The organism is Salinibacterium sp. ZJ450 (assembly GCF_011751885.2).
In the GTDB taxonomy this organism is placed as follows: domain Bacteria; phylum Actinomycetota; class Actinomycetes; order Actinomycetales; family Microbacteriaceae; genus Ruicaihuangia.
Genome location: NZ_CP061771.1, coordinates 3471526 through 3529196, shown reverse-complemented (window position 1 = coordinate 3529196; position 57671 = coordinate 3471526). Strand labels below are relative to the sequence as shown.

The following is a 57671-nucleotide window of genomic DNA, read 5'->3' as shown; positions in this document are numbered from 1 at the left end:
GCCGCGTGGTCAGCGCCCCGCTCACCGTGTTCACCCGGATCTCGGCTGGCTGGCCGGAGATGTCGAGGAACACATCGCCGCTCACACCCTCGCTGAGGTACTTGGAGATCTCGCCGGTGGCGGTGATGTCTCCCGAGACGGTGTGGGCCCGCACCGAACCGCGGTGGTTGCGCACCGCGATCTCGCCGCTGACCGCGTTGAGGTTGAGGTCACCGGTCACTCCGTCGACGACGATGTCGCCGGAGACTGTGCTGATCGTGGCATCCGTCGTCAGTCCGCTGATCAGAGCGGATGCCGAGACGACACCGAACCTCAGGGCGATCTCACGCGGCACCATGATGCTCACCTCGGCGCTGGCCTTGCCGTTGAACGACGCGAAGACATCGATGAAGTTGTCCCAGCGCAGCTGCGGGTGGTCGATCTCCAGCGTGTCACCGTCGATCGAAACCTTCAGATCGCGCCCGGTGACCGAGTGCACTTCGACCCTCGCGCCGGGCTCGTCGTGGCCGACGATGTCGACCTGGCCCCCGATCAAGCTCACCTTGAGCTTGCGGACCAACTCCAGATCGATGACCTGGGGGCCATCGACCATCCACTCTTCCTGCGGCATGGTGTCTCCTTCGCGACATCCGAATCGCGATATATCGCGTTCTCTGCGACTCAAGATATATCGCGATGTTGCGGTGCGCAAGGGGTTTTTTCGCCGAGGGCTTGACCTTTACGCAGCGTCAACTTCTACGGTTGTTTCTGAGAGGAGGGCCGGCATGCGAACCGAGTTGGAGTGGTCGATTCAGGATGTCGCGCGCCTCACAGGCACCACGAGCAGAACCTTGCGGCACTACGACGACATCGGACTGCTCGAGCCGACCAGGGTCGGCGGCAACGGCTACCGCTACTACGACGCGGATGCCCTGACCCGGCTGCAGCGCATCCTGCTGCTGCGCGAACTCGGGCTGGGCCTGCCCGCGATTGCGGAGGTGCTGGCCGGGGCGCGCAGCAATGACGACGCCCTCGACACGCATTTGCGCTGGTTGCAGCAGGAGAAGCTGCGGATCGACCGGCAGATCAACAGCGTGCAGACCACGATCCTCAAGTTGAAGGGAGGTGAACAACTGATGGCAGAAGAGATGTTTGACGGCTTTGACCACACGCAGTACCGGGACGAAGTCGAGCAGCGCTGGGGAAAGGATGCGGACGCGCGGAGCGACTCCTGGTGGCGCTCGATGAGCGACGCCGAGAAGAAGGAGTGGCAGCAGCGCGCGCAGACCCTGGGCGCAGATTGGCAGGCCGCGGCACAGCAAGGCCTCGCCGCCGACAGCGACGAGGCGCAGGCGCTCGCGCAGCGGCAGTTCGACTGGTTGCGGGGGATTCCGGGCACACCGGGCGGCGGCACGACGGGTCCGACGAAGGAGTACTTCGTGGGTCTGGCCGAGATGTACGTGGCGGACGAGCGCTTCGCCGCGAACTACGGCGGAGTGGCGGGCGCCAGCCTCGTGCGCGACGCGATGACGGTGTACGCGGAGCGGAACCTGTAGCGGCTCGATCCCCGGGCCGGCTCCCGGGCGGCTCCACCCATCCGTTTGTGCGCGCAACATGGCGCTTAGGCGGCATCCGAAGCGCCATGTTGCGCGCACAAACGGGGAGCAGGGGCAGGGGAGCGGGCTGGCAAGTCAGGGCACCGGCCCAAACGTGCTCAGGGTGCCTAGGGCAGGGCGTTCGCGGGCGCCGGTTCCGGAACCTCGCGCTTCCGAACCGGCTCCGGCACGAGCAGCAGCCGCAGCAGCGGCTGCGCCATTGGGCCGATCAGCAGCGCGAACGCCACGGTTCCGAGCCCCACGTTGCCGCCGAGCAGCCAGCCGATCGCCAGCACGGTCACCTCGATGCCGGTGCGCACCACCCAGATCGGCCAGCCGGTCACCCGGTGCAGCCCGGTCATCAGGCCGTCGCGCGGCCCCGGCCCGAACCGGGCGCCAATGTACAGGCCGGTGGCGATGGCCACCAGTGCGAGCCCGCCGGCGAATGCGAGCACCTGCAGCACCGGATGCGTCTGCACCGGAACCAGCAACAGGCCGACCTCGGCCGCCGGGCCGACGAGGATGGCGTTGGCCACGGTGCCGATCCCTGGCTTTTCGCGGATCGGGATCCAGATCAGCAGCACCACAAAGCTGGTCAGCACGGTGATGAGGCCGAACGACCAGCCGGTCTGTCGGGCGATGCCCTGCGTCAGTACGTCCCAGGGGGCGACGCCGATGGCGGCTCGCACCATCAGTGCAATGCCGATGCCGTAGAGGAAGAGGCCGATTGCGAGTTGCAGGATGCGGCGGACCATAGTTGTTGCGGGAGACACGAGTGCAATCCAATTGCATAATTGGCCCGGAAGCAAGAGGCCAATTACGGGTAAGTGGCATCCTGCACGCGTCGGTGAGCGCGGCGGCCGCTTGTTGAGCGGGCGCACCATCGGTGAGCGCGGCGCAAACGGCCGAGCGCGCCCGCCGCTGCTGGCGCGCTCGGCCGCAAACGCGGCGCTCACCTTGGTTCGGCGGAGGCTAGACGCCCCGGACGCCGTCACGCTCCACGACGGAGCCGCTGCCCGCGGCAGCCGCGGCGTCGGAACCGTCGCTGTCCGCGACATCCGCCACCGTCTCCTCGCCAAGCGACTCCCGGCCGGACTGGCCGTCCGTCGTGCCGTGCAGGCCGATCAGAGTGAGCAGCGCGGCGGCTAGGGCGGCCACGGCGCAGACGACGAAGGCCAGCGAGAATCCGTCGCCGAGCGACTGCAGCGCGAGCTCGTGCGCCGCCGAGCCGGGAACTCCCGGCGGCAGGCTGTTCAGGGCGATCGGTCCGCCGGCTTCGAAGACCCCGAGGGCGGGGCCGGCCTGGTCAGCCGGGAGGCCTGCGGTCGGCAGCGTCGCGCCGAGCTGACCCGCCGCGGCGCTCAGGGCGACCGCGCCGGCGATCACCGGGCCGAGTGCGAAGCCGAGGTCGCGCAGCAGGTTGGTGGTGGCGCTGGCCATGCCGGCGAGGTGGCGCGGCACGGTGTTCAGCGCGATGGCGGTCATCGGGCTGAGCGTGAAGGCGAAGCCGATGCCGATCAGCAGGGCAGGCAGGACGAACGGCGCCAGGTCGGGGTTGGTGACGTCCAGCCGGGAGCCGAGCAGCGCGCCAATCCCCATCAGGCCGAGGCCTGCCGTGAGCACGAAGCGCGGCGGGAAGCGGTGCTGCAGCCGGGAGATCACCGGGATCAGCACGAACGCCGGGCCCTGCAGCAGCAGGAAGAGCAGTCCGGTCAGGAACGGGCTCTGGTGCTGCACCGGGCCGAGCCACATGCTGAACGAGAAGCAGGCGCCGAGGAACGCGAACATGCCGATCACGGCCACGATCGACGAGACGGTGAACGCGCGGTTCTTGAACAGGTTCAGCCGCAGCAGCGGTGACGGGGCGCGCAGCTCGATGACCACGAACGCGATCAGGAACGCGGCGCCGATGAGGAACGCGCCGAGCACGTGCGGGCTGGTCCAGCCGTCTTCCGGGCCCTGCACCGCGCCGAACAGCGCGAGGATGAGGCCAATGGCGAAGGTGACCTGACCCCACGGGTCGAGGCGGCGATCGCCGGCGGGGGAGGACTCGATGGCCTTCCAGAAGGCGAGCCCCACGGTCACCAGGCCGAGCACGCCGACCACGGCGTACGAGCCGCGCCAGGAGCCGAGGCTGGCGAACACTCCGCCGAGCAGCGGTGATACCGCGGCGCCGGCCGAGAGGAAGCCCGCCCACATGGCGATGGCGCGCGCCCGCTCCCGGGAATTGTGGGTGACCGCCGCGACGAGCGCGAGCGACGACGGGAAGATCGCGCCGGCACCGAGGCCATTGATCGCCGAGCCGATCCACATCATCTCGACCGTCGGGGCGATCGCGCAGACCACGGAACCGACGAACACCAGCAGGGATCCGCCGACCACGAGTTTGCGGTGCCCGAACTTGTCGCCGAGCACCCCGAAGGTGAGCTCGAACACCACCACGGGAATCATGAACGCGGCGGTGATCCAGGTCAGCTGCGACCCGACGGTGTTGAATGTCTCCTGAAACAGGCCGTTGAGTGATCCCGGCAGCGCGTTGGCGAGCTGGGCGAGCAGGGCCGCGATGGACGCGGCGAAGATGGTGCCCTTGACCCGATTCGAGCCGGCTGCGGATGTCGCGGACCGGGTGGGCGCCGGGGGTGGTGACGCCAAACGGTTCTGGCTCATGCGGAACTCCTTCGTTCGTGAGCGACGATCCACTGGTGGCATCGCGCTGCGACAGAGTGACACGTTGGCTTACACGCTGTCAAGTGGGTGGTGTGGATGTCGCAAAAGTGGCCTGCTCAAAGCAAGGCCAATTCGCTAATGTGGCCCCATGCAGGTATCAGCGCGTGCGCTCGACTCGCTTCTGGCCGGATGGCGCACCAGCGCCACGGCCCCGGCCTACACCGCGCTCGCCGACCGCATCCGCCTGCTGATCCTTGACGGCCGGATCGTGCTCGGCAGTCGGCTGCCCGCGGAGCGCGACCTCGCCGGTCAGCTCGGCATCAGCCGCACCACCGTGAGCACCGCCTACGCGACCCTGCGCGAGTCCGGTCACATCAGCAGCGTGCGCGGCTCCGGCAGCGTCGCCCAGCTCCCCCGGCCGGCGGCTCCGGTGACCGAGCCCATCCAGACCGACTACCTCGACTTCAGCAAGGCCGCCCTGCCCGCCATCCCGGCCGTCATCGGCGCCGCCGAATGGGCCGCACAACAACTGCCCGCCTATCTCAGCGACTCGGGCTTCGACACCGTGGGCCTACCGATCCTGCGGCAGGCGATCGCCGACCGCTATGCCGACCGCGGCCTGCCCACGGGCCCCGACCAGATCATGGTCACCGTCGGCGCGCAGCACGCGATCGCGTTGCTCGCCCGCACCCTGCTCAGCCGCGGCGACCGGGCGCTGGTGGAGGCGCCCAGCTATCCGCACGCGTATGACGCACTGCGCGACGCGGGCGCCCGGCTGGTGTCGGTCGGGGTCGACTCCGAATCCGGCTGGGACGAGGTCGCGCTCGAACAGGCCCTCCGCCGAACCAGCCCTGCCCTGGGCTACCTGATGCCCGATTTCCACAACCCCACCGGGCAGTCGATGTCCACCGAACTGCGGGCGCGCACACTGGAGCTGGCCGAACGGCAGGGCACCCGGCTGATCGCCGACGAGACGATGGCCGAACTCGGCTTCGACGACGTGCCGGCCGCGCTGCCCTTCGCCGCGCACGGAGACGCCATCCTGATCGGCTCGGTCGGCAAGAGCGTCTGGGGCGGGGTGCGCGTCGGCTGGATCCGCACCGACCCGGCCACCATCCAGCGGCTGGCCGCGGCCCGCACCAGCGGCGACCTCGGCACCCCGGTGCTGGAGCAGCTGATCGTCGCCAAACTGCTCGAAACCATGGACGACATCCTCGCGGTGCGCCGCGAGCAGCTGCGCGCCGGACGCGATCACCTGGCCGCGGCGCTGGCGACCCACCTGCCGGAATGGCACGTGCCGACCGTGCACGGCGGCCTCACCACCTGGGTCAACCTCGGTCAGCCGGTCAGCTCGCAGCTGACCCTCGCCGCCCGGAACGAGGGCCTGATCATCGCTGCCGGGCCCCGCTTCGGCACCGGCGGCGTGTTCGAGCGGTTCCTGCGGGTGCCGTTCAGCTACTCGGCAGCCGAGCTGGACCGCGGCGTCGAGATGCTCGCCCACGCGTGGAACAGCGTGCTGCGACATCCGCTGCCCACACTCGAGCAGCCACTCGCCCAAGTCATCTAGCCCGCGCCCCGACGGCCGGCCCGACCACGCCGCTGACCGCTCGGTCAGCGAATGCTGGAATACTGGCCGAGGCGACTGGACGTCATCGCCATCCACCCGCTTCCCGGGAGCACCGTGCATTTTCTGTCTGAGTTCAGCCTGCGCAACCGCCCGCTGATTGCACTTGTCACCATCGTCGTGGCCTTCTTCGGCTTCATTGCGCTCAACTCGCTGAAGCAGGAGCTGATCCCGTCGGTGAACTTCCCGCAGGTGGTGGTGGTCACGGCGTACCCGGGCGCCGCGCCGGAGGTCGTCAACGAAGACGTGTCCACCCCGATCGAGACCGCGATCCAGGGCGTCACCGGGCTGGAATCCACCAGCGCCACCTCGAGTACCAACGTGTCGATGATCTCCGCGAGCTTCGAGTACGGCACCGACCTGGTCACCGCCGAGCAGAAGGTGCAGCTGGCGATCAACCGGCTTCAGTCGCAGCTGCCGCCGGATGTCGAGCCGCAGGTGATCACCGGGTCGCTCGACGACCTGCCGGTGGTGCAGGTCGCGGTCACCAGCGACCTCGACCAGCGGGCGCTGTCGGCCGCCCTGAACGGGTCGGCCATCGCCGACATCCAGGCGCTGGACAACGTGCGCGAGGCCAGCCTGTTGGGGGATGTCGGGCAGCGAATCACCATTACTCCGGATGTCGCGGCGCTGGCGACATCCGGACTGTCCACCCAGTCCATCAGCGACGCGCTCGACGCCAACGGGCTGCTGCTGCCGGCCGGCTCGATCACCGAGGGTGACACGACGCTGACCGTGCAGGCCGGGGCGCGTATCGCGACCGTCGACGAGATCGCCGCCCTGCCGCTGCTCGGCGGCAGCGAGGCGGCGAGCATCGGAGATGTCGCCACCGTGCAGGTGACCGACAACCCGACCACCGGCATCTCCCGGGTCAACGGGGAACCGGCGCTGACCATCGCCGTGACCAAGATGCCGGATGGCAACACCGTCGACGTCTCGCACGCCGTGCAGGACCTGATCCCGGCGCTGCAGGAGTCACTCGGCAACAACACCGTGTTCACCGTGGTGTTCGACCAGGCGCCGTTCATCGAGCAGTCGATCGAGGCGCTGGCGACCGAAGGCGTGCTCGGCCTGATCTTCGCCGTGATCATCATCCTGGTCTTCCTGATGTCGATCCGCTCCACCCTTGTCACCGCGATCTCGATCCCGGCGTCGGTGCTGATCACCTTCATCGGCATGCAGGCGGCCGGCTACACGCTGAACATCATCACGCTCGGCGCGCTGACGATCGCGATCGGGCGGGTAGTGGATGACTCGATCGTGGTGATCGAGAACATCAAACGGCACCTCGGACTCGGCGAGAACCGGCTGCTGGCCATCCGCACCGCTGTGAAGGAAGTGGCCACCGCGATCACCGCGTCGACGGTCACCACGGTGGCGGTGTTCCTGCCGCTCGCGCTCGTGGGGGACATCACCGGGGAGCTGTTCCGCCCATTCGCGCTGACCGTGACCATCGCGCTCGCCGCATCGCTGTTCGTGGCTCTGACGATCGTGCCGGTGCTGGCGTACTGGTTCCTGGGCAAGAAGGCCGACCGTGCGGCCGCCGCGCCGACCGCGTCGACTCCGCTGGTGGCCACGACGGAGTCGATCCCGTTGGTCCATTCGCTGGTTGAGGAGCGCCCGACGGAGTCGGCCGCGTCTCGAAACCCCGACCTCGACCTCGAGCCCGCGCTCACGCGAATCCCCGCCCCCGAGCCCGCCCTCGAGCCCGCGCTGGCCGCCACCACCCGCGACCACACCCTCGGAGCCGCGCAAGCGCCGACATCCACTCGCCGTGCCCAACGTGCCGGCTCCACCGCGCACATCGACGAGCTCGACAGCCCCACCCGGCTGCAGAAGTCCTACCTGCCGATCATCCACTGGACCCTGAAGCGCCCCGTAGTCACTCTGCTCGCCGCCGTGCTGGTGCTCGGCGGAACTGTCGCCCTGGTGCCGAGCATGAAGACCAACTTCATCGGCGACAGCGGCCAGAACACTCTGTCCGTCAGCCAGACCCTGCCGCTCGGCGCGAGCCTTCAGGCGATGGATTCCGCGGCCGGAACGGTCGAGACCGAGCTGCTCGACATCCCCGGCATCGACACCGTGCAGGTGTCGATCGGCTCCAGCGGCAGCACCCTGCAATCCGCGTTCGGCGGTGGCGGCGACGTCACCTACTCGATCACCACCGACCCGGATGCCGACCAGGAAGCTTTGCAGACCAGCGTGCGCGACCGGCTCGACGCCCTGGACAGCGTCGGCGAGCTGCAGGTGTCGGCGGCCGGGTCCGGGTTCGCCTCCTCGTCGATCGACATCGACATCAAGGCCAACGGGCAGGCCGACCTGATGGCGGCATCCGAAGCGCTGCTCGACGGCGTGAGCGACCTCGACGTGGTCGCGGCCGCCACCAGCAACCTCTCCGAGACCCAGCCGTACATCGCGGTGACCGTCGACCGGGCCGCGGCGGCCGAGGCAGGGCTGAGCGAGATCGCCGTCGGTGGCATGGTGTCGCAGGCCATGCAGCCGACCACCGTGGGCTCCGCGGTGATCGACGAGAAGACGCTGTCGATCTACATCGCGAACGACGGCGCGCCGACCACCGTCGACGAGCTGCGCAACTTCGCCATCCCGTCGCCGACCGGCCTGCTGCCGCTTGGCGAGCTGGCCACGGTGGAGCAGGTCGACGGTCCCGCCTCGATCACCACCATCCGCGGGGTGCGGGCGGCGACCGTGTCGATCACGCCGAACTCGGATGATGTCGGTTCCGCGTCGGCCGTGATTCAGGATGCCGTGGACCAGACCGAGCTGCCCGCGGGCGCCTCCGCGGAACTCGCCGGCGTCACCGCCCAGCAGGGCGATGCGTTCCAGCAGCTCAGCATCGCGCTGCTGGTGGCGATCCTGATCGTGTACATCGTGATGGTGGCCACGTTCCGCAGCCTGCGGCAGCCGCTGCTGCTGCTGGTGTCGGTGCCGTTCGCGGCCACCGGTGCGATCCTGCTGCAGATCGCGTCGGGGGTGCCGCTGGGTGTGCCGTCGCTGATCGGGGTGCTGATGCTGATCGGCATCGTGGTGACCAACGCGATCGTGCTCATCGACCTGGTGAACCAGTATCGGGTCCGCGGGCTCAGCGTCGGGGAGGCCGTGCTGCACGGGGCATCCCGGCGTCTGCGTCCGATCCTGATGACCGCGCTCGCCACAATCTTCGCGCTCGTGCCGATGGCGCTGGGCATCACCGGGCACGGCGGCTTCATCTCGCAGCCGCTCGCGATCGTGGTGATCGGCGGGCTGATCTCCTCAACGCTGCTCACCCTGGTGGTGCTGCCCGCGCTGTACTACCTGGTGGAGGGCGCGACCGAGCGGCGGACGGCCCGGCGCGCGGCGAAGGCTGCCGCGTAGCGCGCTTGCGGGCGTGCGGTTGGTTGCGCCTGCGAGCGTGAGGTCTGGCGTTTAGCCCTTCCGGTGGCGTGGGAACGACCAATTGCCAGACCTCAGCGAGCGAGCGGGCAAGGGCGCGCGCGAGCGTGTAAGCGTGTGAGGTCTGGCGTTTAGTGGTTCCGGCGCCCGGGGAAGGACCAATTGCCAGACTTCAGGGCCAGCCTCAGCCGAGCACTTCGCGCAGGTAGGTGAGCGCCGCGCCGGCGAGCGGTGACAGGATCTTGGCGTCCGAGGCGGGAACCGATACCCAGTCCTTGTATGGGCGGTGGGTTCCCGATGGATCCCACAGCGCGCTCCCCGGCAGGGCGAGCGCGGCGCTGTGCGCGGCGGATCCAGCGCCCAGCTTGAGCGCGATCCGGTCGTCTTTGAGGCACACGAAGGCCTTCTTGCGCAACGTGATGGCGCGCGACCCGAACATCGTTCCCGCCTCGGCCCCGGCGGGCTCAAGCTCGCTGACTAGCTGATCGAACACGGTTTCCGCGGACATGGGCCTGATGGTACGCCGTCTGCACGGGGTTTTGGCAAGAGGTTTGTTGCAGCGGGGCCCGTGCACGCGTCTGGGATCGCAGACTGCTGATGATTCCGGATGCCTGTGGCCGCGGCATCCGCATTGCTAACGTCGATGCCGTGACCGCTGCAGCGTTGCCGCACGACCCGCTCTGGCCCCGCGCGGGCGACTGGCCCGCGCCCGACGCAGGTGACGGCCCGATCGACCTGGCCCTGGTCGGGGTGCCGACCTGGCGCACGTCGCTCTCGCCCACAGGGGCGCACGGTACGCCGGCCGCGATTCGGGAAGCACTCCCCCGCTACACCACGGCGCTGATGCCCGACCGGTCTGTGTTCCGCCGGCCGCAGCGGGAGATGACGATCGCCGACTTCGGCGACGTCACCGACCCGGACGGCGCCGAGGGTGAGGCCCGCACACGCAGCCTGGTGGCCGAAGCTGCCCGCCGGGCTCGGCTGACCGTCGCGCTGGGCGGTGACAACTCGCTTACGGTCCCGGTGGCGCTCGCCGCGTGGGGCAACGCGCTCGATACGGCCGGCCTGGTCACCCTCGACGCCCACTACGACCTGCGCGATGGCGTGAGCAACGGCTCCCCGGTGCGGCGACTGATCGAGGCAGGACTTTCCGGGCGCCGCGTGGTGCAGATCGGCATCGCCGACTTTGCCAACTCCCGCGAGTACGCGTCCCGCGCCGCCCATTACGGCATCACGGTGGTGCACCGCGACGAGCTGCACCACGAGCGGATCACCGACGTGATGGCCGAGGCGCTCGAGATCGCCGGTGCGGCGGGTGGTCCGGTGCACGTGGACCTCGACCTCGACGTCTGCGACCGCGCGGTGGTGCCCGGCTGCCCGGGGTCGCTGCCCGGTGGTATCAGCGCGTGGGAGCTGCGCCGGGCGGCGCGGGCGGCGGGGGCCGACCCGCAGGTGCGCTCGGTCGATCTCGCCGAAGTGGATGTCGCGGCCGATGCCCCCGACGGGCGCACGGTGCGGCTGGCGGCGCTGTGCGTGCTCGAGGTGGCGGCGGGGCTCGCGACCCGCCCGTGACTGGTGCGACGAGAACCGGACGGGCGGACTTCGCGCGCTCGGGAGGACACAATCCGGCAAAAGTGGCCGTCCGAGCGGCCTTTTACCTCCCGAGCGTGTGCTGCCCGAGCGGGCGTGTGCTGCGTCCCCGGCGTGCGGGCTTACGGCAGCGGCTGGCGCACCAGCTCGCCGTCCTTCCAGACCCGCCGCATGAGCGGCACGCCTGGCCGGTAGGCGAGGTAGTTGTAGCTCGGCGCCGCCAGCTGCACGAGATCGGCGCGGGCGCCGACACGGAGGCTTCCGACATCCGTTCTCCGCAACGCCGCCGCACCTCCCGCGGTGGCCGACCACACCGCTTCCGCCGCGGTCATCCCCATCTCGCGCACCGCGAGCGCGATGCAGAACGGCATCGACGACGTGAAACTCGACCCCGGATTGCAGTCCGAGGCCAGCGCCACGGTGACGCCCGCGTCGAGCAGCCGCCGCGCATCGGGGTACGGCTGCCGGGTCGAGAACTCCACCCCAGGCAGCAGGGTGGCCACCGTGTCCGACTCGGCCAGCGCCGCCACGTCGTCGTCGCTGAGGAATGTGCAGTGATCAACGGATGCCGCGGACAGCTCCACCGCGAGCCGCACCCCGTCGCCCGGACCCAGCTGGTTCGCGTGCACCCGCGCCAGCAGCCCGGCCGCGATACCGGCGGTGAGCACCCGCCGCGCCTGTTCCACCGAGAAGGCCCCGGTCTCGCAGAACACGTCGATCCAGCGGGCGTGCGGTGCGCACGCGGCGAGCATCGGGCCGGTGACCAGGTCGACGTAGGCGTCGGCGCGTCCGCGGTACTCGGCCGGCACCACGTGCGCGCCGAGGAAGGTGACCTCCTCGGTGACCTCCGCGGCCAGGCGCACCAGCCGCTCCTCGTCGGGCACCGACAGCCCGTAGCCGCTCTTCACCTCCACGGTGGTGGTGCCCTGGGCGAGCAGTTCGTCGATGAATCCGCGCAACCGGACGCGCAGCGCGGCATCCGTCGCCTGCCGGGTCGCCTCAACGGTGGACCGGATGCCGCCGGCCTCATACCCCCGACCGGCCATCCGCGCCTCGAACTCGACCGACCGGTCGCCGCCGAACACCAGGTGGGTGTGGCTGTCGACGAAGCCGGGGATGACGCAGTCGCCGCCCGCGCTGAGCACCTGCGGTGGCGCGGCGGCGCTGCCGGTCGCGGACACTCCGGCAGCGGGGGCCGAAGCGCCGCCGACAGCGTCGCTGCCCGCGGCCGACCCGACCCACGCCACGCGTCCGTCCTCGATCAGGATCGCGGCATCCCGCAGCTCGCCCAACGGTCCGGCACCGAGCGTGGGGTCGTTCGTCACCAGCAGCCCGATGTCGGTGATCATCGTCGCGGTCACCGGAGCACCCCCGACGTTCTCCGCGTCCGCGACCCGCGCGCCCACGCTCACTCCGCCATCGGCACGCGAAGGCCGCGCTCGCGCGCCACCTCCACGGCGCGGTCATAGCCGGCGTCGACATGCCGCATCACCCCGGTGCCGGGGTCGTTCAGCAGCACCCGAGCGATCTTCTCGGCGGCCAGCGCGGTGCCGTCGGCCACCACCACCTGCCCGGCGTGGATCGACCGGCCGATGCCGACGCCTCCGCCGTGGTGGATCGACACCCAAGTCGCGCCCGACGCGGTGTTCAGCAGCGCGTTCAGCAGCGGCCAGTCGGCGATCGCGTCGGAGCCGTCGGCCATCGCCTCGGTCTCCCGGTATGGCGACGCGACCGAGCCGGCGTCGAGGTGGTCGCGGCCGATCACGATGGGCGCCGAGAGCTCGCCGGAGGCCACCAGCTCGTTGAATCGCAGCCCGGCCAGGTGCCGCTGCCCGTAGCCGAGCCAGCAGATCCGGGCCGGCAGCCCCTCGAACTGCACCTTCTCGGCGGCCTGACTGATCCAGCGGCGCAGGTGCGCGTCATCCGGAAACAGCTCCAGAATCGCCCGGTCGGTCACTGCGATGTCGGCCGGATCCCCGGACAGCGCCACCCAGCGGAACGGCCCCTTGCCCTCGCAGAACTGCGGCCGGATGTAGGCGGGCACGAAGCCCGGAAATTCGAACGCCCGCTCATACCCGCCGAGCTGGGCCTCGGCGCGGATCGAGTTGCCGTAATCGAACACCTCGGCGCCGGCATCCTGAAATCCGACCATCGCCGCCACCTGCCGGGCGATCGAGGCGCGGGCCTTCTCGGTGAATCCAGCGGGGTCGGATGTCGCCAGCTCCTGCCACTCGGACACCGACACCCCCTCGGGCAGGTAGGACAGCGGGTCGTGGGCGCTGGTCTGGTCGGTGACCACATCGATCGGCACCCCACGGGCGAGCAGCTCGGTGAACACCGTGGCGGCATTACCGACCACGCCCACCGATAGCGCCGCCCGGGCGTTCTTCGCCTCGAGGGCGCGGTCGATGGCGTCGTCCAGCGAGTCGGCGATCACGTCGAGGTAGCCGTGCTCGACTCTCCGCCGCAGCCGCTGCTCGTCCACATCGACGATCAGCACCGCGCCGCCGTTCATGGTTACCGCGAGCGGTTGCGCGCCGCCCATCCCGCCGCAGCCGCCGGTGAGGGTGAGCGTTCCGGCCAGGCTGGCGGATGCCTCGTCCCCGCCCCGGCGCCCGGCGAGCGAGCGGGCGACCGCGCCGAAGGTCTCGTAGGTGCCCTGCAGGATGCCCTGGGTGCCGATGTAGATCCAGGAGCCGGCCGTCATCTGCCCGTACATGGTGAGGCCGAGCTGCTCGAGCCGGCGGAACTCCGGCCAGGTGGCCCAGTCGCCGACCAGGTTCGAGTTGGCGATCAACACCCGCGGCGCCCACTCGTGGGTGCGGAACACCCCCACCGGCTTACCCGACTGCACCAGCAGCGTCTCGTCGGCCTCGAGCGACTCGAGGGTGCGCACGATGGCATCGAACGCCTCCCAGCTGCGGGCGGCCTTGCCCGTGCCGCCGTAGACGACGAGGTCGGCCGGGCGCTCCGCGACATCCGGATCGAGGTTGTTCATCAGCATCCGCAGCGGGGCCTCGGTCTGCCAGCTGCGGGCGGTCAGGGCGCTGCCGCGCGCGGCCCGCACAACGCGGGCGGTGGCGGGGGACTCGATAGTCATGGTGCGATTCCAGTGCACCGGATGCCGCGGAACAACGCCGTCCGCAGCGCACCTGTCTGGGATGTCAGACGTGGACCGCGGTGGGTCGGCAGACTTGCACGACTATCAGGATCGGAATGCGCTCCAGTAACAAGAAGAGTTACGATGTACGTGACGTACTTCGTGTACGTAACGGAGGAATCACATCATGTCACTCGTAGCCGATTACGGCTCATACACCGAGACACGCACTCATCTGAAGGATGTGCTCGACGCCACCGCACAAGGGCGCACCGTCACCGTTCGTCGAGACGACCAGGTGACGGCGGTAATGCCTGCCGAGAAGTTGCGTCAGTTCTTCTTCCACGCCGTCTCTCCGCACGTCGAGATATTCAAGGAGAACGGCGCCGTAGTTGCGCTGATGAAGAACCGCCCGTTCGTCGCAGAAGGTGCGGACGTTGAGGATGCTCTCGCAGACCTCATCCTCTCTCTCCGGGAGTATGCGGAGGACTGGGAAGACCGGCTGCAGCACGCCCCTAACCACGCCTCCGCATGGGCACTCGTGCAGCTCGTGAAGCTGTCCACGGACGAGCAACTCCTGGAATGGTTCGACCGCGGCGGTGAATAAGAGACCGCCTGCGCCAACCAGGGACCACCACGACCAGTTCTGCGAAAACGAAAACTGGACTCTCGTCCGTGGGGCCACAGGGCGCCCAGTCCAACATCACCGTACGTATGAGCTCACGCTCTGGGACGGCCGGATCCTGCGTACACGCATCTCCCAGCCGATTGACAAAACGACCTATGGACCGCAGATGTGGTCACAGATCCTTCGCGAGCAGCTCCAGGTCACTGCAGAGGTGTTCTGGGGTTGTGTGCTTGACGGGCAGCTGCCGGACCGAGGTCGACCCGAGCAGCGCGAGGAGAAGAAGGCGGTCCCGCTTCACCTCTATCGAGCGCTGAAACAGTTCGGAGTGGCCGAAGACGCCATTCTCGAACTCGACGCAGCTGGCGCCGCGGAGCTTCTCTCCAGCCATTACGCCTCCGGCAAGCTCCCCAACGATCAGTAAGCCGCGATTCCGGCTGGTGTCTCGACGGTGGCTGGGTCGGCAGGGTTAGGGGCAGGGACCGGGTCGACCGTGACCGCGACGCCACGGGCGGCGAGGAACTGCAGCGGGTCGATCCGGCTGCCGTCCAGGCGCACCTCGAAGTGCAGGTGGCATCCGGTCGAGGATCCGGTGGTGCCGACGACGCCGATCGGCTGGCCGGCGACCACGACCTGTCCGAGCGTGACGGCGACGCCATCCGATGGCAGGTGCGCGTAGCCGGTCTCGACGCCCGAGCCGTGGTCGAGCTTCACCCAGTAGCCGTAGCCGCCGAGGGCTCCCACCTCGACGACGGTGCCGGACGTGGCAGCGTAGATCGGCGTGCCGCAGGCGGCCGCGACATCCAGTCCGTAGTGGAAGTCGCCGGAGCTCGGTAGCGGCTTGTCGGGGCGGGCGCCGTAACCGCCTGAGATGGTTCCGGATGTCGGGAGCGCCCAGCCCACGTCGCTGAGCTGCCCGTGGTCGACCGGCAGCACGATCTGGGTGCCGGAGCTCGCCAGCGAGGCGACCTGCAGTTGTTGCAGAGTGTCTTCCGCGGTGACCAGGGTGGTCGACGCGGTCGTCACGACCGCCTGCAACTCGTCAACGAGCGTGGTCACACCGACCTGGGCGGCGCGATCGGCCTGCGCGCGCAGCTGCACTGCGCGGTCGTTGAATCGCACGGCAATCGCGGTGATCGCCTCGGTGTCCGCGATGAGCGACTTGATCCGCTCCACCGAACCCAGGGCGCCCAGCAGCGTCTCGGTGGTGGCGTGGCCGAGCACCGCGTCGACATCGCTGAATGACGGACTCGGATGCAGCCGCTGCCGCAGCACCACGATCAGCAGCCGCTTCACCGCGGTGCTCAGCGCTTCGGCGTCATCCGCCTGCTGTCGCAGCTGCACGGCGTTCTGTTCGGCGAGTGCCGCGTGGGACCGGGCGGACTCGTACGCGGCCACGGCGATTGTGTAGGCATCCCGGGCCTCGTTGACGCGGGCCGCGGCGGCGCTGACCGCAGCCGCGGCGGCCGCCATCGCCTGCGCGTTGCGAGTGGTGAGCGGAGTCACGTGGGAGCTGAAGTCGCGCGGCACCGGCCGGGCGACCGGCGGCGGGGTGCTCGGGCCTGGGTCGGGCGGGAGCACCGGCGCCGCGGTCGGGGGCTCCGGGCTGGGGGTGGGAGTGGCTATGGGTTCGGGGCTGGGTGTCGGGGTCGGGGAGGGCTCGGGGGTGGGCTCCGGGGTCGGCTCTGGCGTGGGTTCGGAGGTGGGGTCCGGGGTCGGCCACTCGGTCTCGTCGTCATCGCCCGGCTCGTGGTCGTGACCTGGGTAGTCAGAGTCGTGATCGTAATCCGAGTCGTGGTCGTGGTCGTGGTGGTGGCGGGGGTAGTCGGAGTCGTGATCGTGGTCATGACCGGGGTAATCGGAATCGTGGTCGTAATCATGACCGGGGTAATCGGAGTCGTTATCCGAGTCGTGGTTGTGGCCGGAGGAGTCGGAGTCGTGGTCTGGACCGGCTGGAGGAGGAGTGGACGGTGGCGGAGGCGAGTCCGGGGCGATGGATGGCGGCGCGGGGACGGGCGTTTGCGGAGCAGGCTCCTGCTCCTGTGGGGCAGGCGCAGGCGCAGGAGCTGGCGCGGGCGCCGGTGCTGCGGGTGGTTCAGGTGCAGGAGCGGGTGCAATGGGTGGAACGGACGCCGCCGGTGGATCAGGTACGGGGGCCGGTGCTGCAGGTGGCTCAGGAGCTGGAGCAGGGGCAGGCGCTGGAGCCGGCTCCGGTGCGGGCGCAGGTGCCGGTTCAGGCTCGGTCGCCGGCGGCGCTCCCTCGGCGGGCGGCGGGTCAGCCGGCGACGGGTCTGTCGGCACCGGAACGGCCGGAACCGGGTCGACGGGAACGGTATCGGCGGCCGCGGGACTCATCCCGGTGAAGAACATCGCGACGACCGTCACGGAGACCGCGAGCACGCCTGCTCCCCGTGGGCGGGAGTTCCGTTCACGGGGCCAGCTGAGGTTGGGGGACGGTGTTCTCACTGCGGATCCATTTCGGGCAATGGATTACCCGACGGCGGGGAGCCAGTTCGGCCAGCGTAGGCTCGCCCGCCAAGCAGTGCAAGAGCTGTGCAGAAGCACTGCGGGCATAGGTGAGATCTATGTGGTGGGCACCGGCGGCTGAGGTCCGTATTAGTGGAGTTTGCCGGTGACGGAGGCCGCGGCATCCGTCAGTCGTCCTTCCCTCACCAGGGCGCTGATGGCCTCGATCTCGGGGGAGAGGAAGCGGTCGGGGCCCGGCCCGGCGGAGACCTCGCGGATGGCCGAGCGCACCGCGCCGGTCGCGGCGCCCGGCTGCAGGGGTGCGCGCAGGTCGAGGGCGCGCGAGGCGGTCATCAGCTCCACCGCGAGCACCCGGGTGAGCCCGTCGATGGCGCGGCGCAGCTTGCGGGCGGCGGCCCAGCCCATCGACACGTGGTCCTCCTGCATCGCCGACGAGGGGATCGAGTCGACCGACGCGGGCACGGCCAGCCGCTTCAGCTCGGAGACGATGCCCGCGGCCGTGTACTGCGCGATCATCAGCCCGGAATCCACGCCCACCTCGTGCGCGAGGAACGGAGGCAGCCCCTGGTTGCGGCCCTGGTCGAGCAGCCGGTCGGTTCGGCGTTCGCTCATGCTCGCGACGTCCACCACGGCGATCGCCAGAAAGTCGAGCACGTAGCCGAGCGGGGCGCCGTGGAAGTTGCCGTTCGACTCCACCCGGCCGTCGACGGTGAGCACCGGGTTGTCGATGGCGCTGCCCAATTCCCGGGAGGCGACGGATGCCGCGTGCTCCACGGTGTCGCGCGCGGCGCCGTGCACCTGCGGGGCGCAGCGCAGCGAATAGGCGTCCTGCACCCGGGTGCACTCCGGACCCTTGTGGCTCGCGACAATCGGCGAACCGCTGAGCAGCGCGCGCAGGTTGGCGGCGCTCGCCGCCTGCCCCGGGTGCGGCCGCAGGGCCTGCAGGTCGGCGGCGAACACGGCTTCGGTGCCCAGTAGCGCCTCGACGCTCATCGCGGCGGCGACGTCGGCCGTGCTCAGCAGCGATCGCAGGTCGGCGAGGGCCAGCACCAGCATGCCGAGCATGCCGTCGGTGCCGTTGATCAGCGCGAGGCCCTCCTTCTCGCGCAGGCGCAGCGGGGTGATCCCGGCGGTGGACAGAGCGGATGCCGCGTCCATCAGCTGGCCCGAATCGCCCGTCGAAACCCGCACCTCGCCCTCGCCCATCGCCACGAGCGCGCAGTGGGCCAGCGGGGCAAGGTCGCCGGAACAGCCGAGCGACCCGTACTCGCGCACCACCGGAGTGATGCCGGCGTTGAGGATCGCCGCGTAGGTCTCGGCCGTCTCGCGGCGCACCCCGGTGCGGCCGGTCATCAGGGTGGACAGGCGCAGCAGCATCAGGGCGCGCACCACCTCCCGCTCGACCTCGGTGCCGCTTCCCGCCGCGTGCGACCGGATCAGGCTCGCCTGCAGTTGCGCGCGCCGATCCTCGGCGATGAACGTCGTGGCCAGCGCGCCGAACCCGGTGGAGATGCCGTAGTGAGGTTCCGGGTCCGCGGCGAGACCCTCGACAATCCGGCGGCTCGCCGCCACCCCATCCAGGGCGGCGTCGTCCAAGCGCACGGCCGCGTCGTGCCGGGCGACCGCCACGACCTCGTCGAAGCTCAGCGCGGCCGCACCGACCAGCACGGTCGATGCACCGACGGAAGGCCTGGAAGACACGGAAGGCAGACTGCTCATGCTCACATTGCACAGCCCCCGCGGCATCCGCCCAACAGGTCTACGCTGGCAGCTGTCTGGGATCACAGATCTGCCGAACCGGAGGAGACCGGATGTCGCAGCCGCCGCAAGTGCCCGCCGCCGACGCGACACTGCGCATCCTCAGCCACCTGGCGAGCCAGCGCGGACCGGTGCCCGCCTCGACCATCGCCACCGCCCTTCACCTGCCCCGCTCCACGGTCTATCACCTGCTGGCGACACTGCAGCAGCGCGGGTTCGTGGTGCACCTGCCCGAGGAGCGCCGCTACGGTTTGGGCGTCGCCGCCTTCGAGCTCAGCTCCGGCTTCGCCCGGCAGCAGCCGCTGTCGCATCTCGGACGTCCGCTGATCGCGCAGCTCGTCGACCGCACCGGCGAGAGCGCCCACCTCGGCGTGCTGCACGGCCGCGACGTGCTCTACCTCGTCGAGGAACGCGCCCCGAGGCGACCGTCGCTGGTCACCGACGTGGGCGTGCGGCTGCCCAGCCACCTCACCGCGAGCGGGCGGGCTATGCTCGCCGCGCTGCCCAAGGCGCAGGTGCGGGCCTTGTATCCGGATGCCGCGGCGTTCGTCACCCGCAACGGCACCGGCCCACGCACCCTATCGGCGCTGCGCACTCTGCTCGACCGCACGACGCAGGCCGGCTACGCCATGGAGGACGGCGAGGTCACCGACGGCCTCGGCTCGGTGGCGGCGGTGGTGCGCGATCACACCGGCTGGCCGGCTGCGGCGATCGCGACCACGTTCCCCACCGCGACGACCCCCGAACACCGCTGGCCGGAGCTGGCCGTCGAGGTGCAGCGCACCGCGGCGGAACTCACCCGGCGGATCCGCGGCATCCCACGCTGAGCGTGTGGCGAACAACGTCCACGTACACAGCGCGTGGGTCCCTACGCGGCTGGCTCTTCCTCGGTCAGCGCCACCACCGGCGCTTCCACGACCGGCGGCTCCACCGCCGCCCCGAGCCCCGCCCGGAAGAACTCGACAACCCGCCCCGACATCGTCTCATCGAGCAGCTCGAGCGAGTGCAGCGCGCCCTCGACGGTGACGTACTCGACGGGCACTCCCGCCTTCCGCAGTGCGGAGACGAACATCGCCGCCTGCTCCACCGGGATCATCTCGGCCAGCGCATGCCCCACGAAGAACGGCGGGTCGGTCTCGTCCGCCTGGAATACCGGGGATGCAGCCTTCGCTGCGTCGCACGTCGAATACTCCGCGCAGCCGAGGTACTCCAGCTGAACCGGTGCGAACGCCTCGGTCACGTGCCGTCCGGTCAAATCCATCGGACCACTCAGCGCCGCGACCGCAGCCACCCTTGACCCGGCGCCGACCGACCCGGAGCCCGAAACACCGAGCAGCGCCGCCAGGTTGCCGCCCGCCGAGCCGCCGAACGCGCCGATCCGCTGCGGGTCTACGCCAAATCGTGACGCAACCGAGTCTGAGCGAACCCAGCGCACCGCCGCCTGCACGTCATCGACCGCCGCCGGGAACACCACCGCCGGAACCAGCCGGTAGTTCAGTGAAAACGTCACGAACCCCTCCGACGCCAACCACCGGCAAACCGCCCGCCAGGCCACATCGCCCTTGTCGCCGCGCGCCCACGAGCCGCCATGGATCGACACAATCGCCGGACTGGCTTCGGATGTCGCCGACCCCGGCAGGCACACGTCAAGCAGCAGCGCCGAGCCGTCGTCCGCGGTGCCGTAGCGCAGATCCTCAAGCACCTCGACATCCGGGTCCGCGCTCAGCAGCGGGAAGATCGCGGGAGCTGCAGCAGCGGCAGCGACACCGGCACTAGCAACACCACCGGCCGGCGCACCAGCTGCACCCGCACCACCGCCCGGCGCGCAGCCGACAATGAGCACCGTGACCGCGATCGCGATCAGTGCCCCCAGCGCGGTCCGCCGAATCCCCAACATCGTGCGCGCAACACTAGTCCGATTTATACCCTCGCGGTCACATGCCCCGCGGCATCCTTCGGCAGCAGCAACGCGCTGACCACGCAGACCAGCGTGAGCGCCGCGAGCAGCAGGAACGCCAGGCGGAAAGGGCTCAGCAGATCGTCGGCTGACACCGAGGCATCCCCGAGCCGCAGGCTGGTCGCGGCGATCGCGATTCCCAGCCCGGACGCCAGCTGCGCGAGAGTGGCCGACAGCGTGTTCGCCGAGCCGAGCTGCTCCGCATCGAGGTCGGCGAACTGCAGCGTGTTGTACGCGGTGAAGCCCACCGAGCGGAACGCGCCACTGACCAGCGCCAGCACCGCGATCGCGGCGGTGGGCGTGTCTGATCCGAGCAGCGCGAACAGCACCAGGCACAGGATCGTGCCGACTAGCGAGCCGAGCAGCACCGCGCGAAACCCGAACCGCCGGAGCAGCGGCGTGGTGGTCGGCTTGATGCCAACGTTGCCCACGAACAGGGCGCCGACCACGAACCCCGACTCCAGCGGGGTCCAGCCGAAGGCGTCCTGGAACAGCAGCGGCAGCAGGAACGGCACCGCGTTCACCACCAACCGAAAGACGAACCCGCCCGAGTTCGTCACCCGAAAAGTGGGAATGCCGAAGACCCGCAGATTGAGCAGCGGATGTCGCGTGCCGAGCATCCACCAGACCGCCCCGCCCCCGATCAGCAGCGCCGCTATGCCGCTGAACAGCGTGATCAGCATCGCGTCACCCGCGGCGACCAGCTCGACTGCCAAGAGCAGGGCGAGCACCGCGGCGCTGGTGAGCAGCAGGCCGAGCCAGTCCAGCGTGCGCCTCTCGGTGGCGCGGTCCTGCACCATGATCAGCGCCGCCACGAATGCGGCCACGCCGATCGGCACGTTGAGGATGAAGATCCAGTGCCAGGTGCTGACCGTCACGATCAGCCCGCCGAGAACCGGGGCGAGAACCGGTGCGAGCAGCGCCGGCCAGGTGATCAGCGCGATCGAGCGCAGCAGCTCGGTCTTGGCGGCGCCGCGCAGCACGATCAGCCGGCCGACCGGTGCCATCATGCCGCCGGCGAAGCCCTGCAGCACCGCCCGAACACCAGCATCTCGAGGCCCGGGCTCAGCGCGCAGAGCAGCGACGCCAGCGTGAACAGGGCGATCGAGCTGATGAACACGAACCGGGCGCCGATCCGGGATGCGAGCCACCCGCCGAAGGGGATCGTGCAGGCCACCGCGAGCAGGTAAGCGGTCATGGTGATGTTCACATCGGCCGAGCTGACGCCGAAGTCTGCCGCGATTTGCGGGGCGGCCGTGACGAGGATCGTGCCGTCGAGCTGCTCCATGAACAGGGTGGCCGCCACGAGCAGCGGCACGCCTGCCCGCCAACCTGAGCGCTGCGACATCCGACCCCCTTCACGCGTCTGACCAGCTCGGGAATCCAAGACGTCCCCACAGAACTTATCCGCGACCTGTCCGCGTGATTCCGCAGTAAGTGCCCATGTCGCGCGCCAGCATGGGCACTAATTGCAGAATCACGGATGTCGCGGACGCTCATCCGCCGCGAGGGAGGATGCGGCCCCCACCACAAAGCTGGCTTAAGCGTGCGGCATCCGGTAACGTAGTTCAGTCGGCTCAAGACAGCGCAGGTGTCCTGCGTGTGGGTTTGTAAGTCTTGCGGGCCGGTTTCACAGCACTTCCGCTAGTGAATAGTCACTTCAATGTGAACGGCCCCGGCCAAAGGCTGCCCGGGTTACTTTTTCATGTTTTTGAATAACCCCGGAAAGAACTATGCCTCCCTTCAAGAAGGCGGCGCCGTCGCGCGCCCCGAAGACCGGACCCAAGTCCGGCAGCAAATCCCCCAAGCACCGCGGTTACAAGCCCGAGGCTGACGCTCCCGCCAAGAAGGAGCGTTGGAACAGCGATGAGCGCGCCGCCCGCGGCCGCAGCACCGAACGCCCCCGTGGCGCTGGCGCGAGCGACGAGCGTCGCCCCGACTGGACTCCCCGCGACAAGCAGGGCCAGGGAAGCCGCTTCGGCGACCGCACCCAGCAGCGCCCCGAGCGCGGCGGATACGGCGACCGCAACCAGCGTCCGTCCTACGGCGACCGCACCGAGCGCCCCGTGTACAACGACCGCAACCGCACGGAGCGTCCGTCCTACGGTGACCGCCCGCAGCGTGATGACCGCGCGCCCCGCCGCGATTTCGGCGACCGCAATGAGCGTCCGCAGCGCAGCACCTCCGAGCGTCCGGCGTACAACGACCGTAACCGGACCGAGCGCCCCGCGTACAACGACCGCAACCGCACGGAGCGTCCGTCCTACGGTGACCGCCCGCAGCGTGATGACCGCGCGCCCCGTCGCGACTTCGGCGACCGCAACGAGCGCCCGCAGCGCAGCAACACGGAGCGTCCGGCGTACAACGACCGCAACCGCACCGAGCGTCCCGCCTATGGCGACCGCCCGCAGCGCACCGAGCGTCCCGCTTACGGTGACCGCCCGCAGCGCGATGACCGCGCCCCCCGTCGTGACTTCGGCACCGACCGTCCGCAGCGCACCGAGCGCACCGAGCGCCCCGCCTACGGTGACCGCCCGCAGCGTGACGACCGCGCCCCGCGTCGCGACTTCAGTTCCGACCGCCCCCAGCGCACCGAGCGTCCGTCCTACGGCGACCGCGACAACCGCGCACCCCGGCGCGACTTCAACGGCAGTGACCGCAACGACCGCAGCAGCGCCCCGCGCCGCGAGTCGAGCTACTACCCGTCCAAGGACGCCACCCGGTTCACCCCGCAGGATGACGTGGTGCTCGAGAAGCTCGAAGCCGTGATGACCACCGCTGACGAGATCGTGAACGTGTCGTTCGAAGACCTCGGCATCGGTGGCAACATCCAGCGTGCGCTGGCCGAGCTCGGCGCGGCCACCCCGTTCCCGATCCAGGCCGCCACTATCCCCGACGTGATCGCAGGCAAGGACGTGCTCGGCCGTGGCCGCACCGGCTCCGGCAAGACCATCGCGTTCGGCGCTCCGCTCGTGGAGAAGCTGATGGAGAACGGCGGAGGCAAGGCGCGCCAGATGGGCCGCAAGCCCCGCGCGCTGATCCTCGCCCCCACCCGTGAGCTGGCCCTGCAGATCGACCGCACCGTGCAGCCGATCGCCCGCAGCGTCGGCCTGTTCACCACCCAGATCTACGGTGGTGTCCCCCAGCAGCGCCAGGTGGGCGCGCTGCAGCGCGGCGTCGACATCATCGTCGGCACCCCCGGACGCATCGAAGACCTCATCGAGCAGGGCCGCCTCGACCTCAGCGAGGTCGTCGTCACCGTGCTCGACGAGGCCGACCACATGTGCGACCTCGGCTTCCTCGAGCCGGTGCAGCGCATCATCCGCAGCACCGCGCCGAAGGGCCAGAAGCTGCTGTTCAGCGCCACCCTCGACAAGGGCGTGGCGATGCTGGTCAACGAGTTCCTCACCGACCCGGCCGTGCACGAGGTCGCCGGTGAAGACCAGGCCTCCAGCACCATCGACCACCGCGTGCTGCTGATCGACCACAAGGAAAAGGGTCGGATCATCGAGCAGCTCGCCTGGGGCCCCGGCAAGAAGCTGATCTTCGCCCGCACCCGTGCGTTCGCCGAGCAGCTCGCCGACCAGCTCGAGGACGCCGGCATCCCGGCAACCAGCCTGCACGGCGACCTGAACCAGGCGCGCCGCACCCGCAACCTGCAGCAGCTGACCAGCGGCCGCGTCAACGTGCTGGTGGCAACGGATGTCGCAGCCCGCGGCATCCACGTCGATGACATCACTCTGGTGATCCAGGCCGACGCTCCCGACGAGTTCAAGTCCTACCTGCACCGCGCCGGCCGCACCGGCCGCGCCGGCAAGCAGGGCACCGTGGTGACGCTGATCGGCCGCAACCGTCAGCGCCGCATGGATGAACTGCTCGAGCGCGCCGAGATCAAGGCCGAGTACGTCGAGGTGCGTCCGGGCGACGCGTTGCTCGACGAGCTGGCCAACGCCGGCTCGGAGACCGCCGGCTCCGACGACACCGAGCTGGTCGCGTAAAGCACCCTCCGCTTGACAGGCGCTCATCCCTCCAGGGGTGAGCGCCTTCGTCGTCCTACCCGAGCTTCTCCGGATTCACCACCAGCGCGATCTCCGCCACCCGGCCATCCACGACACCGAGATCGATCACGCCCGTCACCGCACCGCCGGCCCGCATCACGATCCCGCTGCGCCCGTTCACCAGCTCGATCGCCGCGGACACGCCAGCACCGTACTTCGACATCAGGCCCAGCAGGTACCGGGCCACCGCGTCGGCGCCCACCAGCGTGCGGCGGGCCGCATGCACGTGCTCGCCGCCGTCGGCGCGTGATACCACGTCGGGATCCAGCACTGCCACCAGATTCCGGATGTCGCCACCCAGGCACGCGGCCGCGAACGCCTGCACCACGCGGTCCCGCTCCGGCCCCGGCACCTCGAACCGGCGACCGGCCCGCACGTGCCGCCGCGCGGTAGAGGCCAGCTGCCGGCAGGCGTCGGGGGAGCGGCCGACGATGTCGGCGATCTCCGCGAACGGCAGTCCGAACACGTCGTGCAGAATCAGGCTGACCCGCTCCCCGGGCGTCAGCTGCTCCATCGCCACCAGCAGCGCCAGCGACACCGACTCGTCCAGGCTGACCGAGTCTTCGGGATCGACGAACCGACTCTGCGGCAGGTCGGTAATTCCCGCCGGGCCGAGCACCGGCTCGGGCAGCCAGATCCCGGTGTAGCTCTCCCGGCGCGCCCGGGCCGAGCCCAGCACGTCGAGCGAGATCCGGCTCACCACGGTGGTCAACCAGGCCACCGGTTCGCGAATCTCCGCCTGCTGCTCGGCGCTCAGTTCCTGCCAGCGGGCCAGCCCCTCCTGCACCGCATCCTCGGCATCGTGCGACGACCCGAGCAGCCGGTAGCTCACGCCGAACAGTTGACGGTACTCGGCACTGCCGGGGGTGAACACGGTCATCGCGGCACCCCAGCCGACGAAGACGAAGAAGAAGACGCAGGCAGCGCAACCGAAGCCACCACCCGCCGCGGCCCGCGAGGTGCCCAGTACGAGCCGGGCTTGCTGCGCTCCTTCAGCGGACCACTCACCGTCATCCGCACAATGGCCTCCTTGATACGGGCCGCCAGTGCACCGCCGACAGCCAGCCGCAACGGGACATCATCAGCCCCCACCAGCTGCGCGTATCCGTTCTTGCGCCCGAGGCTGAGGCACTGCACCACGTAGCCGATCGAGATCGGCTTGGGCTCCTGCCCGCGCAGTTGCGCGAGCACGGTCTCGGCCGCCGCGCCGCCGAGCGGCAGGGCGCTCGCGCAGCTCATCCGCAGGTGCGCTCCGACCGAATCGGGTACCCGCACCGCATCGCCCGCGCCCACGATCGAGGGGTGGTCGACACTGCGCAGGCTCTCGTCCACGAGCAGCCGCCCAGCCGAGTCGGTGGCAAGTCCGCTGTCATCGGCCAGCCGAGGCACGTCGAACGACGCCGCCCAGATGCACACGTCGAACGGAACGGTCGCGCCATCGGTCAAGACCACGACATCCGTCTGTACCTGCTGCACCCGCGACCCCTCCTGGATTCGCACGCCCAGCCGACCAAGCGTGCGCCGGATGTCGCGCTGCGCCGTCGCCCGCATCGCAGGCAGCAGCTGGCCGGCCGGCAGCAGGGTCACCGCAGCATCCGGGTGCCGCCCCGCGATCTCGGAGGCCGCTTCGACGCCGGTCGCGCCGCCCCCGACCACGACGATCCGCTGCCCAGCCGAACCGGCCGCAATCGCCGCCTGCGCGCGGCTGGCGGATTCCGGATCGGCGAGCGGGTGGCTGTGCTCCGCGACGCCGGGCGTGGACAGCGCCGCCGTGCTGCCCACCGTGTAGATCAGCGAGTCATAGCGCAGCACCCGAGCCCGAGCCCGAGCCCGGCCGCCATCGGTACCATCCGTGTCAGCCACCGCGACCGCCACCGTCACCTGCTGCCCCACCGGCTCGATGCTCGTCACCGATCCGGCCACCACGTCGATGTCGTCGTGCAGCATTTCCCGCAGCGGCCGTGCAGCCGAGGCGAGGGTGCCGGCGGCCACCTGGTGCAGCCGCACGCGTTCCACGAACTGCCCGGCGGGGCTGATCACGGTGATGCGAACCCGGGCGGCCTCCGCGGTAGTGAGCGAAGACCGCAGCCGGTTCGCGGCCATGATGCCGGCGTACCCGCCTCCGATCACGAGAACGGTGTGGTCTGATGCGCTGGATGACGGCACTGGTTTTCCTTCCGGTGGGAGCTTCTTCTGCCCCTACGACGAAATAGCCGTGCCGAATGTGAGGCTCACCTCATCATGGCGGACATAACCCGATGGTTGGATCGTGGATTGTACGCAGCCGAAAGTAACTCCACCAGTCCTCTCGAACTATTGGTACCCCCTTATCTGAGAGTCCCCTAATTAGGGGCCACCAACCCTTGACTTGCTAGAGCCTGCGTGGAGAGTTGGTCGGGAACACCTAGACATCAACGACCCGAACAAGCGCGCGGCGACCCTACGACCGTCGCGTTTGATCGTTTAGGGGAAGCATGCGCTACGTCCTGGGCATTGATATTGGAACCAGCTTTACTGCCGCCGCCATCGCCCGGCTCGGCGATGAACCAGACCCACGACCGCAGGCGCTGAACCTCGGCCGACACGGTGCGTCGGTGCCCTCGGTGATTTTCCTGGATGACGATGGTCGCGTCCTGGTCGGGGAGGCTGCCGAACGGCGCGGGCTCGGTCGACCCGACCGGATGGTGCGAGAGTTCAAGCGCCGCATTGGGGATCAGGTTCCCATCGCCGTGGGTGACCTGCAGATCTCCGCAGAGCACGTCTTCGCCACAATGGCACGCTGGGTCGTCGATCGCGCGGAGGAACGAGAAGGCGCCCCGCCCGAATCGGTGATGCTCTCGCACCCGGCCAGCTGGGGTACGTACAAGACCTCACTCGTGCGCAGTGCGCTGGCCGGAGTGGGCCTCGCTGATGTCATGCTGCTGACCGAACCGCAGGCGGCGGTGCTGCATTACGCCACCGAGAAGCGAGTGGACATCGGAACCACCATCGCGGTCTACGACCTCGGCGGTGGAACCTTTGACGTGGCCGCCGTCACGAAAACCGACGCGGACAGGTTCGACGTGCTGGGGGTCGCCGGCGGCCTGGAACGGCTGGGCGGCGCCGACTTCGACGACCTCGTGTTCCGGCACGTCGCGACGAGCCTCGGCGATTCCGTCGATGCTCTCGACGCCACCAACCCTGCCGTGCTGATCGCGCTGTCACACGTTCGCCGGGAGTGCCGCGAGGCGAAAGAGGCCCTCTCATTCGACACCGAGGCCACGATCCCGGTGCTCCTTCCCGACACACAGACGCAGGTGCGGCTGGTGCGTTCGGAGTTCGAAAGCATGATCAGTGACGCTGTTCACGAGACCATCCGCGCGTTCACCGAAGCCCTCGACACTGCCGGGGTACGGCCAGCAGATGTCGGCGCCATTCTGCTCATCGGCGGTTCATCCCGCATTCCGCTGGTTTCGCAGCTCCTGTCGGAGCAACTGGCGCGACCGATTGCGATCGACGTCGATCCGAAAGCCTCGATCTCGCTCGGAGCGGCGTTCGCAGCGGCCAGTTCCCAGCTCGCGGCTACTGCGATAGATGCAGCGGATGCCGCTGACAGGGCTGAGATACCGGTGGCTATCGTGCCCGTGCGCGCCGGCCTTGGCTCCCGTCTGTCGGCTCGTGTCGCCGACCGAGCCGCGCAGTTCAGGGCGGCGCATCCACGGGTGAACCTGCACCTGACCACGGCTGCCGCGATGGCCGGAGCGCTGGCCCTGACCGGCGTGGTGTGGCAGGTCTCCACCGAGCTCTCCGAGTCGCAGCCTCCAGCCAGCTCCACCGCCTCAGAAGCCGATGCCGACGCCGACGCCGACGCCGGCATTTTGGGATCAAAACGAGCCGCCGCTGCGCCTGTTGCGAATCCATCTGGGCCCGACGCGGCGCTACCGCCGAGCACTCCCGGCGCCGCTCAGCCCGCGCCACCCGCCAGTCGGAATGGCAGCCAACGGCCTCCGAATGCGGGCATGATCGGTGATACCAGACCCAATGTTCCCCGCTCGGCGGTAACGCCGCTGGCTCCTCAGCCTGCCGCACCAGGCAGTGGAGGAAAGCCGGCGACGTCGTCACTCACGCCGGGGTCGCCCGTAACTCCCCGGCCTGAGCCGACCCCGCGGACCACGCCCGATCCGACGCCGCACCCCGTACCTGACCCGACCTCCGATCCCGTGCCAGACCCGGTACCGAGCCCCGCGCCAGACACAAACCCCGATCCCGTGCCACACCCGACGCCGGATCCCACGCCTGATCCGACACCGATCCCGGTACCAGGCTCGACGCCAAACCCAGATTCGACGCCAACGCCCATACCGGATCCCCCGACCGAGCCCACCCTCGCCCCAACAGAGACGATGACGGCGGGTCGGTGACGATGACGGTGATCGGGGAGACGGTAGCGGCCGCGCGCGAGCACGATCCGCTCCTGCGCGCCGACATCGCCCAACACGCCGCCGCCGCACTCGGCGGCCCTGCTCCGGCCGAACTGGTCGACGAACTCACTGAGATCACTGGTGGAATCCCGTGGCTGGTGCACCGCGCGATGGAGCTGTTGAGGCAGGAGGGCCGGCGCGCGCTCTCGGGCTCTGTGCTGTCGCGGGCGACCGTCGCGCAACTGCGACGCGAACTGGGAGACGTCGGTGGAGACTTGCGCGAATTGCTCCTGGCCCTGGCCGTCGGCTTCGACCTGTCCGACACGCTTCCCCCTGCCATTGAGCAGCAATCCGGGCCGGGCGTTGACACCCTCGTGGCGAAGGCCCAGGCTGAGGGCCTGCTGCTGCCGAACGGCACGGTGATTCCCCTGCTGCGCGAGGCGCTGCTCGAAACCACGCCGACATACCGGGTACGCGCGCTCCAGCGAACACTGGTCGACACCCTGACCATCGAGCACCGCTCGCTGAGCGACGTGGCGAGAAGCCTGGCACGAAGTGGCCTACACGATCACAGGATCGCCAGCGCCCTGGAAACGGCAGGCGATAGGCACCTGGCCACCCAGCCGACGCTCGCTTGGGCGCTCTACGAGGAGGCCGCCGCGGCCGGTGCGGATCCCCTCGCCACCGCCGCCAAGCGCGCCCAGGCCGCGTCAGCCACCGGCAGCCTGGATGGGGCCGCCCGGATCCTCGACGATCTGCTCAGCCACGACGACCCGCCTGACATCGCCCGCGCTGTCGATGTGGGCGCCTCGATCTGGGCCCGGCGCGGCATGCTCGCCCGCAGCACAGACCTGTACCGGTGGCTCGGCGCAGCACGGGTCGGCTCGTCGGCCGGCCTCGCCGCTGTTGCCATGCTCGGCACTGGTGACAAAGACGCGGCCGGCGCGATGCTGAATGGCGCTCCCGCAACAGGTTCCCCCTCGCTCGCCTCTGTTGCCGTGACCTCGATGGGCCAGGGGGCCCTCGACTCCGTGGAGGGCCGCACGAGCCGCGCCCTGACGACGCTGATCCGGGCGTCCGATCTGATGACGGCATCCCGCGTCGCCGGGCCGGTGCCCGAAACCCCCGCCGCACTGGCCGCCGTGGTCGCCTTGCACAATGGGGAACTGGATGTCGCGGACTCGGTCATCGATAGCGCGCTCCGCGGCGGTCAGGGCGGGCAGGCCTCGCGCTCGAGGCTGTTGCTGCTGCAGGCGTGGACCGCCATGCAGGGGGACCGCCCCGACCGAGCGCGTAAGGCGATCACACGGGCCACAGCGGGTACCGACGGCCTGGCCCCGCGAGACGACCTCATGCTCAGCGCGTTGGAGGTCGGTCTCGCCCGACGTGCCGATGACCTCCCCGGCCTGGTCAGGGCGTGGAAGATCGCGCGGGAGAGCATCCTGCACGTGAGCACCGATCTCTACAACCTGCTACCTCTCGGTGAACTGCTCACCACCTCAGCCCGCTTGCGAGATCGGGCACGCGTCGAATCGCACCTCGCCGACGCGTGGTCGCTGCTCAAACGACTGGGTGATCCGCCACTGTGGTCCATCCCCCTGCACTGGGCAGCGGTCCAGGCGGCGATTCTCGCCGAGAAGCCCGCAGAGCTGATCCCGCACGCGGCGGCGCTGGCTCACGCTGCCAACGAGAACCACTCCGCGGCGGTGCTCGCCGCCGCCGGCAAGGCGTGGGTCTCGGTGCTCGCAGGCGATTTCGACGTGCCAGCCGTCGAGGAGGCCGCGCGAGGGCTTGCCACCGTCGGCCGCACCTGGGAGGGTTCCCGCCTCGCCGGGCACGCCGCCGCGCGAGCGGATGAACGTCGAGACGTCGCACACCTGCTCGCCTGCGCGCGTGAGCTTCATCCCGGGTTCGCAGCACCGGATGTCGCGGAGCACCCAGCCTCGCCCGCGGGCGCGCGCTCCGGAACGGCGAGGGACGAGGCTGGCCTGAGCGCCCGCGAGCGCGATGTGGCCGGGCTCCTGCTCGAGGGCAAGACCTACTCCGAGATCGGCGAAGCGATCTTCATCTCACCGCGCACGGTCGAGCACCACGTCGCGAGAATCCGCCGGCGGTTGGGGGTGACGACGCGTTCGGAACTGCTCGCCCAATTGCGGATCGCCCTCGACCCGCACGCCGAATCTCCCCCCACCCCCTATTCGCCCATGCCCCGAGATCACAGGCAGGGATGACGCGAGTAGGGGACGCATCCCCGATGCGTGCCGGAACTGGCCAACCGTAGCTTTCTAACCAGCCGGGCACTCCGCCCAGCAGGCGACAGACACCCGAGTCGAGTCGTCGTAACCCCAAGATTGAGGATGCGTTCATGCCCACTATCACCACCATCCTGCTCGACTTCCTGCTGAGCCTGCTCCGGGACCCGGAGGCCGCAGAGAAGTTCCGCGACGACCCCGACAAGGTTCTCGAGGAAAACGGTCTCGGCGATGTCTCGCTAGAAGACGTTGACGCCGTGATGCCGGTCATCCTGGACCAGTCCCCGATCTCGTTCGACCGTGACTACAACATCGGCGACAGGGACCGTGGAAACGACCGTGGGAACAACGACCACGGACGCGACCACGGACGCGACCACGACGATGACCGCGGACACAACGACGACGACGACCACGGCCACGCGGTGCAGCAGCTGACGCACATCGTGAACAACTACTCGTACAGCGACACCGACACCATCACGGACCTGTCCGTGAACCAGAACATCTGGGCCAACGGTGACGTGCAGCAGTGGTTCAACAACAGCGCTGTCATCGCCTCCGGCGACGACGCAATCGCTGCCGGTGACGACGCCTGGGTCGACAACTCCACCGACAACTCGGAAGACAACTCGGAGGACAACTCGACCAACATTTCCGTCGACATCGAGGACTCGCTCAACGAGGAGATCGACATCGAGGACTCCTTCAACGACAACAGCGACAACTCCGACAACAGCGACAACTCAGTCGACAACTCGATCGAGGTCGGCGACGTCGATCTGGACGTCGATGTCGAGGACTCCTTCAACGACAACTCCACCGACAACTCGGTTGAGGTCGGCGACGTGGACGTGGATGTCGAGGACTCGTTCAACGACAACAGCGACAACTCGGTGGACAACTCGGTCGAGGTCGGCGATGTCGACGTGGATGTCGAGGACTCCTTCAACGAGACCGACGTCGAGGTCACCGATTCGTTCAACGAGACCGACACCGAGGTGGACGTCGACGTAGACATCGACGACTCGTTCAACGAAATCGAAGACGCCATCGTCGTTTCCGACAACGAGGTCGACGTCGAGGTCCAGGCTGAGGACTCGACGTTCTGACCAATCAACCCGAGCACAGCCCGGCAGGAGATTCCTTCCTGCCGGGCTTGTGCGCGGTTACTGTGAGCCACAACGCAAGGAGACATCGTGGTCGAACTGGTCAAGCTGGTCGAGCAGGCAATCACGCTGACGAACGCGGGGGATCGTCCCGATCTTCGCAACCGCTTGGAACAGACACTGCGGAGGATGTCGGATCCCAGCACCCGGGTGATCGTGGTCGGCGAATTCAAACAGGGCAAGAGCAAATTGATCAACGCCCTGGTCAACGCTCCGGTCTGCCCGGTCGACGACGACATCGCCACGGCGGTGCCCACAATCGTGCGCCACGGCCATGAGCCATCCGCGGTGATCATGGTGCCGACCGCGGCGCCCGACTCCATCGAGAACGGCGAACCCGAACTCGAGCGCACGCCGGTGCGGATCGAGGATCTCGCCGACCACGTCTCCGAGCGCGGAAACCCCGGCAACCGCCGGCAGCTCGCAGCCGCCGAGGTGTTTCTTCCCCGGGAGATTCTCGCCGGCGGGCTGTCGATCGTCGATTCCCCGGGTCTCGGCGGGCTGGACTCCGCGCACTCACTCACCACGCTCGCCGCTCTGCCCAGCGCGGACGCGGTGCTGTTGGTGTCCGACGCATCGCAGGAGTACACGGCCCCGGAGGTGCAGTTTCTCCGCCACGCCCTGCGCATCACCCCGAATGTGGCCTGCGTGCTGACGAAGACCGATCTGTACCCGGATTGGCGCCGCGTTGCCGCGCTCGACCGGGCGCACCTCGACGCCATCGACCCCGACATCCGCCTCTTCCCGGTGTCCTCTGACCTGCGACTGCTGGCGGCTCGACTCGCGGATACCGAACTGAACGCCGAGTCGGGCTTCCCGGCGCTGATTGGTTACCTGCGGGAGAACATCGTGAGCCAGTCCGAGCGGCTTCAACGACGCTCAGTAGCCCACGACCTCGCATCGGTCAGCGAGCACCTCGCCATGTCGCTGCAATCCGAGCTGAGCGCGCTCGAGAACCCGCAGAACACGCCGCAGCTGATCGTGGAGCTGGAAGCGGCGAAGGAACGGGCAGACGAACTGCGGCGGCGCTCGGCGCGCTGGCAGGTCACCCTCAACGACGGCGTCAGCGATCTGGTCGCCGACATGGAGTACGACCTGCGCGACCGGATGCGCAGCATTCTGCGCGACGCGGAGCGAGCCATCGACGACGCAGACCCCGGGCCGATCTGGGATGACCTGAGTGACTGGCTGAAAGAGCGGGTGGCCTCCGGAGTGTCCGACACGTTCGTCTGGACGAACGAGCGCGCGCAGTGGCTCTCGGCGCAGGTCGCCGAGCATTTCGCCAAAGACGAGCTTCCGCTTCCGGTGATCGGAGTCGACGACACGGATGACGTGCTCAATCCGGTCGAACCGGTTGCGGTGCTGGATCCGGGACGCCTCGGGCCCCTGCAGAAGGTACTCATCGGCATGCGCGGCTCATACGGCGGCGTGCTGATGTTCGGTTTACTGACCGGACTCATCGGGATGTCGCTGATCAACCCCTTCTCGATCGGCGCCGGCGTTCTGATCGGCGGAAAGGCGTACCGTGACGAGATGGATGTGCGACTCAAACGACGTCGCGCTGACGCGAAGACCCTGGTGCGTGCCCACATCGACGAGGTGATCTTTCAGGTGAGCAAACAGCTGAAAGACCGGCTGCGGGTGGTGCAGCGCGCCACCCGTGATCACTTCACCGCCATCGCCGAGGAACACCACCGCTCGCTCGGGGATTCCGTTCTCGCCGCCCAGCGTTCCGCGACCAGCTACAAGTCCGAAAGCGAGCAACGGATCGCCCAGATCAGAGCCGAGCTGGTGCGGGTGGGCGACCTGCGCACCCGCGCCGAAGCTCTCAACTCGCGGCCCGCTGTGGTGGGGCAGGCATGAGCGCGGCCACCGTCGACGCGGTCGCCGACCTGCTGCGACAGTTCCGAGCAGCATACGGCGACGATCCCGAGGCGCTGGCAACCCTCGACGGCCTGGCCCGTCGGCTCGAAGAACCGCTGCGTGTGGCCATCGCCGGCATGGTCAAGGCGGGAAAGTCGACGCTGCTGAACGCGATCATCGGCGAGGAGATCGCGCCGACCGACACCGGAGAGTGCACCCGGATCGTCACCTGGTACCGCTACGGCGATACCCCGCGGATCACCCTGCATCCCATCGACGGAGAGCACCGAACGCTTCCCATCAAGCGGACACGCGGCCGGCTCGTCTTCGACCTCGACGGCACCCGAGCCGAAGACGTGGCGCGGTTGAGCGTGGAATGGCCGGCGAAGGCCCTGCGCACCGTCACTCTCATCGACACTCCGGGGATCGCCTCGCTCTCTGAACAGGTGTCCGCCCGATCGATGGCGTTCCTGACGCCTGAGAACGCATCCTCCGAGGCCGACGCCGTCGTCTACGTGATGCGCCACCTGCACAGCGTCGACCTCAGCTTTCTGGATGCCTTCCGCAGCAGCGGAGTCGGCGGCTCCGGCCTCGCGAACGCGCTGGCGGTGCTCTCGCGCGTCGACGAGATAGGGGCGGGCAGGATCGACTCGCTCATCTCGGCCCAGGACATCGCCGCCCGATACCAGCACGACGAGAGCCTGCGCTCGCTCGTGCTCGGTGTTGCGCCTGTCGCGGGACTGGTCGCCCAAGGGGCGCGAACTCTCCGGCAGGCGGAGTATCGGGCACTCGTCGAGCTTGCCCGGCTCGACCGCGACGAGCGTGAGCGTCTGATGGTGTCTGCCGATCGATTCGTTCGGCCGGTCGACGGCGTCACGACCAGTGCCCAGACGCGCGCGGGGCTTCTGAGCAGGTTCGGCCTCTTCGGCATCCGGTTGGCCGTCGTGCTCATTCGCGGCGGGGTGACCGACTCCAGCGAGCTCGCCCAGGAGCTCGCGCGTCGCAGCGGCCTCGACGATGTGCTCCGACTGATCAGGGGGCAGCTCGAAGCGCGCGGCGAGCACCTCAAGGCCCGCACGGCACTCAGCGCGGTGCAGCAACTGCTGGGCAGCCGCCCTCGGCCGGGCACCGAACAGCTGGCCGCGTCACTCGAGCGCATTGAGGCCAGCGCGCACGAGTTCCGTGAGCTGCGACTGCTGACCGAGGCGCGCACCACCGGGCTTCCGCTGCCGCCGGCCGTGGTGTCCGAGGCCGAGCGGCTCATCGGCGGGGAGGGCTTCGAGGCGACTGAACGACTGGGGCTCGACGAGTCGGCCCCCGAGGTTGAGGTGCGCGCTGCCGCGCTGGCTGCCCTGCAGCGCTGGCGCACGCTGGCCGAGAACCCGTTCCACGATCGTGCGGCGGTGGACGTCTGCCAGCTGATCGTGCGCAGTTGCGAGGCGCTTCTTCTGCCGACCGAGGGCGGGTTAGGAACGGATGCCGCGACCGCGCGTGCCCGCACGGAACCACCGGCCGGCTCCTGGCAGGAAACTGACTATCAAGCCCAGCGCCGCCAGTAGCAACTGCGCGGCGACCAGCGCCAGGACGGTGAGGCCGGCTTCGCCCTGCCTGACAACGAACGCCGCCACCAGCACGGCGACCGCACCGTGCACCAGCAGGAGCGCAAGGAGAAGCCACCTGGCGCCACCTCGTCTGCGCATCATCGCGGCCAGCAGCATCGCTTCGGCAAGCACCACCGCGGCCAGCGCCCCTAGGCTTCCCCAGAACACGATCGTCGCCGCCGTCTTCACGGTTTCGGCGTCGCGGTCGGGTTGCAGATCGGTGACGAGGCTCTGCAACTCTGTCAGCTGGGTGTCGCGGGCAAAGAACGCGAAGACCATGCCGGTCAGCCCGGCAACGAAACTCAGCAGCCAGAAGAAGCGGGACACCTTCACAGCCCTGGGCGGCGGAATCGTCGGCGGGATGGGAGCAGGTGCCCGATTCGACATCTCGGGTCGGGGCGGTTTGACGACGAAGTCGCTGCCACCCCCCTCTTCCGACACCTAGGTAATGTAACCCGAACAGGGCGCAGGCGCTAGGTCACAGCTCAGCGCACAATCACCGTCGGTGCCGCCAACCGCGCCAGCAGCCCATGGCTCACCGAGCCGAGCATCAGCCGGGCGACCCCGCTGCGGCCGTGACTGCCCACCACCACCAGGGTGCCCCGCTCGGCCTCGGTGGCCAGCGCCAGGGTGGCGTCACCGTCGAAGCAGACCGGCTGCACGGTGAGCTTCGGGTACTCCGCGCGCACCTCCTCCAGCGCGTTCTCGAGGGTGTCCGCGGCATCGCGACTCAGATCATCGTAGAAGCTGGCGGAATCGATGAACTCGGCCCCGGGAACCACCGGCAGCGTCCAGGCGTGCACGGCGATCAGCGGCTGGCCGGTGCGCGCCGCCTCCGCGGCCGCGAACTGCAGCGCGTGCGCGGAGTTCTCCGACCCGTCGACGCCGACCACAATCCCGCTCCGACCGGTCAGATCCATGTCCGGGATGACGGCTACCGGCGAGTCGCTCGCGGCGGCGATTCGCAGCGCCTCCACCGCGCGCCGGCTGGGGCTGCCGTGCTGCTGCCAGTCACTGCCGACCACCAGCAGCTCGTAGTCGTTCGAGAGCTCCGTGAACACCCGCATCGGGTCGCCCTGCTCGATGCTCGAGGTCACCTCCAGCGTCGGGGCGGCGGTGCGCGCAGTGGCGGTCGCCTCGGCGAGCACCTGCTCGCCACGCTGCGTCGCCGCCTGCAGCAGCTCGGTCTTGCGGCTCTTGACGATCGACTCGTCGATCACGTGGATGATGTGCAGACCGAGCCCGCGGCCCGACGCCTGGTCGATCGCGAAGCGCAGCGCCCGCCCGCTTGCCTCGGCCGAATCGACAACATTGACCAGCACTCGTCCCGTCACGGTACGCCTCCTCGCGTCAGCCCAGAACAGGGCATCCGGATGCTGCTCACGCTAGCCGATCGGATGCCGCGGCGCGACGGCCGCGGACGCCTGGAGGAAGAGCCAGCGTGGGCCGCTCGGCCTACTCGATTAGTTCGGGCGTCGCAGCGTGCGTCGCCGATGAGTGAACCGCACTTGGGTACTGCGCACCCACGACGCGCTGCTGTCAAACATCGGCAAGAACATCATCCGCGCCCGGATCTCGGCATTGGGGCACCGCACAGTGGGCGGACGACGGCGAGCTCACCGTCGGGAGTCGATAACCGAAGCCCTCTGCATACGAATGGCGCCCATCCGGAACGATGGGCGCCATTCGTGTGTCGCAAGAAACGCGGAGCTAGACCACAACTTAGTCCGTGAAAGACGTGTTCAGCCAGGCTTCCCACAGAGTCGCGATGGAGGCGTAGTCCTTGCTTCCTAGGCCCGCAGCGTTGGCGAGCTCATAGACGGTGTGGCTTCCTTGAATAGCGAACAGCGGGACGCTCCGTGCTTGCGCGAGTGCGAGCGCGAGCCGAGAATCCTTCAGTGCGGCGGAGGTCGGCATGCCTCCCTCGTAATCACCGTTTCTAATCCGCTCCCGGTATCGATGGTTCAACGGTCTGATCAGCCCACCCTCGGGGTCCACGAGCAATTCAGTGAGCGGCTCACTGCCGATGCCGTACGCGTCGGCGAGGGCGGCAGCCTCCGAGAGAATCACCATGACGGCGTGCGCCACCGCATTATTGATGACCTTCGCAGCCATCCCGGCGCCTGGGTCGGCGAAGAACAGCAGATCCGTTGAGATTCTTTCGAGTACAGGCCGCATTGGGTCGTTCGACTCGTCGGGCACTCCGCCCACGAGCAGCTTGGCTTTTCCCGCCTGCATCCCCGCGACACCTGAGAATACGGCAGCGTCAACCAGGCGCCCACCGCGCTCCTCGACCAGGCGCCTCATGGACAGCACGTCATCTGGAAGCACGGTCGATGTTTCGATGACGGTCGCGGTATCCGGAAGGATGTTCATTAGCTGGGAAACCACGGCAGTTGAAATCTGCGGGGAAGGCAGCGACAGGATAACGACGTCGCTGTTGCGAAGGTCAGCGAGGTCGTCGACTAGTCGCGCACCGCCGATGGACGACGCGTTCCGTCTGCGATCGCCGCTGATATCGAAGCCGGTGACTGCGCCACTCTTGGCGACCTGATGGAGTATTGCCGCCCCCATGTTGCCGAGGCCGACGACGGCGACGTTCACAGGTGCATTACTCATTGGGGTCCTCGCTCACGGCGAACGGGTCGACGAAAGAATTTGATGTATCGATCAGGACATTTTTCACTTGCAGGTAGGGATCGAGCGCTTCTTCTCCGCGCTCCCTGCCGAGCCCGGATTTCTTGTACCCGCCGAACGGGGCCTGTGGAGCCGAGACGCGGTAGGTGTTCACCCAGACGGTGCCGGCCTTGAGTTCAGCGGCGACCCTGTGTGCGCGGCCGAGATCTTTCGTCCAAATGCCTGAGGCCAGCCCGAATTCGGATGAGTTCGCCAGTCGCACTGCGTCAGCCTCGTTCGCGAACCGGGTAACGGCAAGAACAGGTCCGAATACCTCCTCGGAGGCCAGCTGAGACCCGGGATCGACGTCCGAGAAAACTGTAGGCGCGACGAAGAATCCGGGCAGACCGTCCGTTCGACGCCCCATACCCGACTTCTGAACGGCGCCTTCGTCTCGCGCACGAGATATGAAGGCGTTCACCCTGTCGCGTTGCGGCTCGTTGGCGAGAGGGCCCATCTGGGTGGAAGGATCGAACGGGTCGCCCAGTCGAATCCGCTCTGCGCGTTCAGCGACGCGGTGCGTGAATTCGTCGTAAATTGAGTCCTCAACCAGAAGTCGCGAGCCTGCGATGCACGTCTGGCCTCCGGCCGAGAAAATCCCCATCAGCGCTCCGGCGACTGCCCTATCGATGTCCGCGTCGGCGAAGACGATGTTAGGTGACTTTCCGCCGAGTTCGAGCGTGACGGGAACCATGTTCATTCCTGAGGCCGTCGCCACAATACGCTTGCCGGTTTCCAAGCTGCCCGTAAAACTTACGTGCCCGAGCCGGGGATCGCTGACTAATGCATGACCGACGTCGCCGCCTCCAGTGACGACGTTGATGACGCCGTCGGGGAACCCCGCCTTTTCGACGAGGTCCACCAACGCCAACGTACTGAGAGACGCGTGCTCGGATGGCTTGATGACAACGGTGTTCCCGCAGGCCAGAGCCGGAGCAAGCTTGTTTGCCAGTAACTGCATCGGCGAATTCCATGCGGTGATGACACCTGCCACGCCGATCGGTTCGCGGCGCGTGTAGTCCAGATACCGAGGATCGTCGAGGGGGATCGCTCGTCCCCACAACTTATCGGCATAACCGGCGAAGAAATCGTAGTTTCGGGCGGCAAACCGCGCCTGGTTCACTGTCTCCGCAACAAGCTTTCCGTTGTCAGAGGATTCGAGGCGTCCGAGCGACTCAGCGTTCTCGCGAAAAAGCCGTGCCAGATTGTGCAGCAGCTCAGCGCGCCGATGACCGGATGTCCGTGACCACACGGTGTCGAACGCGTCCTGTGCGACCCCGACTGCCTCGGTCACCTCATCGGCGCTCGCATTCGGAATCGTTGCTATCTCTGCAGTGGTGTAAGGGTTCACGACGCTCAATTGAGGGCGGGAACCATCACGGCGACTGCCGCCTATCAGCATGGATGTTTGCATGTTCTCTGGTTTCTTTGGGGTTGACACAACTCAGTTCGCGGTGAAATTCAGTAGCCGAACAGCTCTTCCCACAAGTTGCCGTCGGCCTCGAAGTTCGCCATGTACTCCTCACGGCTGACGCGGAACACCTTCGGACTGTCAAGCGGCGGCATTTCGACGCCTGTAACCTTCGGGATGCCGACCTCGGCGTTGATGGGATAGTCCCCGATCGCTACCGCGGCAGCCTGCCCCGCTTCGGAAAGCGTCCAGTTCGTGAACACCTCGGCGGCGCTGGGGCTGCTTCCGCCGTCGGCCATTCCGAAGATGTACTCGTTCACAGGGAAGCCCTCTTCGGGAGCTACCAGCGACAGCGGCGCTCCGGAGTCCACGGCCGTCTGTCCGACAGTCGTAACGACCGGTCCGGCGGTGATCTCACCCCGTGCCATTGAGTCGGTCAACGGCGACACGGAGTCGAAAACCCTAGGCTGTGTTGCGGCCTGCTTGGCGACCCACTCTTCACCGAGCTCGGCGAACTGAAAACGCACCAGCAGCTGCGTCGATCCCGCTGCGGCGACCTGAGTCACGCCCGTGGACTCAACCTTCAGCAGGTCCTCCCACGAGGTGGGAGCTTCTTCTTCTTCGACGAGCTGATTGTTGTAGGCCATGATGTACGCGCGGTTGTAGGCGGTGAAGTAAGCGCCGTCTTCGTAGATTGCCGCCTCTGGCACTTCGAGCTCGCTCGGCGGCGTGTGCGGCGTGAAGACCCCTGCAGTGGACAACTGGTCGACGAGATCCCATCCGTCAATTCGGATGACATCGGCACCGAGGTGGCCAGCACCGTGCTCGCTGAGAATGCGCTCTGTGAGCCTATTCGGAACGACTCGGATGAGTTTTCCGGTGATACCGGTGTCCTCCGCGAACTGGTCTAGAAGGAGCTGCTCTCCGCGTTCCCCGCTGCCACTGTAGAGAACGAAGGAGTCTTCTTCCTGTGCAGCTTCGAACAGCTCCCGGTCCGCAATCGTTTGCCCTCCCACAACGAGGGCGCCAGATTCATCCGTGTTGACCTCCTGCGCGACGTCGCCGCCGCTACAGCCGGCCAGGACGAGGCTTCCGGCTGCGATGAGGGACACGAGTCCCGCGGTCCTATTTTTGCTATGAACGGACATCATTGGCCTTTCTGGTTTCGTGGATGATCATTTGCCGAAGTCGCGCGAGCCCAACTTGCTTGACACGAGAGCCAACACGGCGATTAGGACGGTGTAGATGAGGCCGATGCCGGCGGCCTGCTGGAAAGCGCCATTTTCGTAGTTGTCGAAAATCACGATCGAAAGCAGGCGAGTATCGGTGGTGTACAAGAAGAGGGGAACCGTGAGTTCCCGCATGCTCAGCATGAGAAGAAGGACGAATGTCGAGGCGACACCCACCTTCAGCAGCGGAGCGGTGATGCGGGTGACGGCGCCGGTGCGACTGGAGCCGTGCATCACCGCAGTGTCTTCGAGATCGGGATTGAATTGCAGGATCGAGGACGAAATTCCTCGGAAACCCTGCGGCATCTGCGCCGCCAGGAACGCAACGACGAGAACGGCCAGTGTTCCGTAGATGGGAACGGGCAAGAGGAGCCAGGTCCATAGGAGGCCGAGCCCGAGCACGATCGCTGGAACGGCGAGAGGCGCCATCGAGACGTATTCGATGAGCATGCGGCCCCGAGTCTTGGTTCTGTACACCAAATACGCGAAGACGAAACACAGAGCCGTGCCGATCGCGGCGGCCCCGACGGACACGATGGCGCTGTTGATGGCGCCGTCGATGACCATCCGATCGGTGACCAAGTTGATCAGGTTTTCAAAAGAAAACTCTCCGAACTCTGCCATCCCGACGATGCTGCTGATGTAGGGGGACGAGTACACCGAGATGACCAGCAGGGCCGCCAGCGGAAGCACCATCGAGACGATGAAGTACCCGAGCACGAGGGCGAACACGAATGGACGCCATTTGCCAAGGCTCATTTCCTTGGCCTTGAGGCCTTTGCCGCCAACTGTCGCATATGACCGCCGGGCAAGATATCGACGCTGCAGTAGCACCACGACGCCGACAATCGCGATGAGGAGGACCGCGACTGCCGCTGCCTCGTTTCCACGCACAGGCGAGGAGCTCATCAGGCGGTAGATGAACGTCGGGAGGGTGTCGATACCGGCCGGAGTCGCGATGAACTGGCTGACGGGGAAGTTCTCAACCGACAAGGTGAAGACGAGGATCATAGATCCGAGGATCGCCGGGGTCATCAGCGAGAGCGTGACCTTGCGAATCGTTGTTCGCAAGGTTGCGCCGTGCACAAGGGCCGCTTCCTCGAGATCCGGGTTCATCAACACCAGGGCCGAGTGCACCATCAGGAAGACGTATGGCGAGTAGTAGATGCCGAGAATGAAGATCAAGCCGGGCATGCTGTAGACGTTGACTAGCGGCGGAAGCCCAAGGTCGCCAAGTAGCGCGTTCAAGAGGCCGGATGGCCCGGCGAGCACGGACCAGGCGAGAGCGGCAACGAACGACGGAAGGAACATCGGGCTCAGGCCGACGAGGTACAGGAAAGGTTTGCCTCGGATGTTCGTTCGCGCGAGCAGCAACGCGAGACTCGCCCCGATGAGGAGCGCGAGGAGGCACGCGCCGGTCGCCGCGAGCAGAGAGTTTCCGGCCGCGCCCAGAGTCTTCCCCGAGAGCACAGCGCCGAGCGCCCCGAAATCGATATTTCCGAGGCTGATGTTGCCCGGTCGGGGGAGTGTGTTCGACACGGCAGCGAACGCGACGAGCAGGATCGGGAGCCCAACCAGAATGACCAGGATGAGCAGAGCCGCGATCACCAGGAGAATGGACGCCGAAGGTCGTCTCATCCGCCTAACGCTCAGCTTGTCGGGCAGCATCCTGCTCCGGACTTTGCTGGAGGAAGTCATCGTTCTCTCACTCATCCGGGAGGAGTTGCATGGTCTTCGCAGAGAACACCATGGCGACGGTGTCGCCGACGGAGAAGCGCTCAGCGGTCTTGGGCACATTGACGAGGAAGCTGAGGCTGTCGCTCACGATGATTTCGTAGGCGGTGTAGCCACCCTGGAATATCGAGACCACGACGCGACCCCGAATCTCGTTATCCGCCGAAGTCGCGCTCGGTCTGACCAGTGAGATGTCATTGGGCCGCACACAGAGTTTGTAGGACCCGAGCTTCGAGGTGTCCAAGCTCAAGTTGACACTTGTGCCATTCACTTTGGTGTTGCCAGGTGTGGAGCCAGCGAGGGAGAAGACGTTCGTTACACCCATGAATGATGCGATGGAGGCACTGGCGGGGGAATCGTAGATTTGGGTCGGCGTGCCGTACTGCACGATGCGCCCATGTTGCATCATGGCTATGTTGTCGGCCAATGCGAGCGCTTCCGTCTGATCGTGCGTCACGTAGACGCTCGTCAGCCCTGCTTCCTGCTGAATTCGCCGAAGCTCATTCCGCAGCCGCTCTCGGAGTTGCGCGTCGAGGTTGGACAGCGGCTCGTCAAGGAGCATGATTGCCGGACTCATTGCGAGGCTCCGTGCGAGGGCGACGCGCTGCATCTGGCCGCCAGAGAGCAGTGACGCCCCGCGCTGGCTGAACTTTTCGAGCCCGGTCAGTTCGAGAACCTCGTTGACGCGCTGCTTGATTTGTTGCGAACTCTTTCGTTGTCGCTGCAGCGGGAAGGCGACGTTTTCGAACACGGTCTTATTCGGCCACACCGCATAGGACTGGAAAACCATGCCCACGTTTCGCTTGTTCGGCGGGAGATTCACGCGCCCGGCGCCATCGAAGACTGTTCGTCCGCCAATGGCAATGCGTCCATCAACCGGATTCTCGAGCCCGGCGATGCATCTCATCGTGCTCGTCTTGCCGCAGCCGGATTCTCCCAGTAGAACAAGGGACTGACCATCGGGAACCTCGATCGACACGTCGTCTACAGCAACGAAATCCTTGTATTTGAGAGTCAGGCCGGATATCTCGATGTGCATTCACAGCTCCTATGCTGATCCGAATTTCGGCCGGTCCGTAGATCTACGAGAGCATTTTGCGCTCACCAGAAATACTCGGTGCATGCAACCCTAGAGGAATAGTCCTCGGATTTCCAACCCCTCCTCTCCGGGTTCTGATCCGCGCAAACGCCCCGGCTGTGCTATGGCGAACAATTCCCGTCGCCCAAGTTGCAGCGGTCAAGGTATCGTTGCATCCGAGTTGTATACAACTACTGACTTGCGCACCACGAGCATGGGGAGAAAGAGATGCCAAATCATGAAGCACAGGACCAACTGACCAGCTTGCGTCCCGACGTCATAGTGGTCGGTGGTGGCAACGCGGGATTCACAGCCGCGCATGCAGCCGCTACCCGGGGTCGCTCCGTCGTCCTCTTGGAGAAAGCCGCGGAAGGGATGGCTGGAGGAAATAGCTTTTACACCGCCGGCGCAACCCGCATCGTGCACGGCGGCCTGGAAGACATCCGCGACCTCGTTGATGAGGACGAGCGCCACACAATCACGACGCTGCCCCCGTACTCCGAAGAGGAGTACCTCGCCGACCTCGAAAAGGTCACCGAGGGCAAGAACGACCCGGAACTGTCAGCCGTCCTGATTAGCGAGAGCCAGGCCACTCTTCGTTGGCTGAAGGACCTCGGGTTGAGGTACCGGCTCATGTACGAGCGTCAGGCGTACGAGCGGCCGGACGGTAGCTACCTGTTCTGGGGCGGGCTCCACGTGGGCAACGTTGACGGCGGGGAAGGCCTGATCCGGGACCACACTCGGGTAGCTAACGACTTGGGCATCGACATTCGTTACGAACATGACGTGGTCGACCTCCTCGTTGAGGAGGGACGAGTAGTTGGAGTACGGGTTGACTCGAACGACGGCAGCGGGATTGAGTTGCGAGCCGATTCGGTGATTCTCGCTGCAGGAGGCTTCGAAGCCAATGCGGAGTTGCGCGAGCGTTATCTCGGGGATGGGTGGGCCAAGGCGAAGGTGCGGGGAACGCCGTACAACACTGGTCGAATGTTGGAAGCGGCGCTTGATATCGGTGCGGTGCGCGGCGGCGACTGGCATTCCTGCCACAGCGTGCAGTGGGATGCGTTCACGCCGACCAATGAGAGCAACCGCGAGCTCACCAACCGGTTGACTCGGCAGAGCTATCCGCTCGGCATCATCGTCAACCTTGACGGGCAGCGGTTCCTCGACGAGGGGGCCGATTTCCGCAACTACACGTATGCGAAGTACGGCAAGGAGATTCTGAAGCAAAGGGGCTCTGTCGCGTATCAGGTCTTTGACGCCGGGCTTCGCCCGATGCTGCGGGTGGAAGAATACGACATGCCCGGCGTCTCGGTAGAGGTTGCTGACACCATCGAAGAACTGGCGTCAAAGATTGACGTGAACCCGGAAGCCCTAGCGCGGACGGTTCGAGACTTCAATTCGTCCATCGACCGCAGCGTACCCTTCGACCCAACGGTGAAAGACGGTCGATCAGCAAACATCGCACCACGTAAGAGCAACTGGGCGTCCCCCATCGAGAGCGGCCCGTTCTATGCGTTCGCGGTTACGTGCGGCATCACTTTCACTTTCGGAGGGCTCAAGTCCGATGAGCACGGTCGAGTGGTCGACGCTAAGAACTTGCCGATTCCGGGACTTTTCGTCTGCGGCGAAATGCTCGGGGGACTGTTCAGTAACAACTACCCGGGCGGGACCGGTCTCGCGGCCGGTATGGTGTTCGGCCGTCGGGCCGGATCGCTAGCATAGGTGCAACCGGGCCGTGATGTTGTTTATCGGGCCGCACCGATGAACCGGTAAGAAGGCGCTGAACAATTGACTCAGAAAGATGCGAGGACTGGTCTCGACGGCGTCGTTTCCTATTACGACGGTCGTGCAAAGCGGGGCAACACGACCGACGCAGTTACAGATGCGGTCAGGGAAGCCATCCTCGATTCAGTTCTGCCGCCGGGCACCTGGTTGCGTGAGGATGCCATCGCGGAGACGCTCTCGGTAAGCCGCACGCCTGTCAGAGAGGCGATCCGCAGGCTGGCAGACGAAGGCCTGGTCACCCGGACGAGCCATCAAGGTTCGGTCGTCGCGTCGATTTCGATCGAAGACTTGCTCGCTGTGTATGTCGTGCGGCAAACCCTAGAAGGGCTGGCCGCACGGCTAGCTGCTCAGCGCCCCACACCCGATCTACTTGAACAATTGACGGATGCGAACGAACAGCTCAAAGCCGCGGGAGTTCGAGGTGATGCGGAAGGGTGCAAGGCCGCGAACCTTCTGTTCCACAGGCGGTTACGCGACTATGTTGCAAATCCGTACCTCCAGCGCTTTGGTACGCAGCTCGACCATATGATTCGCCGATTTCATGGCACTACTTTCTCTCAGCAGGGGCGCTCCGAGGAGGGTGCGGCGGAACACGATGCGATCATCGCCGCGATCGCGGCTCGCGACCCATCGGCGGCGGAAGCGGCTGCAAAGCTGCACATGAAAAACGCAAGAAATATTCGCCTAAGCATGCTCATTGATTGACCGCGATGTGCGAATGTTCGAACACGAAAAGGTGTTGCTCTGCCGCCGAAATTCGGTCAGCCACCTCATGGGAGTCGCCGCCGCCGGCAATCCCTTTCAGGGTCGGTTATGACCGGAATTTCGGCGGCGGCCCGCTATGGCAGGGGGGTCGCGCTGCTTCGTCAGTCGAATGAAGCGCTCACGCCGCAGCCGCATCACCTGAATGGCGCCCATCCTTTCGGATGGGCGCCATTCAGGTGACGAACGCTAGTTAGCCATCTCCTCCAGCAATTCCTTCTCCTCATCGGCCAGCGGGTGCTCCGGCAGCCCCGCCGCCAACTGCCGCACCCACGGCGCCAACTCCGGTCCGAGGTCCTCGCGGGCCAGCGCCAGCTGCAGCACCGACTTGATGTAGTCCACCCGGTCGCCGGTGTCGTAGCGGCGGCCCTTGAACACCACGCCGTATACGCCGCCGCTGGTCTCGTCGGCGGCAAGCACCTGCAGCGCGTCGGTCAGCTGGATCTCGCCGCCCTTGCCGGGCGGGGTGACTTCGAGAATGTCGAAGATCTCGGGACGCAGCACGTACCGGCCGATGATGGCCAGGTTCGACGGGGCATCCTCGGCCGACGGCTTCTCGACCAGGCCGGTGACGCGAACCACGTTCGGGTCATCCGTCTCCTCGACCGCGGCGCAGCCGTACAGGTGGATCGACTCGGCCGGCACCTCCATCAGCGCGATAATCGTGGTCTGACGCCGCTGGCTCTCCTCGATCATCGGGGTGAGCAGCTCGTCGCGCTCGTCGATCAGGTCGTCACCGAGCAGCACGGCGAACGACTCGTCGCCGATGTGCTTGCGGGAGCGCAGCACCGCGTGACCGAGGCCCAGCGGGTCACCCTGGCGCACGAAGTGGATGTCGGCCAGCGTGTTGGAGTGGTTCACCCGCGACAGCTTGGTGTGGTCACCCTTCTTCTCCAACGCGATCTCCAGCTCGGTGACGCGGTCAAAGTGGTTGGCCAGCGCGTTCTTGTTGCGGCCGATAATCATCAGAATGTCATCGAGACCGGATGCCGCGGCCTCCTCGACCACGTACTGGATGGCCGGCTTGTCGACGACCGGAAGCATCTCTTTCGGCATGGCCTTGGTGGCCGGTAGGAAGCGGGTGCCGAGTCCTGCTGCAGGAATGACGGCCTTGGTGATTGGTGCGATGTTGTCCCTCATACGGGGGAGGCTATCGCGAGTTTATGTCGATTAGGTAACCGGCGGTGGAACATTTTGTCTACCCCGCAATCGGGGGACACAAAATGTCGCATAACAGGGGGACACGGATGTCGCGCCCGATAACCTCTTCAACATGATGTCGCGCCAGCACCGCATGTTGCTCGGCGCCCTGCTCGCGCTTCTCGCCGTCTTGCTCATGGTGGCGTTCTGGCCCACCCCGGTTGATCGCGCTATCCGTGGCGACCTCGACGGTGTTCTCGGCTGGCTGCACGGCATCGGAGTTCCGGCGTGGATCAACTACACGCTCGTCGAGTTCACGTCGAACATCCTGCTGTTCGTGCCGCTCGGCGTGCTCGTCGCGACGCTGTCGACCGCCATACCGGTGGTTGCCGCCACCGTTGCAGGATTGGCCATGTCGCTGTCCGTCGAACTGGGCCAGTACCTGCTGTTGCCCGCGCGTGCGGCGACTGGAGCCGACGTGATCGCCAACACCGCCGGAGCCGCCCTCGGCGGGGCACTCGTGTGGTTCCTGCGCCGCCACTCCGCCGGTCGAGTGCGCCGTGTGCGGAGCCGAAGATCTCTCTCCTCTAAACTGAGTGGGTGAAGCGGTCGCCTAAGAAGAACGTATGGACAGCGTTGCTTTCGCTGACCAGACGCTTCCGTAAGACGTCGCGTTCCCGCAAGCCGCCGGCTCGCCGGCGAACTGCCGCTTGGTTGCGCGACCCCGATCGCTACGGCGGATAGATCTTCCCCAACCGAGCTGCGTCTGGTGGCATGATCGGTGACGTGACCGAGCGCCTGATGCTCCTCGATACCGCGTCGCTGTACTTCCGCGCCTTCTACGGCGTGCCCGACAGTGTCCGCGCCCCGGACGGCACCCCGGTGAACGCCGTGCGCGGGCTGCTCGACATGATCGCGAGACTGGTCACCGACTTCAAACCCACCCAGCTGGTCGCCTGCTGGGACGACGACTGGCGCCCGCACTGGCGCACCGAGCTGATCCCGAGCTACAAGCTGCACCGCGTCGCGCAGCTGGTGCCCGGCGGCGTCGATATCGAGAAGACCCCGGAACTGCTGCAGGTACAGATCCCGATGATCCGCGAGGTGCTCGACGCGTTCGGAATCATCGTGATCGGAGCGGCGCAGCATGAGGCGGATGACGTGATCGGCACTCTCGCCGAGCAAGCCGACTCCCCGGTGGACATCGTCACCGGGGACCGAGACCTATTCCAGCTGGTCGACGACGCCCGGCAGGTGCGCGTGATCTACACGGCGCGCGGCATGAGCCGGCTTGAGTTCGTGACCGACGACGTGATCCGGTCGAAATACGGTATCAGCCCGAGCCAATATGTGGACTTCGCCGTGCTGCGGGGTGACACCTCCGACGGTTTGCCAGGCGTCTCGGGCATCGGAGAGAAGACAGCTGCCGGTCTGCTGCGGCAGTTCGGCGACCTGCGCGGGATCGTGGCCGTGGCCAACAATCGGGATGTTCCGTTGTCGGCGGCGATCAGGATGAAGATTCACGCAGCCGCCGACTACATCGCCGCCGCGCCGACGGTTGTTGAGGTCGTGCGTGATCTTGACGTTGGCAGCCACGACGCTCGGATTCAGCCACCCTCGGAGCAGCGCCGGAGTCGCATCGAGCGCCTGGTGCTAAAGCGGGGCTTGGGCGGTTCCGCGAGCCACGCGCTCCGTGCGCTCGACACAGTCACGCCCTAACAGCCGCGATCGCGAAAGGGCGAGCGAAGTCACCGAATAGCTCAGCAACCGATGCGATGCCCGATGTGCTCGTTCGAGGGTCGTCGTTATGGCCGCAACTATCAGGACCTTTTTCCTCGGGGAGTAGGCGATGCCCTACGCATGATCGACGGCGATAACACCTTGTGATCACCTACCTATCGTGCGGCAGGTCGCTTCCGTCAGCAGTCGGCGCCGACAGTGATGGGTCTGCCACGGAAAGCCCGGGCACATCATCGAATCGAGGCGTCTCCGCTAGCGATTAGAATCAAGTGGGGGTCATCTGAGTCCTTGTCATATTTCGCGGTCGGAGGGGCAGGAAGTGAATCGGCTGCGGTTTGTTCGGGTGAGGGCGGCGTGAGTGGCGATCACACGTCGCAACGCTCATTGCGCACGTCTCATCCTCAGCGCTCATACGTAGGGCGACTCGCACATGTTGATGCGCTCCGCGCGTTTGCGGTAATGCTCGTGGTGATCGCGCATGCAGGATTTGGTCACATTGTTCCTGGCGGCAGCGGCGTCACGATCTTCTTCGTAATCTCTGGGTTCGTGATCACCCTCGCGTTACTTAGGGAACGTGAGCGAACCCAATCGTTTGACTTGGCGGGGTTCTATGTTCGCAGAGCACTCAAACTGGCGCCCCCATTTTTCATCGTCATTGTTGTTCCGACCCTCATCTACTCAATCTCCAACGAGATTTCTTGGGCCGACTTCTTGAGTCAAGTTCTGTTCGTATTCAATTGGATGTATTCGGCCGGCAATTCTCAGGTCTTACCGGGCTCCGAAGTCGTCTGGAGTCTGTCTATTGAGGAACAGTTCTACATAGTCTTCGCCTTGATCTGGGTCGTTACGTATCGCTTGAAGGCCTATCTTCCAGTCTTGCTCGGGCTTTCGTTGGTCGGAGCAATCGTGCCTCTTGTGATCCGAATTGGGATCACGATGGGCGGGGTGGATCACCTTCGCACCTACTACGGCACAGATACGCGCGCAGATGGAATCGCCCTCGGGATTCTCGCTGCGGTGATCTACTGGAAGTCAGTGTCGGGAACGCTGAACCCGAGAATCGTGAAATGGCTGGCCACGAATTGGACCGTCGCCGGCGCGATTGTCTTTTACTTGTTGTCTCTTGCGCTGCGTGACGATGTCTTTCGCGAGACCGTTAGGTACTCGATGCAAGGATTATCTGCAGCGTTAGTCATCTTGTACGGCCTTCTGCGTTCTCAGGGCACGGTGCGACAGGTAATTCAACGGATCGCCGAGACGCGCCTTGTACAGCTACTTGGCTTAGCGAGTTACAGCATCTATTTGGTTCACCTGCAGGCTAGCGTGATCCTTTCCGCGATGGTCGGTGACGCACTTGACCCCGTTTTTCTATCGGCCATACAGATCGCGAGCGGCACCGTAATTGGCGTCCTCATTTGGGCGGTCGTCGAACGCCCAGTGGAACGCTGGAAACGGCGCCGACGGGGCCACAGGGTGCAGTCCCAAACTAAACATGCGGCGAGTTAGGACGTGACTCGTCGGTCGCCCACCCACGCTCGCGGGGCTAGCTCTTCTCGGATCAATACGTTCGCCGTTGCGCTCGTTGTGATCTCCATTTTTACTCCATCGATCGAATCCGTGGTGGGCGGAACGTTCATCGGTTTCGTGGACGACGCGATTGCGCTCTCGCTGGGCGTGGGAGTGCCACTCGGCGCCGTTCTCCAAGGGCGCGGACTGCGAGCAATCCCAGGCGGGTGGGCGTTCGCCGTGTTTATCATCATGGGAATCTTTAGCTCCGTCGCGAACGGGGTTCCAACAGAACACGCTTTGGAAGCCGTGCTGCTTGCCGTGAAGATGCCGCTGCTGGCTTTCGGAATTGCCCAACTCGACTGGTCAGAAACCGACATGAGGAAGATCGCCCGTCTGGGTGTTTTTCTGGGACTCTTTGTTGGCTTGTTTGTGCTCGTGAACGGCCTTGTCGGGCGAATCTGGGCGACCGTTCTTTCTGGCCAACTCAACTATGTGGACTACCGATACGGGTTGCTCTCGCTGCAAGGTCCCTTTTCGCACCCGCTCGTCCTCGGAAACTTTGCAGCAATCCTCGTAGTGATGATCCTGAGCACACGCGTTCTCCTGCCACAAATCCGCTGGACAAGAGTCGCTCTTGTCGCGGTGTGTGCCTCTGTCCTCTTCAGCTTCCGAAGAACCGCAATTGCCGGGGCCATCGCAGGCGCGACTGCTGCGCTGCCCACAAAATACCGCGGCCGGGCGGTGCTCACATTTGTGATTTTGGTTCCTGTCGTTCTCTTGCTCCTCCTTGACGAGATCATTGCAACCATCCAAACGACAGTCTTCGCTTATGTCGAAGGAGCAGCGTCGGCCGCTCGCTCAGTTCTCACGATCGACTCAATGCATGTGGCCAATGAGCATTTTCCTCTCGGGGCAGGGTTTGCCCGGTTCGGCAGTTACCTAGCGTCGGTTCACTACAGTCCGGAGTACGTGGAGCGCGGATACCCAGCAATTTGGGGGCTCGGGTATGAGCCCGGCACCGGGATGTTCCTTACGGACACGCAGTGGCCAGCCATCATCGGCGAGTCTGGATGGATAGGCGGAGCCTTCTTCGCGATCTTCCTTATTTGCATTCTGCTCCAGGCCCGCCGGTTGGCTTCTGCGCAAGCTGTCGAGGACGTCTGGCTCGGTCGCGTAGTAATAGGTGTTCTCATCCATTTGGCGATTGCGTCATTGGCGGTTCCCGTTTTCACATCTACGCCGGTGGCACCCATGTTCTACATGCTGGTGGGCTGCTTAGGTTCTCGAACCGCTTCCCTTGCTGCGTTGAAGCGTCCGAGGTTGAGTACGCGTCCCGAGCGAGTAAGAACATCTGTGCCCTACAAATCACGCAATGGATTGGCCCGGGAAGACTGAGATGCAAGAGACCAACCTTTTCGGTATGAAGGTGCACGCGAGCTCCTTCGACTCCGCTGTACAGCGTGTGGCGGAGCTGTCACGCTCGAGCGAGCCTTCGCTCGTCGTGACGCCGAACGTCGACCATTTCCTTCGGTGGCAACGAGAGCCAGAGTTCAGGGAATTGTACTCGGGCGCGTCATTGACGGTATTAGACGGAATGCCGCTTGTGTGGCTTTCGTCTCTCCTGCACTCCGACCGACCCGCGCGGGTTACCGGAGTCGACCTGTTGGGAGCGGTGTGTGCTGTGCCGGGTGTGAACCTCGCCATAATCGGCGGTGCGGCGGGCGTTGCGGAAATTGCCGGAGCGAATCTGGTTCGTCAGAACCCCGGTTTGGGAGTAGCTCTCGCTTCGTCGCCCGAGTTGAGCGACCTCACGTCTGACGAATGGCTCGAGTATGTAGCGATGACCCTCCGTGGAACCCCGAATCTCGTCGTGGCGTTGTGCGTAGGTTCCCCGAAGCAGGAGGCGCTTTACGCGCGTCTCGCACCGAGGATTGGCCATGGCGTCTTCATGGGAGTCGGGGCGGCCGTCGACTTCTACGCAGGCCAAGTGAAACGAGCGCCACGGTGGATGCAACGCTCAGGACTTGAGTGGACATTCCGACTCGCTCAAGAGCCGAAGCGGCTGTGGAGGCGTTATCTTGTGGACGACATTCGGATTGTCAACTACTTCGTCCGCGCATTCGCTCTGCGCGCGAGATCCATCAAGGGTCGGGAACCGCGCGGTCGGCGGCGTTATATCGACACCGTCTATCAAGTGGGGCCGCATCCGCTCTCGCAAGGTGGAATCGCTTCGGTGATCGCTGAGTATATGGAGATGGCGGACGAGCAGCTTGACATGAAGCTCTTGCCAACCTGGCTTCCCAATCGCCCCGTCAAGTCGCTGACTATGAGCATTGCAGCAGTCGGTCGTCTCCTTCTTCAAAAGCGGCGAGGAGTGGTGGTTCACTCTCACCTCAGCGAGTTTGGCAGTTTCGCACGTGAGGGCGGGATAGCTGTGGTCGCTTCACTGCTTGGGTACGCGACGGTCGTTACTCTGCACGGTGCCGCTTTTCCGGAGTTCGCCAGCAAGCATAAGTGGCTCGCAAGAGTGGTCTTGCGAAGGTGCCAGACCGTGCTCTGCTTGGGTATCAAGCATGAGTCGATCGTCAGGGATCTAGTCCCTAACGTGGAGACTCGGTTGATCCTTAATCCTGTTCAAGCCAACGACCTTCCAGCTCTTTCGGGCGTCAACCCGGCTCAGAGATTCGAGTCTCCTACTGTGTTGTTTGCGGGGGAGGTTGGGCTGAGGAAGGGTTTCGACCGCCTGCTCTCCTCCTGGGAGCGCGTGCTGCTCGCGGTTCCTGACGCAAAGCTGGTCGTGTGCGGTCCTCTCGCGGACGGGTTCACATCCGAATTGGGTCCGAACGTGGAATATCGCGGCTTGTTGCCCCGTAGCGAAACGCGGGCCTTGATGAGCAGGGTGGCAGTCACTTGCCTCCCGAGCCGAAGCGAAGTGCTCCCAATGACCATCCTCGAGAGCCTTGCCGCGGGGACACGCGTGGTGGCAACGGAAGCAGGCGAGTTCGAGTCCTTCGAAGGAAGCCGAGGAATTCGGTGGATCAAGCCGACGGAGAACGTCACAGCGGACCTTGCTCATGCCTTGGTGGATTCGCTCAGTAGCGAGGCTCAGGAGGAAGAGAAAGAGTTAGCTCGCGAGTGGGTGCAGCTGCACGCCTCCCGGGCAGCCGTCCGGGCTCAGAGCTTGAACGCCTACGAAAATGCGCTGCGAAAGAAAAAGAGATCGGCTGGCGCCCGTATTGCCGTCAAGTAAAGGACATGCAGTCTTGAACACCGTTTCCGTTGTCATCCCGTCGTTCCAGCGAATCGATCGACTGTCCCCGCTACTACAAGCCTGGTTAGATCAGGAACCAGACCAAGTAGTGATCATCCTGGACGGTCCTCACGTTGGATACCGCGAGCGGCTCGGGCACTTGCTGGATGATTCGAGGGTGGTAGTCAGAGAGCTGCCACAGAATGTCGGATTGGCCTTGGCCCGGATCGAGGGGCTCAAGCTCGCAACGCAGGACATTGTCCTTATTGCAGATGACGACGTTGTGCCCATGCCTGGCTTGCTCGATGGGCACAGAGGCAATCACGCTGCGGGAAAGGTTGATGTTGTTGTCGGCTATATGCCCGTGGCCGTGGGGGCCTCTCGATCAAGGGATGAATCCGCCACGCGTTTGTACGCAAGAGAATATGAAGCGGAGACACATCGCTGGGAGGCCGACCCGGGCCGGATTCTAGATGGACTGTGGAATGGGAATGTGAGTATCTCCCGGTCCGCTTATCTAGCGGCTGAGGAACTCCTGCCATCTATTGACCTTAGATATAACGAGGATCTCGACCTTGGGCTGAGGCTCAAGGCGGCCAATGCAGTCGCCATTTTCGATCGCACACTTGAAGCGAGGCACATGCACTCGCGATCCTTCGAATCATTCTTAGGGGAGTCCGTGTCGAGAGGAGCCTCGGTTGCTCGGTTGCGACATCGGTGGGGTGAGCTGCCTCCCCAACTTGAGAATTTGGTGGCGCCCTCGCCTGTAAGCCTCGCTGGAGTTGCTGTTCGGATCGGATCGGCCGTTTCCGAAGATGCGCTGAAAATGCTGCTAGCACGGCTCTACCAAATTGCCGGCCGTGTGCATGCATGGAAGGTTCAGGATCACGCGGCGCGGCTCGCGCGACGGATCCTCGCATATCGTGCCTATCGCGATTCTGCAAAGGCGACGTCTGTGGATTTCGCGGGCTAGTGCAGATCGTTCGATTCATACGTCTAGCGCTCGGTTACGCCGCGAATCCACTCGCCGCGTTTATTGCCGGACCGATCCTTGCCAGAGTTTTGGGACCCGAAGCGCGGGGGGAATTAGCCGCGGCGACAAGTGCTGTGATTCTCGTGACCGTGATATTCGCGACGGGCCTTCCCGATTCTCTCGCGCTGACGTCGGCGAAACAGGGCACCCGTTTGACGTCATTTCTTGCACGGCACAGATGGCGAATCGCTATGGCTAGCGCACTCGCTTCAGGCGCGGCACTGCTGCTCGGTGCCACGCTATTTGGTGACCAACCTAGCGCCTCGAGCGTGATGGTAGCGGGCGCCCTTGCCTTGCCCTTGCTAATAACGATAGAGATCGCTCGTGGTTATTCCGTCGGAACAGGAACCTTCGCAAGAATCCAAGCCGAATCGTATGTGTCAAACTTTGGGCGGCTGGCGTGCATTGCGGTGCTCGCCGCCGCCGGGGCGCTCACGGCACTGTCAGCGGGCATAGTCACGCTAGTGCTGATGCTACTCGGCGGCTGTTTTCTCTTTCTCCGACGTGGCAGATTTACGCTGCCTACGCGAGACCTTGTAACCCACAGCGGGCATGGCGCACGACCGGAGGCGAAGGATGAGCGGCGTGTAGCACTGCGCTACTGGGCAGGCACCGTAGCAACTCAGGCGAACGCCCGGCTGAGCCAGGTGCTCATTCTCCCATTGTCTGGAGCTGCTCAGGTGGGCTATTTTGCGGTTGCTCTATCGCTGATGCAGGTTCTTTCACTAATGGCATATTCCTTGAGAGTGTTTCTCTTTCGAAACGCAGCACGCGATGCCACGGGCGCGCTCGTGGCAAGAGCCACTCGTCTCATGCTCCCAAGTGTCATCCTTGCAGTCGGAGTAATGGAGCTTGTGGCTGAACCGGCCATACACCTGCTGTTCGGTCCGAGCTTCAACGAGGCCATTCCGATTCTGCGTTTCCTGCTGGTCGCCGTTGTGCCAATGATTGCCGCTGGGATCCTGGGGGCGGGACTCTCTGGTGCCGGGAAACAAGGCACATTCGCTCTTGGAGAATGGGTTGCGTTTGGGGTTGGCACATTGTGCTTAGTCCTTCTCGCGCCCGCTCATGGAGGAGTCGGCGCCGCACTTGCCGTTCTCGCAACATACATAACATCCTGCGGCTGGTCCCTGATTGCGCTCAGTCGAGCAACAGGTACTCCTCTGCGAGCGTTCTTTTGGGTCCGGCGATCCGACATCCAGTGGCTAATGCATCAACTCAAGCGAAGGAATTAGAGTGATCCGCTCACACGTCGAAATCGAGACTCTCAATCACCGCGCACGCGCCACTCTCAAGAACTGGATTAGCGACGTGGACGTCGCACTGGTGGACTTTCCTTCCCATCGCAATGCCGGCGACAGTCTGATTTACATGGGCCAGATGGCTCATTTCCAAGCGTTGAACGTGCGTGTGAAGTATCTCGCCGACTCGGGGCGCTACCGGGCAAGGGACTTGAAGAGGCGACTTCCCTTTGGTCCCATCCTGATCCAAGGAGGGGGCAACATGGGCGATCGCTGGGTGGAGATGCAGGAGTTCCGAGAGAAGGTCATTGCAGAGAATCGCGATCGCCCGATTATTCAGCTTCCTCAGAGTCTCGATTTCAGCAGTCCGGCCAAGGCTGATCAAGCTCGCAAGGTCTACGAATCGCACCCGGATCTCACTCTCCTCTTTCGCGAGGATCGAAGCCTCAAGAGGGCGCGGGAGCTTTTCCCGAATACCCAGTCATACTTCTGCCCCGATCTGGCGCTGGGAGCTGGGCCGATCGCCGAAACTGCACCACCTGAAGTTGACGTGCTGTTCCTTATCCGCGACGACTCAGAATCCGCAGGGCATCTAATCCCCCGAGTTCGAGCTGGGACCACATCCGCGACAACGGACTGGCGTCTAACCTCGGCGAGTTCGCTCTCTTGGCTTGCACAACGCGCTCCCGGGATTGTCGCTCGGAGGGTCCCTTCGCTTCTCGACCCGGCGTACCCATTGCTCGTCCACAATTACCGGCGGATGGCGGACATAAACATGCGAAATGCCATACGTGTGCTCAGCATGGGTCGCGTAATTGTGACCGACCGCTTGCACGCAACGGTACTGGCGGCACTGCTTGGTAGGCCGGTCATCGCGCTCGACAACTCCACAGGCAAGGTGTCAGCAGTTCACAGCAATCTGCTCAAGGACATCTCGAATGTCCGCATTGCGCCGAGTGGTGAAG

At 66.1% G+C, this 57671-nt stretch carries 44 protein-coding genes and 1 pseudogene (2 of these 45 only partly in view); 24 read left to right on the top strand and 21 right to left on the bottom strand.

Annotation, left to right across the window (positions count from 1 at the left end; genetic code table 11):
• A protein-coding gene (locus tag HCT51_RS17040; RefSeq protein ID WP_166880300.1) for a DUF4097 family beta strand repeat-containing protein crosses the window boundary here: on the bottom strand, window positions 1-610 show its 5' portion. The gene continues 191 nt to the left of window position 1, outside the view; 610 of the gene's 801 nt are visible here — the first part of the coding sequence; the start codon lies at window positions 608-610; its stop codon lies off the left edge, out of view.
• 154 nt (window positions 611-764) lie between these two features.
• Between HCT51_RS17040 and HCT51_RS17035 the strand changes: the two genes are divergently transcribed.
• The gene (locus HCT51_RS17035) at window positions 765-1535 is read left to right on the top strand and encodes a MerR family transcriptional regulator (protein WP_224760563.1); all 771 of its coding nucleotides are present in this window, start codon (window positions 765-767) and stop codon (window positions 1533-1535) included.
• 167 nt (window positions 1536-1702) lie between these two features.
• Here HCT51_RS17035 and yczE read toward each other — a convergent pair whose 3' ends face one another.
• Both yczE and HCT51_RS17025 read right to left on the bottom strand, forming a co-directional pair.
• A complete protein-coding gene (yczE, locus tag HCT51_RS17030; RefSeq protein WP_224760562.1) occupies window positions 1703-2347 on the bottom strand; it encodes a membrane protein YczE in 645 nt (214 codons plus the stop codon).
• A 199-nt stretch (window positions 2348-2546) separates the two neighbouring features.
• On the bottom strand, window positions 2547-4283 hold the full coding sequence (locus HCT51_RS17025; protein ID WP_255523530.1) for an MFS transporter: 1737 nt from the start codon (window positions 4281-4283) through the stop codon (window positions 2547-2549).
• Window positions 4284-4389: 106 nt separating this feature from the next.
• On the opposite strand from HCT51_RS17025, the gene yczR reads away from it, so the two are divergent.
• Window positions 4390-5808 (top strand): MocR-like transcription factor YczR, encoded by a 1419-nt coding sequence (gene yczR / locus HCT51_RS17020; protein ID WP_166880296.1) that lies wholly within the window; start codon window positions 4390-4392, stop codon window positions 5806-5808.
• A gap of 114 nt (window positions 5809-5922) precedes the next feature.
• Entirely contained in the window at window positions 5923-9237 is a 3315-nt protein-coding gene (locus HCT51_RS17015) for an efflux RND transporter permease subunit (protein WP_166880459.1), read from the top strand.
• Between the two features lie 202 nt (window positions 9238-9439).
• On the opposite strand, the gene HCT51_RS17010 is transcribed toward HCT51_RS17015, so the two are convergent.
• Entirely contained in the window at window positions 9440-9763 is a 324-nt protein-coding gene (locus tag HCT51_RS17010; protein WP_191413667.1) for a hypothetical protein, read from the bottom strand.
• Between the two features lie 140 nt (window positions 9764-9903).
• Here HCT51_RS17010 and HCT51_RS17005 point away from each other — a divergent pair, with 140 nt between their 5' ends.
• On the top strand, window positions 9904-10827 hold the full coding sequence (locus HCT51_RS17005) for an arginase family protein (protein ID WP_224760561.1): 924 nt from the start codon (window positions 9904-9906) through the stop codon (window positions 10825-10827).
• A gap of 140 nt (window positions 10828-10967) precedes the next feature.
• Here the strand turns inward: HCT51_RS17005 and hutI are convergent, their stop codons facing one another.
• Together hutI and hutU are read right to left on the bottom strand one after the other, a co-directional pair.
• Entirely contained in the window at window positions 10968-12206 is a 1239-nt protein-coding gene (gene hutI, locus HCT51_RS17000; protein ID WP_166880457.1) for an imidazolonepropionase, read from the bottom strand.
• 47 nt (window positions 12207-12253) lie between these two features.
• Window positions 12254-13945 (bottom strand): urocanate hydratase, encoded by a 1692-nt coding sequence (gene hutU / locus HCT51_RS16995; protein WP_166880292.1) that lies wholly within the window; start codon window positions 13943-13945, stop codon window positions 12254-12256.
• Between the two features lie 187 nt (window positions 13946-14132).
• On the opposite strand from hutU, the gene HCT51_RS16990 reads away from it, so the two are divergent.
• A complete protein-coding gene (locus HCT51_RS16990; RefSeq protein WP_166880290.1) occupies window positions 14133-14552 on the top strand; it encodes a prevent-host-death protein in 420 nt (139 codons plus the stop codon).
• A 187-nt stretch (window positions 14553-14739) separates the two neighbouring features.
• The gene (locus tag HCT51_RS16985; RefSeq protein ID WP_166880288.1) at window positions 14740-14994 is read left to right on the top strand and encodes a hypothetical protein; all 255 of its coding nucleotides are present in this window, start codon (window positions 14740-14742) and stop codon (window positions 14992-14994) included.
• Here the strand turns inward: HCT51_RS16985 and HCT51_RS16980 are convergent.
• Window positions 14988-16076, bottom strand: a complete 1089-nt coding sequence (locus tag HCT51_RS16980; protein ID WP_166880286.1) for a M23 family metallopeptidase — start codon at window positions 16074-16076, stop codon at window positions 14988-14990. The genes HCT51_RS16985 and HCT51_RS16980 overlap by 7 nt on opposite strands.
• 464 nt (window positions 16077-16540) lie before the next feature.
• Between HCT51_RS16980 and HCT51_RS16975 the strand changes: the two genes are divergently transcribed.
• Window positions 16541-16933: a hypothetical protein gene (locus tag HCT51_RS16975; protein WP_166880284.1), complete on the top strand. Its 393-nt coding sequence runs from the start codon at window positions 16541-16543 to the stop codon at window positions 16931-16933.
• Between the two features lie 253 nt (window positions 16934-17186).
• Here the strand turns inward: HCT51_RS16975 and hutH are convergent, their stop codons facing one another.
• Window positions 17187-18776: a histidine ammonia-lyase gene (gene hutH / locus HCT51_RS16970; protein WP_166880282.1), complete on the bottom strand. Its 1590-nt coding sequence runs from the start codon at window positions 18774-18776 to the stop codon at window positions 17187-17189.
• A gap of 92 nt (window positions 18777-18868) precedes the next feature.
• Between hutH and HCT51_RS16965 the strand changes: the two genes are divergently transcribed.
• Entirely contained in the window at window positions 18869-19642 is a 774-nt protein-coding gene (locus HCT51_RS16965) for an IclR family transcriptional regulator (RefSeq protein WP_166880280.1), read from the top strand.
• Between the two features lie 41 nt (window positions 19643-19683).
• Here the strand turns inward: HCT51_RS16965 and HCT51_RS16960 are convergent, their stop codons facing one another.
• From HCT51_RS16960 to HCT51_RS19050, 3 genes and pseudogenes are all read right to left on the bottom strand, one after another.
• Window positions 19684-20712 carry an alpha/beta hydrolase gene (locus HCT51_RS16960; RefSeq protein ID WP_166880278.1) on the bottom strand — a complete coding sequence of 343 codons (1029 nt, stop codon included), beginning with the start codon at window positions 20710-20712 and terminating at the stop codon, window positions 19684-19686.
• Between the two features lie 23 nt (window positions 20713-20735).
• Window positions 20736-21392 carry an MFS transporter gene (locus HCT51_RS19055; protein ID WP_370626970.1) on the bottom strand — a complete coding sequence of 219 codons (657 nt, stop codon included), beginning with the start codon at window positions 21390-21392 and terminating at the stop codon, window positions 20736-20738.
• Window positions 21393-21401: 9 nt separating this feature from the next.
• Window positions 21402-22060 (bottom strand): annotated as a pseudogene (locus HCT51_RS19050) (MFS transporter); the annotation flags it as partial.
• A gap of 445 nt (window positions 22061-22505) precedes the next feature.
• On the opposite strand from HCT51_RS19050, the gene HCT51_RS16950 reads away from it, so the two are divergent.
• Window positions 22506-24770 (top strand): DEAD/DEAH box helicase, encoded by a 2265-nt coding sequence (locus HCT51_RS16950; RefSeq protein WP_166880276.1) that lies wholly within the window; start codon window positions 22506-22508, stop codon window positions 24768-24770.
• Window positions 24771-24825: 55 nt separating this feature from the next.
• Here the strand turns inward: HCT51_RS16950 and sigJ are convergent, their stop codons facing one another.
• Both sigJ and HCT51_RS16940 read right to left on the bottom strand, forming a co-directional pair.
• Window positions 24826-25710, bottom strand: a complete 885-nt coding sequence (gene sigJ / locus HCT51_RS16945) for an RNA polymerase sigma factor SigJ (protein ID WP_166880274.1) — start codon at window positions 25708-25710, stop codon at window positions 24826-24828.
• Window positions 25707-26996 carry an NAD(P)/FAD-dependent oxidoreductase gene (locus HCT51_RS16940; protein ID WP_166880272.1) on the bottom strand — a complete coding sequence of 430 codons (1290 nt, stop codon included), beginning with the start codon at window positions 26994-26996 and terminating at the stop codon, window positions 25707-25709. The genes sigJ and HCT51_RS16940 overlap by 4 nt, the downstream gene beginning before the upstream one ends.
• A gap of 308 nt (window positions 26997-27304) precedes the next feature.
• Here HCT51_RS16940 and HCT51_RS16935 point away from each other — a divergent pair, with 308 nt between their 5' ends.
• The 5 genes from HCT51_RS16935 to HCT51_RS16915 all read left to right on the top strand — a co-directional run bounded on the left by HCT51_RS16935 (window position 27305) and on the right by HCT51_RS16915 (window position 36073).
• Complete coding sequence (locus HCT51_RS16935; RefSeq protein ID WP_166880270.1) at window positions 27305-29230, top strand: Hsp70 family protein; 1926 nt, start codon at window positions 27305-27307, stop codon at window positions 29228-29230.
• A 2-nt stretch (window positions 29231-29232) separates the two neighbouring features.
• On the top strand, window positions 29233-31461 hold the full coding sequence (locus HCT51_RS16930) for a helix-turn-helix transcriptional regulator (protein ID WP_224760790.1): 2229 nt from the start codon (window positions 29233-29235) through the stop codon (window positions 31459-31461).
• A gap of 134 nt (window positions 31462-31595) precedes the next feature.
• Window positions 31596-32594, top strand: a complete 999-nt coding sequence (locus HCT51_RS16925; RefSeq protein WP_166880268.1) for an IniB N-terminal domain-containing protein — start codon at window positions 31596-31598, stop codon at window positions 32592-32594.
• A gap of 87 nt (window positions 32595-32681) precedes the next feature.
• Window positions 32682-34514, top strand: coding sequence for a dynamin family protein (locus tag HCT51_RS16920; RefSeq protein WP_191413664.1), 1833 nt, complete (start codon window positions 32682-32684; stop codon window positions 34512-34514).
• Window positions 34511-36073, top strand: a complete 1563-nt coding sequence (locus HCT51_RS16915) for a dynamin family protein (protein ID WP_166880265.1) — start codon at window positions 34511-34513, stop codon at window positions 36071-36073. Before HCT51_RS16920 ends, HCT51_RS16915 begins: the two co-directional genes overlap by 4 nt.
• Here HCT51_RS16915 and HCT51_RS16910 read toward each other — a convergent pair.
• From HCT51_RS16910 to HCT51_RS16880, 7 genes are all read right to left on the bottom strand, one after another.
• The gene (locus HCT51_RS16910) at window positions 35981-36556 is read right to left on the bottom strand and encodes a hypothetical protein (protein ID WP_166880264.1); all 576 of its coding nucleotides are present in this window, start codon (window positions 36554-36556) and stop codon (window positions 35981-35983) included. The two genes, HCT51_RS16915 and HCT51_RS16910, sit on opposite strands and share 93 nt — an antisense overlap.
• A gap of 44 nt (window positions 36557-36600) precedes the next feature.
• Window positions 36601-37449, bottom strand: coding sequence for a universal stress protein (locus HCT51_RS16905; protein WP_166880261.1), 849 nt, complete (start codon window positions 37447-37449; stop codon window positions 36601-36603).
• 388 nt (window positions 37450-37837) lie between these two features.
• On the bottom strand, window positions 37838-38719 hold the full coding sequence (locus HCT51_RS16900; protein ID WP_166880259.1) for an NAD(P)-dependent oxidoreductase: 882 nt from the start codon (window positions 38717-38719) through the stop codon (window positions 37838-37840).
• Between the two features lie 7 nt (window positions 38720-38726).
• On the bottom strand, window positions 38727-40205 hold the full coding sequence (locus HCT51_RS16895) for an aldehyde dehydrogenase (protein ID WP_166880256.1): 1479 nt from the start codon (window positions 40203-40205) through the stop codon (window positions 38727-38729).
• 47 nt (window positions 40206-40252) lie between these two features.
• Window positions 40253-41314 carry an ABC transporter substrate-binding protein gene (locus HCT51_RS16890; protein WP_166880254.1) on the bottom strand — a complete coding sequence of 354 codons (1062 nt, stop codon included), beginning with the start codon at window positions 41312-41314 and terminating at the stop codon, window positions 40253-40255.
• A gap of 63 nt (window positions 41315-41377) precedes the next feature.
• Window positions 41378-43069, bottom strand: coding sequence for an ABC transporter permease (locus HCT51_RS16885; RefSeq protein WP_224760558.1), 1692 nt, complete (start codon window positions 43067-43069; stop codon window positions 41378-41380).
• A 67-nt stretch (window positions 43070-43136) separates the two neighbouring features.
• Complete coding sequence (locus tag HCT51_RS16880) at window positions 43137-44204, bottom strand: ABC transporter ATP-binding protein (RefSeq protein ID WP_166880248.1); 1068 nt, start codon at window positions 44202-44204, stop codon at window positions 43137-43139.
• A 267-nt stretch (window positions 44205-44471) separates the two neighbouring features.
• Between HCT51_RS16880 and tcuA the strand changes: the two genes are divergently transcribed.
• Window positions 44472-45968 carry an FAD-dependent tricarballylate dehydrogenase TcuA gene (gene tcuA / locus HCT51_RS16875; RefSeq protein ID WP_166880245.1) on the top strand — a complete coding sequence of 499 codons (1497 nt, stop codon included), beginning with the start codon at window positions 44472-44474 and terminating at the stop codon, window positions 45966-45968.
• Between the two features lie 66 nt (window positions 45969-46034).
• Window positions 46035-46736: a GntR family transcriptional regulator gene (locus HCT51_RS16870; RefSeq protein WP_166880243.1), complete on the top strand. Its 702-nt coding sequence runs from the start codon at window positions 46035-46037 to the stop codon at window positions 46734-46736.
• A 246-nt stretch (window positions 46737-46982) separates the two neighbouring features.
• Here the strand turns inward: HCT51_RS16870 and galU are convergent, their stop codons facing one another.
• On the bottom strand, window positions 46983-47933 hold the full coding sequence (galU, locus tag HCT51_RS16865) for a UTP--glucose-1-phosphate uridylyltransferase GalU (protein ID WP_166880240.1): 951 nt from the start codon (window positions 47931-47933) through the stop codon (window positions 46983-46985).
• A gap of 133 nt (window positions 47934-48066) precedes the next feature.
• Between galU and HCT51_RS16860 the strand changes: the two genes are divergently transcribed.
• The 8 genes from HCT51_RS16860 to HCT51_RS16825 all read left to right on the top strand — a co-directional run.
• A complete protein-coding gene (locus HCT51_RS16860; protein ID WP_166880238.1) occupies window positions 48067-48537 on the top strand; it encodes a VanZ family protein in 471 nt (156 codons plus the stop codon).
• A 197-nt stretch (window positions 48538-48734) separates the two neighbouring features.
• A complete protein-coding gene (locus tag HCT51_RS16855) occupies window positions 48735-49652 on the top strand; it encodes a 5'-3' exonuclease (RefSeq protein WP_166880451.1) in 918 nt (305 codons plus the stop codon).
• Between the two features lie 222 nt (window positions 49653-49874).
• On the top strand, window positions 49875-51179 hold the full coding sequence (locus HCT51_RS16850) for an acyltransferase family protein (protein ID WP_224760789.1): 1305 nt from the start codon (window positions 49875-49877) through the stop codon (window positions 51177-51179).
• Window positions 51180-51257: 78 nt separating this feature from the next.
• Window positions 51258-52577, top strand: a complete 1320-nt coding sequence (locus HCT51_RS16845; RefSeq protein WP_166880233.1) for a hypothetical protein — start codon at window positions 51258-51260, stop codon at window positions 52575-52577.
• Window positions 52555-54432, top strand: a complete 1878-nt coding sequence (locus tag HCT51_RS16840; protein ID WP_166880231.1) for a WecB/TagA/CpsF family glycosyltransferase — start codon at window positions 52555-52557, stop codon at window positions 54430-54432. The genes HCT51_RS16845 and HCT51_RS16840 overlap by 23 nt, the downstream gene beginning before the upstream one ends.
• Before the next feature lie 13 nt (window positions 54433-54445).
• The gene (locus HCT51_RS16835) at window positions 54446-55405 is read left to right on the top strand and encodes a glycosyltransferase family 2 protein (protein WP_166880229.1); all 960 of its coding nucleotides are present in this window, start codon (window positions 54446-54448) and stop codon (window positions 55403-55405) included.
• Complete coding sequence (locus HCT51_RS19045; RefSeq protein ID WP_370626858.1) at window positions 55303-56700, top strand: lipopolysaccharide biosynthesis protein; 1398 nt, start codon at window positions 55303-55305, stop codon at window positions 56698-56700. The genes HCT51_RS16835 and HCT51_RS19045 overlap by 103 nt, the downstream gene beginning before the upstream one ends.
• A gap of 1 nt (window position 56701) precedes the next feature.
• Window positions 56702-57671: the 5' portion of a polysaccharide pyruvyl transferase family protein gene (locus HCT51_RS16825; protein ID WP_166880216.1), read on the top strand. The gene runs 35 nt beyond the window's last position; only the first 970 of its 1005 coding nucleotides appear in the window; it begins with the start codon at window positions 56702-56704; its stop codon lies off the right edge, out of view.

Bases quoted from the DNA above. Each gene is read 5' to 3' on its own strand.
- HCT51_RS17035 (WP_224760563.1), top strand. From the start codon at position 765: ATGCGAACCGAGTTGGAGTGGTCGATTCAGGATGTCGCGCGCCTCACA.
- HCT51_RS17025 (WP_255523530.1), bottom strand. From the start codon at position 4,283: ATGCCACCAGTGGATCGTCGCTCACGAACGAAGGAGTTCCGCATGAGC.
- yczR (WP_166880296.1), top strand. From the start codon at position 4,390: ATGCAGGTATCAGCGCGTGCGCTCGACTCGCTTCTGGCCGGATGGCGC.
- HCT51_RS17010 (WP_191413667.1), bottom strand. From the start codon at position 9,763: ATGTCCGCGGAAACCGTGTTCGATCAGCTAGTCAGCGAGCTTGAGCCC.
- hutU (WP_166880292.1), bottom strand. From the start codon at position 13,945: ATGACTATCGAGTCCCCCGCCACCGCCCGCGTTGTGCGGGCCGCGCGC.
- HCT51_RS16990 (WP_166880290.1), top strand. From the start codon at position 14,133: ATGTCACTCGTAGCCGATTACGGCTCATACACCGAGACACGCACTCAT.
- HCT51_RS16985 (WP_166880288.1), top strand. From the start codon at position 14,740: ATGTGGTCACAGATCCTTCGCGAGCAGCTCCAGGTCACTGCAGAGGTG.
- hutH (WP_166880282.1), bottom strand. From the start codon at position 18,776: ATGAGCAGTCTGCCTTCCGTGTCTTCCAGGCCTTCCGTCGGTGCATCG.
- HCT51_RS16965 (WP_166880280.1), top strand. From the start codon at position 18,869: ATGTCGCAGCCGCCGCAAGTGCCCGCCGCCGACGCGACACTGCGCATC.
- HCT51_RS16960 (WP_166880278.1), bottom strand. From the start codon at position 20,712: ATGTTGGGGATTCGGCGGACCGCGCTGGGGGCACTGATCGCGATCGCG.
- HCT51_RS19055 (WP_370626970.1), bottom strand. From the start codon at position 21,392: ATGCTCGGCACGCGACATCCGCTGCTCAATCTGCGGGTCTTCGGCATT.
- HCT51_RS16950 (WP_166880276.1), top strand. From the start codon at position 22,506: ATGCCTCCCTTCAAGAAGGCGGCGCCGTCGCGCGCCCCGAAGACCGGA.
- sigJ (WP_166880274.1), bottom strand. From the start codon at position 25,710: ATGACCGTGTTCACCCCCGGCAGTGCCGAGTACCGTCAACTGTTCGGC.
- HCT51_RS16935 (WP_166880270.1), top strand. From the start codon at position 27,305: ATGCGCTACGTCCTGGGCATTGATATTGGAACCAGCTTTACTGCCGCC.
- HCT51_RS16930 (WP_224760790.1), top strand. From the start codon at position 29,233: ATGACGGTGATCGGGGAGACGGTAGCGGCCGCGCGCGAGCACGATCCG.
- HCT51_RS16925 (WP_166880268.1), top strand. From the start codon at position 31,596: ATGCCCACTATCACCACCATCCTGCTCGACTTCCTGCTGAGCCTGCTC.
- HCT51_RS16915 (WP_166880265.1), top strand. From the start codon at position 34,511: ATGAGCGCGGCCACCGTCGACGCGGTCGCCGACCTGCTGCGACAGTTC.
- HCT51_RS16895 (WP_166880256.1), bottom strand. From the start codon at position 40,205: ATGCAAACATCCATGCTGATAGGCGGCAGTCGCCGTGATGGTTCCCGC.
- HCT51_RS16885 (WP_224760558.1), bottom strand. From the start codon at position 43,069: ATGAGACGACCTTCGGCGTCCATTCTCCTGGTGATCGCGGCTCTGCTC.
- HCT51_RS16880 (WP_166880248.1), bottom strand. From the start codon at position 44,204: ATGCACATCGAGATATCCGGCCTGACTCTCAAATACAAGGATTTCGTT.
- tcuA (WP_166880245.1), top strand. From the start codon at position 44,472: ATGCCAAATCATGAAGCACAGGACCAACTGACCAGCTTGCGTCCCGAC.
- galU (WP_166880240.1), bottom strand. From the start codon at position 47,933: ATGAGGGACAACATCGCACCAATCACCAAGGCCGTCATTCCTGCAGCA.
- HCT51_RS16860 (WP_166880238.1), top strand. From the start codon at position 48,067: ATGATGTCGCGCCAGCACCGCATGTTGCTCGGCGCCCTGCTCGCGCTT.
- HCT51_RS16855 (WP_166880451.1), top strand. From the start codon at position 48,735: ATGCTCCTCGATACCGCGTCGCTGTACTTCCGCGCCTTCTACGGCGTG.
- HCT51_RS16850 (WP_224760789.1), top strand. From the start codon at position 49,875: ATGGGTCTGCCACGGAAAGCCCGGGCACATCATCGAATCGAGGCGTCT.
- HCT51_RS16840 (WP_166880231.1), top strand. From the start codon at position 52,555: ATGGATTGGCCCGGGAAGACTGAGATGCAAGAGACCAACCTTTTCGGT.
- HCT51_RS19045 (WP_370626858.1), top strand. From the start codon at position 55,303: ATGGAAGGTTCAGGATCACGCGGCGCGGCTCGCGCGACGGATCCTCGC.